We start from the raw sequence: 53,104 nt of genomic DNA on the forward strand, positions 1-53,104 counted from the left end.
GCACTGGTCACACTGGCGTCGCAGACACCAGGCCCGCGCCCGCCGCTGCCACTACGCAACCCGAGAGGCCAGGTACGTGCGGCTGTAGTACTAGGCGTGCGCGGGTTCCGGGGAGAGTTCGTCGGGGTTCACGTCGTACAACACTCCGGCACCGCCTGTGTAGTCCTCGGTGCCGCGCTCTTCGGCGAGATCCCGGGCCAGCTCCTCCTCCGCCGGGGACGGCGCGACGACCGGCGCGTCGCCGTCCGTCGCGGCCCCCGGCACCGGCCGTGCCGGGCGATGGAAGTCGCTCCATCCGCGCGCCAGGTTCGGGCCCACGGCGTTCGCCTTGATCTGCGGAGCGGAGCGCCGCCCCTGCTCCGATTCCCAGCTGCGAGTGGTCAGCGTGCCCCGGACGATGACGGGGTCGCCCTTGCTGATGCTGCGCGCCACGTTGCCGCCCAGCTCTCCCCACGCCTCGACGTCCACCCAGAGGGTGCCGGCGTCGACGAACTCCTGCTTGCCGCTGTCGAAACGCCGGGCGGTCGACGCCATCCGGAAATTGGTCACGGCGCTGTTCTCCAGCCGGACGCGGCGGGGCGAGTCGACGACGTTGCCCACCACGGTCAGTTCGGTGTCGTTCACGGTGCTCCTCGAGGGCTGCGGCGCCGGACGGCGCGGCCGGCGACGTGCCGGCGTGTGCAGAACCTTGGACGGCGGGGGCGGTCGTGGGCGGCCGGCCGAGCGATCTGTGGACGGGCCACTTCCCTGTGGAGGAAGGCGGCGTCGCCACCCCGGCGCACGACCACGCCGACGGGTGCCGACCCAGGACGCCCGGCCGATGCGATGATCGGCAGTCGAGCGCCCGTAGCTCAGCGGATAGAGCAGGTGCCTTCTAAGCACTTGGTCGCAGGTTCGATCCCTGCCGGGCGCGCGTGCAGCCCCGAGCTGGGTCAGGCTGCCGCAGGGGCCTTGACGTCAGCAGCACAGCGCTCAGACAGCAGATCATGGTGGAGTGCGCTGATCGCTCCAGTCGTTCAGTCCCTGCATCCAGACAGCACGACCGACGGATCGCCCAGCCCTGAAGGCCCTCAGGGTGACTTGGACCAGGTCGCGGAAGGCGCGTTGGCGTGCCGAGGAGGTCCCGAACGGCCATGAGTCCCGCTCTGCGGTGCAGGCCGGTGGAGCGCGACGCCGCGCTGTGACCTGCTACGCCGTCGTCCGCGGCAGCTCCAACTCGTGGACCTCGAAGACCTCCGGTTCGCCGGTCACCTGGACTCCGACCTCGTCGAGCACCGGCAGCATCTGCTGACTGAAAGCTGTGAGCTGCTCATGCGACTCCCAGATCTCGCTGACCTTCAGATTCCCTTCAGTCCCGAACAGCACGTGCAGCAGCAATCCGTCGGGGGGCCATGCCCCAGCCTCCTCCATGCGGCGGCTCACCTCGTCGTACTGCCGGCGCGTCAAGCCGACTACCTGATGACGCACGACGATGCTCATAGCGGACCTCCCCGGTGACGACTCACGCCCGGGCGAGGGTCGTCACGCTGATGCGGACGTGTGCGCGGGATACAACTCCGGTTCATCGGCAATGCCAATGTCCTGCAGGATCGGCATGAGCTTCTCGCCGAAGCGCGCCGGGCAACCAGGCGCACCCGGACCTGTCCCTCGATCGGCCGTCATGAGAGACAGGGCTGCCTCAGGGACAGCCGGCGAGCACATCCAGGCCGGGCCGCCCGGGCGCTACGCGAGGTCTGGCTGAGCGATCGGGCACTGTCGGCCGAACAGGTCACGCTCCGCCGGGCTGCCCCACGTGCTGCACGTCGGCCAGAGCCCGCTGCATGTCCTCCATGTTCATCACCGGGAGGAATTCCACGGTTGCGCCGAGCTCCTGATACAGCGGCTCCGCGATGGCGGGCATGAGCGCCGGTGACTCGAGGTCGAAGACGATGGAGGCGCCACGCATGCCGTTCTGCTCGTGGAAGTAGGCGGCTTCCGGCTGCAGGCGATCCATGAGGTCCTGCATGATCTGGCCGATCCGACCGCTACGCATGGCCTCGCTGCCGGCCTCAGGTGGCACCTGCAGTCGCAACATCATCCGCATGTCTCCGCCCTCCGGCACTCGGGGGCGTTGACGGTCGCTACTTCGACGCCGTCCGTCCAGAGTCGTTGGGCCCAGAGGCCACCGTCACGTCGGCCTGCGTCGTCGGGCACAAGCTGCTCGCCGCTCTCTCCTCCGACCGGGCCCGGGTCAGGCAGCGGCGCTTCCTGACCCGGCTCCGCTCCGCGACGAAGCACCTGTACGGCCAGGCACCGTCGGGAGGACGCTGCTGCGTCCACCGAGTCGTTCCGTGCGTCGCAGAGGAGACCACCATGGCGAAGACCGCGCTGGGCATGTCGAAGCCGGCACTGGTGCATGTGCTCACGGGAAGCGCCGCCCTGTTCGGGGTCACCGGCGTCCTGGCGCCTCGGGTGCTGGAGGTGACCTACCGGGTCCCGTCCACACCGCACACCACGCAACTGCTCCGCCTGTTCGGATCCCGGATGCTCGCCATCGCTGCGTGGTCCTTCACCGCCCGGACGAAGGAGGAGACCGATCGGGTGCTGGCCGTTGCGACGGCGGTGAACTGCTTCGACGTGCTGACCGCGCTCGCAGCGGCGCGGTCCACGGGTAGGGCCACCGCGGTGCGGGCAGCGGCCACGAGCGGGACCTTTGCCGCCCTCGGCTTCGTCGTCCGGTCGCTGGAGGACTGAGCCGGTCTGCCCGACCGGCTGACCCGGGGCGTCGGCACGGGGCCCGACTCCCCGAAGCGTGCACCCCTGGACGGTGCCGGTGTTCAGCCGGCTGGTCTCCGGTGGGCCGGCACCGCACGCTGCGAGGGCGGCCGGAACACGGCGAAGGGGTCGGTCACCTCGAGGGCCGGGGACGCGAAGCGGTAGAGCATCGCCGGTCGCCCCCCGGCACGTCCGGGCGGCGCCATCTCGCCGGTCGCCTCCAGCACTCCCCTGCGCAGCAGCACCCGCTGCAGATTCGTTGCCGTCACGTCGTAACCGAGCGCCGCGACGTAGATCTCGCGCAGCTCCGCGACCGTGAACGTCGGCGGGGCCAGGGCGAACCCGAGGTTGGTGTACGAGAGCTTGGCCCGGAGCCGCCCCAGCGCCGAGGACACGATCGAGCCGTGGTCGAACGCCGTCGGCGGCAACGCGTCGACCGGGTGCCAGGCGGTGTCGTCGGGCAGCGCCGGGTCCAGATCCGCCGGGATCAGTCCCAGGTAGGCAGTCGCCACCGTCCGGCCGCGCGGGTCGCGCGAGGGATCGCTGCGCGTCTCCAGCTGCTCGAGGTGGGCCAGGTGCGTCACCTCGACCTTGCTCGCCAGCTGACGGGCGACCGAGGCCCCGAGCGTCTCGTCGGCCAGCAGCGGCCCGCCGGGGAGCGCCCAGTCCCCCGCGAACGGCTCGTTGGCCCGGCGCCAGAGCATCACGTGCAGCCGCGCCGCCCTAATCTGCAGCACGGCGGCGAGCGCGTGGTGCGGGTAGGCGGGCCGGTCCGGCGAGGACCACACAGAAGGCACGACGGGAATGCTATGGTCCGCCGGACAGGTTTTCGACTGCAAGGGCAAAACCACTCCTCCGGAGGTCCCGGTGACCGCAACGCTGCCCGCCCCCACCGCCGCGAACTGGTCGCCGGACCAGTGGGAGTCCTGGCGGGCCGAGGTCCGCCGGCTCGCCGCCGAGCGGGACGCCGTCCTCCTCGCGCACAACTACCAGGCCCCGGAGATCCAGGACGTCGCCGACCACGTGGGCGACTCGCTCGCCCTCTCCCGGCTCGCCGCGGCCAGCGAGGCCTCGACGATCGTCTTCGCCGGTGTGCACTTCATGGCCGAGACGGCCAAGATCCTGGCGCCGGAGAAGACCGTCCTCGTCCCCGACGCCGCCGCCGGCTGCTCCCTGGCCGACACCATCACCGCCGACCAGCTGCGGGCCTGGAAGGCCGCGCACCCCGGTGCCGTCGTCGTCTCCTACGTCAACACCTCCGCCGAGGTGAAGGCCGAGACCGACATCTGCTGCACGTCGTCCAACGCCGTCGAGGTCGTCGAGTCGATCCCCGCCGACCGCGAGGTGCTGTTCCTGCCCGACCAGTTCCTCGGTGCGCACGTCCAGCGCGTCACCGGCCGCACGAACATGCGCATCTGGATGGGCGAGTGCCACGTGCACGCCGGCATCTCCCCCACCGACCTGCGGAAGAGCGTGGCGGACGCCCCCGACGCCGAGCTGCTCGTCCACCCCGAGTGCGGCTGCGCGACGAGCGCCCTCTGGATGGTCTCCGACGGCCAGCTGCCCACCGAGCGCGTCCACGTGCTCTCCACCGGCGGGATGCTCGACCAGGCCCGGCGGACGACGGCGAAGCGCGTGCTGGTGGCCACCGAGATCGGCATGCTGCACCAGCTGCGCCAGACCAACCCGGTCACGTCGTTCGAGCCGGTGAACTCCCGCGCGGCCTGCCCGTACATGAAGATGTCGACGCCCGAGAAGCTGCTCCGGGCACTGCGCGAGGGCCGCGACGAGGTCACCGTCGACCCCGCGATCGCCGCCCGGGCCCGCGCGGCGGTCGAGGCGATGGTGGCGATCGGCACGCCGTCCCCGGTCGGTGAGTGACGTGAGCGAGCTTGCGAGCTCACGCGTGGGCAGAGCAGCGACGCGAACGCGGCCGACGAGCGCCTGCGAGGAGGACTCGTGAGCGAGCTTGCGAGCTCACGCGTGGGCAGAGCAGCGACGCGAACGCGGCCGACGAGCGCCAGCGAGGAGGACTCGTGAGCGCGAGCCTGTCCCGCGTCGTCCCGGCGCTGCCGCTGCCCGCGGCCGGCTGGACCCGCACGACGGACGTCGTCGTGGTGGGCACCGGAGCCGCAGGACTGATGACGGCGGTGGCCCTGGCCGACGCCGGCCGCGCGGTCACCGTGGTCACCAAGGGGGCGCTCGGCGACGGCAGCACGGCCTGGGCGCAGGGCGGCCTGGCGGCGGTCCTCGGCCCGGACGACGACGCCGCACTGCACCTGCACGACACGCTGGTCGCCGGCGCGGGCCTCTGCGACGAGGACGCCGTCCGGACGCTGGTCGACGAGGCACCGGCCGCCGTGGCACTGCTGCAGGCGCTCGGCGCGGAGCTCGACCTCGACCCGCACGGCCGGCCCGCGCTGACCCGCGAGGGCGGGCACAGCCGCGACCGGATCGTCCACGCAGGCGGCGACGCCAGCGGCGTCGAGGTGACCCGCACCCTCGCCTCGGCCCTGCGCGCCCGGCGCATCGAGGTCCGCGAGCACACTGCCGCCCTCGACGCGCTGCGCAGCGCCGACGGCCGGGTGACCGGCCTGCGCGTGGCCCGGGTCGAGGACGGTGCCCTGGTCGACGCCGGCGACCTGCGCGCCCGGGCCGTCGTCCTGGCCACCGGCGGCTACGGGCAGGTCTACGCCGCCAGCTCCAACCCGGCCGGCGCCACCGGCGACGGGCTCGCCCTCGCGCTGCGGGCCGGCGCCGAGGTGGCCGACGTCGAGATGGTGCAGTTCCACCCCACCGTGCTGTGGACGGGACCAGGAGCGGCGGGACAGCAGACGCTGATCTCCGAGGCGGTGCGCGGCGAGGGTGCCGTGCTCGTCGACCGCACCGGCCGCAGGGTCATGACCGGCGCGCACCCGCTGGGCGACCTCGCCCCGCGCGACGTCGTCTCCGCGACCATCGCCGCCCACCTGCGGGCCACCGGCGAGGACCACGTCCTCCTCGACGCCTCCCACCTCGGCGCCGAGTTCGTGGCCCACCGGTTCCCCGGCATCACCAGCGCCTGCTCGGCGGCCGGGCTGGACCTGACCCGGGAACCCGTACCGGTCGCGCCGGCGGCCCACTACGCGTGCGGCGGTGTCGTCGCCGACCTCGACGGGCGGACCACCGTGCCCGGGCTCTACGCGGTCGGCGAGGTCGCGTGCACCGGCGTCCAGGGCGCCAACCGGCTGGCGTCCAACTCCATCACCGAGGGACTGGTCGCCGCCCGGCGCTGCGCGGCGCTGCTCGCGTCCCAGCTGCCCCCGGCCGCCGCGCCCGTCGAGCCCGCGACGGGAGCGGCGATCGACCCCGCCGGCCGGCCCGCGCTCACCGCGGCCACGACCCGGCACGCCGGCGTGGTCCGCGACGCCGAGGGGTTGGCTCGGCTGGCCGGTCTGCTCAGCACGCTCCCCCGCCTCGGATGCGGCGAGGCCCTCGACCTCGCGTCCGTGGAGACGACGGCGCTGCACACCGTGGCCACCCTGCTGGCCGGTGCCGCCCTGGCCCGCACCGAGAGTCGCGGCTGCCACCGACGGCTCGACGCACCCGGGACCCGGCCGGAGTGGCAGGTGCGCCTGGTCCACCGCCTCGACGCGGCCGGACACGTGCACACCCGCACCGAGCCGGTGCGGACCCTCGCCGCCGCGCAGGTGGTGGCATGACCGGCGAGGGTGTGCTCCGCGCCGAGCTCGCCACCGCCCTGCGGCAGGCCGGCCTCGACCCGGCCGGTGTGGTCGGCGTCGTGCGCCGGGCGCTCGAGGAGGACCTGGCGCTGGGCCCGGACGTGACCACGGAGTCGACGGTCCCGGCGGGCGCGCGCTCGACCGGCGACGTCGTCCCGCGGACCTCCGGGGTGCTCGCCGGGCTGCCGGTGGCCGCCGCGGTGTTCGACCTGGTGGGCGGCGCCGACCTCGCGGTCGTCCTACAGGCGGACGACAGCGCCGAGGCGGTGCCGGGACGACCGGCGCTGTCGGTCACCGGGCCGACCCGCACGCTGCTGACGGCCGAGCGCACCGCGCTGAACCTGGTCTGCCACCTCTCGGGCATCGCCACGCTGACCCGCCGGTGGGTCGAGGCGGTCGCCGGGACGGGTGCGGCGATCCGCGACACCCGCAAGACCAGCCCCGGGCTGCGGGCTCTGGAGAAGTACGCCGTCCGCTGCGGCGGGGGCGTCAACCATCGGATGGCCCTCGGCGACGCCGCGCTGGTGAAGGACAACCACGTCGCCGCGGCCGGTGGGATCACCGCGGCGGTGCAGGCGGTCCGCGGGCATGCGCCCGGCGTCCCGCTGGAGGTGGAGGTCGACACCCTCGCCCAGCTGCGGGAGGCGATCGAGGCGGGCGTCGAGCTCGTGCTGCTCGACAACTTCTCCCTCGACGACACCCGGACCGCGGTGTCGCTGGCGCGCGGGACCGGGGTGCGGCTCGAGGCCAGTGGCGGGCTGTCGCTGGACCGGGCGCGCGAGGTGGCGGCGACCGGCGTCGACTACCTGGCGGTGGGCGCGCTCACGCACAGCGCCCCGGTGCTCGACCTCGGCTTCGACCTCCGCTGACGATCGCATACGTCAGGCGGTGCGCTGGTCCGGGTGGCGCCAGCCGATCGCGGGCGCGACGTGCTTCGTGATGTTCTCCAGCAGCCGGGCGTTGTAGTCGACGCCGAGCATGTTCGGCACCGTGATCAGCAGGGTGTCGGCCTCACGGACGGCGGCGTCCTTGGCCAGCTCCTCGGCCACCGTGTCGGGCTCGCCCACGTAACTCTTGCCGAAGCGCGCCCGGACCCCCTCCAGGATGCCGACCTGGTCCTCGCCGGACCGCTCACCGCCGAAGTAGGCGCGGTCCTCGTCGCTGACGATGGGCAGGACGCTGCGGCTGACCGAGACGCGCGGCTCGCGCTCCCAGCCGGCCTCGGCCCAGGCCGTGCGGAAGCGCGCGATCTGTTCGGCCTGCAGCTCGTCGAAGGGCACCCCGGTGTCCTCGACCAGCAGCGTCGAGCTCATCAGGTTCATCCCCTGCTGCGCCGTCCACTCGGCCGTGGCACGGGTACCCGACCCCCACCAGATCCGCTCCCGCAGACCCGGCGCCTGCGGCTGGATCGCCAGCCGGCCGCGCGTCCCGCCGGTCATCCGCGGATCGGCGTCGACCACGGTCTGCCCCTCGACCGCGGCGAGGAAGAGCCCGGTCTTGGCGCGTGCGAGGTCGGCGTCGCTACTGCCCTCCGGCGGCAGGTAGCCGAACGCCTCGGAGCCGCGCAGCGCCGTCTCCGGTGACCCGCGGCTGATGCCGAGCTGGAGCCGGCCGTCGGCGAGCAGGTCGGTGGCGGCCGCCTCCTCCGCCATGTACAGCGGGTTCTCGTACCGCATGTCGACGACGCCGGTGCCGATCTCGATCCGGCTGGTGCGCGCCGCCATGGCCGCCAGCAACGGGAACGGCGAGGCGAGCTGCCGGGCGAAGTGGTGGACGCGCACGAAGGCTCCGTCCACGCCGAGCTCCTCCGCGGCCACCGCCAGCTCGACGCTCTGCACCAGGGCGTCACGCCCGGTCCGCACCTGCGACCCGGGGATGGGCTGCCAGTGCCCGAAGGACAGGAACCCGATCTTCTTCTCCACCGTGCTCACCTCTCTCGATACCGATCCGAGGAGCACCGGGAGGGGGCGTGGTGTTCCCGGGACGGCCGCCGCGAGAGGGCAGTTGTGGACGCCGACACGCGGGGACGCGCCGCAGCATGCGACCCCATCTGCCCACTCGACCGACCCACCGGCCGAGCGGCGTCCCGGCCCGCCCGTCGTGATGTGACTGGTCCGTCCCCGCCCGTTGGCACATGACGCCTGTCCGATGGACTGAGCTAACGCACTGTGACGGCACGATCACGACTCTCCGCGAGCAGGTTCCGTCACTTACCGCCGACCATGGGTGACGCTGTGCTGGTGAGTCTCCCCGCATCCGAGGTGCCCCGGACGCCCGCCGCCTCCCTCGGCGGAGCCGGGCAGCGCATGCGGGCCATCGACACGCTGCTCGCCGACCGCGGCCAGCTGTTCCAGGCGCTGTTCCTGTCCGCGCCGATCCCCAAGGCGCTGGTCGGCCTCGACGGACACCTCCTGGTCGCCAACCCCGTGCTGTGCGCCCTCACGGGACGGACTGCGGAGGAGCTGGCCGGCCGGCACGTCGATCTCCTCGCCCACCCCGATGACCCGCCGGTCGCCGACCTCGGTCTCGTGCCCGGCCCGCGGGAGCCCGCCGACCTGGACCCTAACCTGCTGCTGGACGGCGAGCGGCGGCTACGGCGGTCCGACGGCACCGAGCTCTGGGTCGTGCAGTCCCACGAGATCGTCCGGCACAACAACGGCGAGCCGCAGTTCGTCGTCCTCTCCCTCGTCGACGTGACCGACCGCCGTCGCGCCGAGGACGACCTGGTCCGCCGGGCGTTCACCGACCCGCTCACCGGCCTGCCCAACCGCCGCGCACTGACCGACCGCCTCCGCCACGCGGTGGCTCTGTCCCGCCGCCGCGGCCTGCAGGTGGGGCTGGTGCACCTCAACATCGACAGGTTCAGGGCGGTCAACGACTCCCTCGGCCACGAGGCCGGCGACCTGCTGCTCAGCCAGGTCGCCGATCGGCTGCGGTGGAGCACCCGGGTGGAGGACACCGCCGTCCGGCTGGGTGCCGACGAGTTCCTCGTCGTCGCCGAGGACGTCGAGGACCTCGACGGACTGCGGGCGCTCGCCGACCGCCTACTGGCCGTCCTGGACGAGCCCTTCCTCGTCCAGGACCGGGAGATCACCCTGTCGGCGAGCGTGGGCCTCACCCTCGGCTCGGACAACACGCCCGACGACCTGCTCCGCCAGGCCCAGAGTGCGCTCACCCGCGCGAAGGCCGACGGCAGTCGCGCCCGGATCGAGGTCCACGAGGGCGCGCTGACCCGGGACGACATCGACGCCCTGCAGCTGGAGACCGACCTCAAGCACGCCCTGGACAACGAGGAGCTGCGGCTCTTCTACCAGCCGATCGTGCACCTGCGGGACGAGACGCTGCTCGGCTACGAGGCGCTGGTGCGGTGGGAGCATCCGACCCGCGGCCTGCTCCCGCCCGGGGCCTTCCTCGCCGCCGCCGAGGACAACCGGCTGACCGCCAAGCTCGGCGCCTGGGTGCTGCACCGCGCCTGCACCGACGCCGCGGCGTGGCACGAGGACCTCCGAGTCCACGTGAACATCTCCGCCCGGCACCTGGCCGAAGAGGGTTTCAGCGATCTCGTCGCCGACGCACTCGCCCAGTCGGGGCTGGCTCCGCACCGGCTGGAGCTGGAGATCACCGAGTCGACGGCGCTGTTCGCTGCCGAGGCCACCCTGCACTCGGTCGCCGTCGTCACCGACCAGGGCGTCACCCTCGCGCTGGACGACTTCGGCACCGGCTACTCGGCGATCACCGCCCTGCACCGGCTGCCGATCCACACCGTGAAGATCGACCGGTCCTTCGTGGCCGACGTGGTGACCGAACCGGCCACCGCGGCCCTCGTACAGGGACTCCTGCAGCTGGGTCGCGGCATGGGGCTGCAGGTCATCGCCGAGGGCATCGAGGACCTCGACCAGGCGCACTGGCTGCTCGAGCACGGCTGCGCGATGGCCCAGGGCTATGCGTTCGGCCGCCCGGCTCCGCTCCCCAGCCCGGCCGAGGTGCTCATCGGCGAGGTGACCGATGCTCCCGCCGAGGACGTCGCCGGTGAGCTGCTGCCCGAGGCGAGGGAGCTGCCCGCGGTGCCGCTGCAGCGGAGCCAGCCGACGTTGCGGGTCACCGACCTCGACGACACCGGGGCCTTCGCCACCGGCGCTCTCTTCGAGGAGCTGGCCGACCCGGAGGACTGACCACTCGGCGAGGGAACACGGTGTCGGGCACCCGACGGGCCGCCGGGCCACGACGCCCAGGTCGGCGCGAGGGTGCTCCCGGGCGTCAGTCGGCGTCGGCCACCCGCCGACGCAGGGGCTCGGGCAGCAGCTCGGCCAGTTCCTGCGGCAACAGCGGCAGGTCGAGGAGGGAGAGCTTGACCCGGCGGCGGTCGGCGGCCGCGGAGTCGTCGATCCGGACCAGGCGGCCGGCGTCGGGCCGCCAGACGACCTCCAGCACCTCCGACGGTTCCAGGCGGCCGGTCAGCACACCGTCCAGTTCGACCGCGGGCCGGCCTGCGGTCAGCTCCAGCCGGAGCGGCTCACCGGGCCCGAGCAGGACGCTCCGGGAGATCCCGCTGAGCGGAGCCGAGGGGGTCACGAGGATGCCTTCGATGCCCGGGCTGACCACCGGCCCGCCGGCCGCGTAGCTGTAGGCGGTCGAACCCATCGGCGTGGCGAGGATGAGCGAGTCGCAGCGGTAGTGCCCGTACCGGCGATCCGCGACGGACAGGGTCGCCTCCACCATGCCCTCCCCGGGCACGCGTGCCAGGACGGCATCGTTGAACGCCAGACTCTCACCGCCCACGTGCCGCACGACCAGGCAGCCGCGTACCTCGACGGTCGACCGCCCGTCGGCCATCGCGCTGAGCGCGGCGTCGAGGTCGGCTCCCTCCACCTCCGCCAGGAACCCGAGGTTGCCGAAGTTCACCCCGAGCACCGGCACCGGGCGTGCGCTGACCAGGCGCATGGCGCCCAGCAGGGTGCCGTCGCCGCCCAGCGCGATGATGCCGTCGCAGGTCCCGGCGAGTTCCTCCACCGTCACGGGCGTCAGACCGGGCACGCCCAGGCGGGCGACGTCGTCGCTCGATGCGACCAGCTCCACGTCGTGGGCCGCCGTCCACGCCGCCACCTGCCCGACGGCCGGAGAGCAGTCGCGCCCGGGATGCAGGACCAGGCCCATCCTGGACATGCCGTTCAGCCCCGATAGCTCTCGAGCAACCGAAGCCAGATCTCGCTGATCGTGGGATATGCGGGCACCGCGTGCCACAACCTGCGGATGGGGACCTCCCCGACGACGGCGATGGTGGCCGCCTGGAGCAGCTCGGCCACGGCCGGCCCGATGAAGGTCATCCCGAGCAGCACCTCCCGCTCGGTGTCCACGACCGCGATCGCCGTTCCCGTGTAGTCGTCGGCGAAGAGCCGGGCACCGCCCACCTGGCCGATCGGGTACTCGACCACCCGGTGCGCCCGGCCGGCGTCGGCCGCCTGTGCGGCGGTCATCCCGACGGAGGCCACCTGTGGGTCGGTGAACACGACGCTGGGGGTGGCGAACCGGTCGGCCGTCGCGACGTGCGGTGACCAGTCGGTCAGGTCGACCGCCTGGCCGCGGGCCCGGGCCACGATCGCGCTGCCCGCCTGGCGGGCCTGGTACTTGCCCATGTGCGTGAGCAGGCGGCGCCCGTTGACGTCGCCGACGGCGTACAGCCAGCACCCGTCGACGCCGGTCACCCGCAGGTCCTCGTCGACGTCCAGGTATCCCGACCGCTCCATGCCGACGACGTCCAGGCCGAGATCCTCGGTCCGCGCGGCCCGGCCGGTCGCCACCAGGACCTCGTCACCACGGAGGTCGCCGTCGCTGGTACCGAGCACGACCTCCCCGTCCTCGCGCCGGGCGGAGCGCACGTCGGCGCAGAGCCGGATGTCGACCCCGGACTTGCGCAGCGAGTCGGCCACCGCCTCGCCGGCGGCGGGCTCCAGACCGGGCAGCAGCCGGTCGCTGCGGACGAGCATCGTGACCGTCGATCCGAGCGCGTGCCAGGCGGTGGCCATCTCGCAGGCCACGTAGCCCCCGCCGATGATCAGCAACCGACCCGGCGCGGCCTGGGCGCTCGTGGCCTCGCGGGAGGTCCAGGGACGGACGTCGGCCAGCCCCTCGATCGTGGGGACGGCGGCCTGCGACCCGGTGCAGATGGCGACCGCGTGCCGGGCGACCAGCGTGACCTCGGTCGTCCCGTCCGGCGGCGTGACGACGACCCGCCTGGGCGCGGACAGGCGGCCCCTGCCGCGCACCAGGTCGATCCCGGCACGCCGGAGCCAGTCGACCTGACCGTCGTCGCGCCAGCTGGACGTGAAGGAGTCGCGCCGGGCCAGCGTCGCCGCGACGTCCTGCTCCCCGGTGACGGCGGCCGCCGCACCGCTCACGGCACGGGCCTCGCTGAGCGCCTCCGTGCCGCGCAGCAGCGCTTTGCTCGGCATGCACGCCCAGTAGGAGCACTCCCCGCCCACCAGCTCCGCCTCGACCACGACCGTGCGCAGACCGCCGCGCACGGTGATGTCGGCGACGTTCTCGCCGACGGCTCCGCCACCGATGACGATGACGTCGTACGTCTTCTCCGCGGTGGTCACCCGGCCATGGTGGCGGCTGTGGTCGACTGGTTCCATGCCTGTCGACGCCGCTCTGTACTCCGCGGCGCTGGGGCAGTACGCCGCCGGGGTGTGCCTGCTGACCGTCCGGGACGGCATCGACGACGTCGGTACGACGGTCAGCTCGGTGATGAGCGTGTCGGCCGCTCCCCCGCTGGTCGCCGTCGGCCTCACCGCGGACGGCTACCCGGCGGAGGTGCTGGAGGAGGTCGGCTCCTGCGCGCTCACCGTGCTGGCCGCTGCTCACGGGATCGTCGCGTCGCGCTTCGCCTCCGCCGGGCGGCCCAGCGCGCGGCACCTGCTCGAGTCGGTGGCGTGGACCAGAGCCGCCGGTAGCGGTGGGATCGTGCTCACCGAGGGGCTCGTGGCACTGGACTGCCGGCTGGAGCGGCTGGTCCCCGCCGGCGACCACGTGCTGGCCCTGTTGGCGATCGAGGACGTGCCGGTGCTCAACGAGGCCGCCGCGCCGCTCCTCCGGCTCCGCGGCCGGTACGTGGACGAGTCGGCCCGCCCCCTCGGCCGGCCGTGACCGGCGGCGGAAGAATCGTCCCGCTGGGTGTCACATCGCGGCGCTCGGCGGTGCTTCCTGGATGTGGACCTTCTACGGCCGGCCGTGACCGCCCCGGTGTCGGTGGCCGGGCTGCGCAGCGCGGCCCGGGCCTGGCCTGAGCGGAAGCGGCGCGTGGGCACGTCCCGGGACAGGACGGACGTCCGGGCCGACCTCGAGGCCGTGTTCCGCAGCGAGTACGCGCGGGTCGTCGCGGTCGCCGCGCGCGTCCTCGGGTCCCGCGACCAGGCCGAGGACGTCGCCCAGGAGGTGTTCCTCTCCTTCGGCCGCTCCTCGGTTCCGGCCGACGAGGCCGGCGGCTGGCTGACCGTCGCAGCGGCCCACACCGCCCTCAACCTGCTCCGCTCCGGCCGCCGTCGCAGCGCCCGCGAGGAGGCGGCCGAGGACGGCCCGACCGTCGTCCCGGACGTCGCCGACCTCGTCGTCACCCGCGAGGAACGCCGTTCCGTCCGGGCCGCCCTCGCCCGGCTGCCGCACAAGCAGGCGTCCGCGCTGGTCCTCCGGCACAGCGGCCTGAGCTACGCCGAGGTCGCCGCCGCACTCGACATGTCCCCAGGAAGCGTGGGCACCACCGTGCGCCGCGCCGAGTCCGTCCTGCTCAAGGAGCTGAACCGTCATGCGTCACCCGAGTGAGGGCGTCCTTCGCCGACTGGTCGACGAGCCGGCCGGCGTGACCGACGACGACCGCGCCCACGCCGCCGGCTGCCCGACGTGCCTGCGCGCGCTGGACGGCGCCCGCGCCGACGCCCAGCTCGTCGGCGCCGCACTCGCGACGCCTACCGCGGATCTCGATGCGGATGCGGCATGGGCCCGGCTCTCGACGACGACCACGGCTCCCGTGCGGCAGGCGAGCGTCGCCCGCGGGCGGTGGCGGACGGCGGTGCGCCGGCCCGCTGTCGCGGTCCTGAGCGCGGTCGTCCTGGTGACCGGGGCCGGGGTGGCGGCGGCCAACGACTGGCTGCCGATCTTCCAGACCGAGCGGGTCGACCCGGTCGAGGTCACGTCGGCCGACCTCGTCCAGGTACCCGACCTCTCCGCCTACGGCGACCTCCAGATCACCGAGGAGGCCGATCCTCAGGAGGTGGCCGATGCCGCGACCGCGCTCGAGCGGACCGGCCTCGCCGTCCCCGAGGTGGCCGAGCTCCCCGAGGGAGTGACCGGCGATCCGGCCTACCAGGCGGCCGGTGTCGTGAGCGGCACCTTCACGTTCTCCGCCGCCAAGGCCGCGCAGGCCGCGGCCGCCGAGGGCGAGGTCCTGCCACCGCCGCCCGCCGGGGTGGACGGCAGCCGGCTCCGGATCGAGGCCGGTCCGGGCGTCGCGGCGGTCTGGTCGCAGCCCACCGGCGTGCCGACGCTCGTCGTGGCCCGCGTGGTCGCGCCCAAGGTCTACTCGTCCGGCGTGCCGTTCGAGACCGTGCGCGACTACCTGCTCTCCCTCCCGGGCCTGCCCGACGGGCTCGCCGACCAGCTGCGCGACCTCTCCGCGGACGGCGGCACCCTGCCCCTGCCCGTCCCGGCGGAGCTGGTGACCAGCTCCATCGCCGAGGTGAACGGGTCGACCGCGACGGTGCTCACGTCGCGCGACGGGCTGTTCGCCGGCGTGGTCTGGGTCGAGGACGGCGTCATGACCGGCGTGGCCGGGTCGCTGAGCGCCGACGAGCTCCTGTCGGTCGCCCGTGGCCTCCGCTGACGCCGCTACCGTCCGCGGGATGACCTCCGACACCGCCGCCGCGGGCTCCTCCGCCGACGCGCTGGCCGGTCTTCCGCCGTCCCCGGCGGTCTGGTGCTCCGGATTGCGCAAGCGGTACGGACGCCGGACCGCCGTCGACGACGTCTCGTTCTCCGTGGCCCGGGGCGAGGTGCTCGGCCTGCTCGGGCCCAACGGCGCCGGGAAGACCAGCGTCATCAAGATGCTGCTGGGCCTCGTGCGGCCCGACGCCGGTGAGGTCATGCTGCTCGGGCGGCGGTCGTCCGATCCCCGCTCCCGCAGCGCCGTCGGCTATCTGCCCGAGCTGTTCCGCTACCAGCCGTGGCTGACCGCGGCCGAGGTGCTGGACCTGCACGTCAAGCTCGCCCGCCTCGACGTCGATGCCTCCGAGCGGCGTGAGTGCCTGGCGCTCGTCGGCCTCGCCGAGCGGGCGGGCGACCGGGTCGGTGGTTTCTCGAAGGGCATGCAGCAGCGGCTGGGGCTCGCCGTCGCGCTCGTCGCCCGGCCCGAGCTCGTCGTGCTCGACGAGCCGACCAGCGCGCTGGACCCGCTCGGCCGGGTGGACGTCCGCGACCTCGTTCTCTCGCTGAAGTCACGCGGCGTCGCCGTCCTGCTCAACTCGCACCTCATCGGCGAGGTGGAGCGGGTGTGCGACCGGGTGGTGATCCTGGACAAGGGCCGGGTGGCGGCGTCGGGAACCCTGGCCGAGCTGCTCGGGCAGCGCGAGGTCCGGCTGCGGCTGGGGGGCCTCGACCGGCGGGCCGAGGACCGGCTGCGGGCGGCCGGCTCGGTGACGCGCAGCGGCGACTGGCTCACCGTCGCCCTCCCGGCGGACGACGACGGCGTCACCGTGCCCGACCTGGTGCGCGACCTGGTCGGTCTGGGCGTCCGTGTGCACGCCGTCGAGCCGATGCGGATCAGCCTCGAGGAGCGCCTGCTCGCCGTCCTGCGTCACGAGGAGCCCGGCTCGTGACCGCGCTGACCGTCGCCGGGCTCACGCTGCGGGAGGCCTCCCGACGGCGGGTGGTCTGGGCGCTCCTGGTCCTGACGGTGGCCCTGCTCGCACTCAGCGCGTGGGGCTTCTCGAAGCTGATCGGCCTGGACACCGAGCTGGGCACCATGACCAGCGGTGAGGCCCGCCTCGTGGCCTCGGTGCTGCTCAACCTGATCATGTTCGGGATGAGCCTGATCGCGGCGATCGGCACGGCCTTCCTCGCCGGCCCCACGCTCGCGGGCGAGGTGGAGTCGGGGCAGGCCCTGGCGATCCTCGCGCGCCCCGTGCGCCGCTCACAGGTTCTGCTGGGCAAGTGGCTCGGCCTCGTCACCTTCGGCTGCGGCTACGTGGTCGTGGCCGGCCTCGCCCAGATCCTCGTCGTCCGTGTGACGGTCGGGTACTGGCCTCCGTCACCCGCCGTGGGGCTCGCGCTGCTCGCGGCCGAGACGGTCGTGCTGCTGACGCTGGCTCTCCTGCTGTCCAGCGTCATCTCGCCGATGGCGTCGGGCATCGTGGCGGTCGGGCTCTTCGGGGCGACGTGGATCGCCGGGGTGGTGGGTGCGATCGGCGGGGCCCTGGGCAACGAGGGCGTCGAGCGCGTGGGCACCGTGTCCCGGATCGTGCTGCCGACCGACGGCCTGTGGCGCGGGGCCATGAACGCCTTCCAGGACCCCGGCGCGCTGCTCCAGATGGGCACCGACGAGGGCGGATTCCCCTTCCTGAGCGAGGCACCGCTGGCACCGGCCTACCTGGCGTGGGCCGCGCTGTGGATCGCCGTCATCTGGGGCCTGACCGCCCTGTCCTTCCAGCGCCGCGACATCTAGGACCCCCTCGCCCCCACCGTGGAAGGACCCGTACTCCTCGCCGCTCGCAGGCTCACGGCGAGCCTCGGGACGGGGCCACGGCGGGACCCTGCACGGGGGCGGGGGGGTAGGGAGCCCGGGCGGCACCGGGCCGGACTAGCGTCGGAGCCGCCATGAGTCCGCTTCCCGCACCGTCCGAGTCCGCACTGCGCCGTGCGATCACCCGCGCCGAGCGTGGCGTCACCCTCGACGCCGTCGAGGCCGAGACGCTGCTGCACGCCCGCGGGCTGGGCGAGGGTGAACTGTTGGACCGGCTGTTGACCGCCGCCGGGCGGGTGCGCGACGCCGGGCTCACCTCCGCCGGGCGGCCAGGGGTGGTCACCTACAGCCGCAAGGTGTTCATCCCGCTCACCCACCTGTGCCGGGACCGCTGCCACTACTGCACGTTCGTGACGACGCCGGGCCGGCTCCGGGCGCAGGGCAAGGCGCCGTTCCTGTCGCCGGACGAGGTGCTCGACGTCGCCCGCGCCGGCGCCGCGATGGGCTGCAAGGAGGCGTTGTTCACCCTCGGCGACCGGCCGGAGGACCGCTGGCCGGTCGCCGCGTCCTGGCTCGAGGCACACGGGTTCGACTCGACGCTGGGCTACCTGCGGGCCATGGCGATCCGGGTGCTGGAGGAGACCGGGCTGCTCCCCCACCTCAACCCTGGCGTCCTGTCGTGGGAGGAGATCCAGCGGCTCAAGCCGGTGTCGGCCTCCATGGGCATGATGCTGGAGACCACCGCGACCCGGCTGTGGTCCGAGCCCGGCGGGCCGCACTTCGGGTCACCCGACAAGGAGCCCGCCGTCCGGTTGCGGGTGCTGGAGGACGCCGGACGCTCCGCCGTCCCGTTCACCACCGGCGTGCTGCTGGGCATCGGGGAGGACTACGCCGAGCGCGTGGACGCCGTCGGCGCGATCCGGGCCGCCGCGCAGCGGCACGGGCACGTGCAGGAGGTCATCGTCCAGAACTTCAGGGCCAAGCCGCGGACGGCGATGCAGGCCCACGACGACCTGGAGCTGCAGGAGTACGTCGCCGCGGTGGCCGTGACCCGGCTGCTGCTGGGGCCGAAGGCGCGGGTGCAGGCGCCGCCGAACCTGTCGGACTCGACCGAGCTCGGGCTGCTGCTGCGGGCCGGCGTCGACGACTGGGGCGGGGTGTCGCCCCTGACCCCGGACCACGTCAACCCGGAGCGACCGTGGCCGAACATCGACAAGCTCGCGGTGCTGAGCGCCGAGGCCGGGTTCGAGCTGCGCGAGCGGCTGGCCGCCCAGCCCGGTTACGTGCTGCAGCCCGAGCCGTGGCTGGACCCGCGGGTGCGGCCGCATGTGTCCGCGCTGGCCGGGCCGGACGGGCTCGCCGTCGAGGGCCGCGTGCCGGTCGGGCTGCCGTGGCAGGAGCCGGACGAGTCGTGGGGCACCTCCGGAACCGGTCGGGTGGACCTGCACGTCGAGGTCGACACGGTCGGGCGGACCTCGGACCGCCGGTCGGACTTCGATGCGGTCTACGGCGACTGGTCGGTGCTGCGGGAGGCGACGACGTCCGCCCGGGACGGCCACTCGACGGCGCTGACGGCCGGTGACCCCTCGGTGCGGGCGGCGCTCCGGCGCGCGGAGGTCGACCCCGCCGGGCTGAGCGACGCCGAGTACCTCGCCCTGCTCGGCGCCGACGGCGCGGACCTCGAGGCGCTGTGCGCGCTGGCCGATTCCGTGCGCCGGGACGTCAACGGGGACGACGTCACCTACGTCGTGAACCGGAACATCAACTTCACCAACGTCTGCTACACCGGCTGCCGGTTCTGCGCGTTCGCCCAGCGGCGCACCGACGCCGACGCCTACACGCTCTCGATGGCGCAGGTCGGCGACCGCGTCGACGAGGCCTGGGCGGCCGGCGCCACCGAGATCTGCATGCAGGGCGGCATCCACCCGGACCTGCCCGGGACGGCGTACTTCGACCTGGCGCGCGAGGTGAAGAAGCGGCAGCCGGACATCCACCTGCACGCCTTCAGCCCGATGGAGATCGTCAACGGCGCGGCCCGGACGGGGCTGTCGTTCCGCGACTTCCTGACCGCGGCGAAGGACGCCGGCCTGGACTCGGTGCCGGGGACGGCGGCGGAGATCCTCGACGACGACGTCCGCTGGGTGCTGACCAAGGGCAAGCTGCCGACGGCGACGTGGCTGGAGATCGTCCGCACCGCCCACGAGGTCGGCCTGCCGACGACGTCGACGATGATGTACGGCCACGTCGACACCCCGGCCCACTGGGTCGCGCACCTGCGCACCCTGGCCACCCTGCAGGACGAGACCGGCGGCTTCACCGAGTTCGTGCTGCTGCCCTTCGTGCACCACAATTCCCCGATCTACCTGGCCGGCGTCGCGCGCCCCGGCCCGACGGTCCGGGAGAACCGCGCCATCCACGCCGTCGCCCGGCTGCTGCTGCACGGCCGCATCCCCAACATCCAGACCTCGTGGGTGAAGCTGGCCGACGCCGGGACGAAGGCGGTGCTGCGGGGCGGGGCCAACGACCTCGGCGGCACGCTGATGGAGGAGACGATCAGCCGGATGGCCGGCAGCGAGAACGGCTCGCTGAAGACCATCGCCGAGCTGGAGGCGATCGCGGCGTCCATCGGCCGGCCGGCCCGCCAGCGGACGACGGAGTACGGGACGCCGTCCGCCGAGCGGATGGCGACCGCCCGCTCCGACGAGGGCCGCCGCCGGCTCACCCTGTCGATCACGCCGTCCTGAGCCGGGTCGCACCGGCGACCGGGTGCGCTGACGCCCCTGGCGGGCCCCGGAACGGGGCGCCGGCGCACCCGCTCCACGTAACGCTTTCGCCACGTTGCCGCGTCGGGGCCTGCGGGTCCGGCACGATTCGGCCCATCCGGCGGGGACCCGCCGGTTCCGGAGAGGAGCCGTCGTGGCCGCCCAGGATCGCCTGACCCTGCGCAACGCGTACCTGTACCTGGTCTGCCTGATCACGCTGGTGGTCAGCATCTTCGCGGCCGTCCAGCTGGTCCGCAGCGCCGTCGGCCTGGCGTACCCCGACCCGGGCTACTACGGGTACTACGGCTACCCCGCGCCGGTCGATGAGTCCAGCGACGCGATCAGCGAGGAGGAGCTGCGCCGCCAGGAAGATCTCGCCCGCGACTCCCAGCGCCGGCAGGAGGTCCTCGGGCTGGTCGGCTCGGGCACCACGCTGCTCATCGCCGGCCCGCTGTACCTCTACCACTGGCGGCGCGTCCAGTCGGAGCTGCCGTTCCGCGCCCCACCCGACTCGTCCGGACCCGCCGCCGCGTGACGGTCAGGCGCGCTCGGCGGGCTCCTGCGCCGGCGTCGCGGCCTTGTCCGGCTGGTCCTTGAGGAACAGGTACCAGTAGGACGTCGCGACGAAGACGACTGCGCCGACGAGGTTGCCGGCGCCTGCGAGCATCCAATTCCACGCAGCGTCGTTCCAGCCGACCTCCGGCACCCCGGCGAAGATCGCGGCCGGGATGAAGAACATGTTCGCCACGACGTGGTCGAAGCCCATCGCCACGAACGCCATGATCGGGAAGAAGATGGCGAGGATCTTCCCGGACACCGTCGTGGCGGCCAGCGACATCCAGACGGCCAGGCAGACCAGCCAGTTGCAACCGACCGCGCGCAGGAACGTCTCCCACGCCGTGTGCCCGACGGCCTTGCCCTCGGCGATCTCGGCCAGCCGCGCGTGGGTGAGCCCGCTGCTGCCGGTCGCGTCGGCGTCGCCGATGACGCCGGTCTGCACGGCCAGGAAGAAGGCGACCACCAGCGCACCGACGAGGTTCCCGAGCAGGACGAGCGTGAGGTTCTTGGCGACGTCGCCGAGCCCGATCTTGCCGCGCATGGCGCCGAGCGGGACCAGCATCATGTTGCCCGTCGCCAGGTCCGAGCCGGCGACCACGACGAGGACCAGCCCCAGCGTGAACGCCGCGCCGGTGAACAGGGTGGGCAGCGTGCCCCAGGTGTCCGGGTCCAGGCCCGACGAGACGGTGATCGCGACCAGTCCGCCGAACGAGATGTAGGCACCGGCCAGGAAGGCGCTGACCAGGACCCGGTCCCAGGTCCGATGGGTCTTCTTCGCCCCGGTCTGGGCTGCGACGTGGGCCATCTCCTGCGGTTCCCGAGCGGTCACGAGCGCCTCCTCCGGCTTGACCCGACAGTCGACGGCGGTAGTGCCCGCTTCGGCGCCGCTCCACGCGCTCGGACGGCCACGCATCAATCGGCGTCGTCGCCGGTAAGTACTCGGACGTGATGCCGACCGTCGTGTTCGACCTCGACAAGGTGCTGCTCGGCGGGGACGCGTCGACGCTCTTCCTGCGTGGCCGGCTCCGGCAGGACCCCCGGCGCGCGCTTCCCCTCCTGCTCGCCGCCCCGCTGCTGCTGGTCCTCGCCGCACTGCCCTGGACACGACCGCTCGGCGCGCGGCTCATGACCCGGCTCGCGGTCGGGGGTTCCGCAGACTCCGACGTCGACGCCATCGCCGCGGCCTACCGGTCCGCCCTCACGACCAGACCCGAGGCCGCGGTGGCCGATGCCATCGCCTGCGTCCGCGCCCACCAGCGGGCCGGGGACACCGTCGTCGTGGCCACCGGCTGCGAGGAGACCCTGGCCCGCGGCTTCCTGGCCGCGATCGGGCTCGGCGACCTCGACGTCGTCGGGTCCCGGGCCGGCTTCCCGGTCCGGCGAGCCATGGGTGAGTGGAAGGTGGCGATGCTGACCGACCAGGGACATCCCCCGCCGTGGGCGGCGGTCTACAGCGACAGCCCCTCGGACCTGCCGCTGTTCGCCGGCACCCCCCGGCCGGTCCTGGTCAACGCAGAGGAGAAGGCCGTCCGGCAGGTGGAACGCACCCTGGGCCGCCGCCCGGAGATCCGCACCTGGCGCTGAGCGGACGCCCGCTAGCCTCCGACGGTGGGGTACTTCGGGAAGCTCTCGTACAGCGCCGGCCGGTGGAGCAGCGGGCGGCCGACCGCGGTGCCCTTCCTCCTGATCGACGTCCACGACAGCGACATCGCGACGGTGGACTACCGCGCAGCCGATGCCACCGGCGGACGCTTCTTCCTCGGCTACGAGCCCCGGATCTACTTCGAGGAGCCCGATGCCGGCGCCCCGGTGGACACCCGCGCCGAGGCCGAGGGCTTCGCCCGGTGGCTCCGGGAGGCAGAAGGCAGGGACGTCGACCCCGACGACGTGCAGCGGCTGATGGCCTCGCCGTCCGGCGCTCCACCGCAGGACGAGGTCGTCGAGCAGACCGTGGAGCAGCTGCTCGCGCTGGCCGGCCTGCCCCTGCCGGCGTGGCCGACCGATGAGGACGCACCCGCCGGCTGACCAGTGGCGCGTCACTCGGCCCGACGCGGGTAGGGGGCGACGGTGCGAGCCATCTCCTACCGCCGGACGGGCGGTCCCGACGTCCTCGAACTGACCGATCGCCCCGTCCCGGAACCTGGTCCCGGCGAGGTGCGGGTCCGGGTTGCCTTCTCCGGGGTCAACCCGACCGACTGGAAATCACGCACCAACAACGAGCCCGGCCCCGACGGGCAGATCCCGAACCAGGACGGCTCGGGCACCGTCGACGCCGTCGGTCAGGGTGTCGACCCGGTTCTGATCGGTGAGCGGGTGTGGATCTGGGAGGCGGCCTGGCAGCGGGCCTGGGGAACCGCCGCCGAGTACACCGTCGTCCCGGCGCGGCAGACCGTGCTGCTCGGCGCGGAACCGTCCTTCCAGCTGGGTGCGGCGCTGGGCATCCCGTTCCTCACCGCGCACCGCTGCCTGACCGTCGCCGAGTCGCTGCCCGACCGCATCGGGCCCGGCACGCTGAACGGGCGCACCGTGCTCGTGCAAGGCGGGGCGGGCGCCGTCGGCAACGCCGCCATCCAACTCGCGCGCTGGGCCGACGCCACGGTGATCACCACGGTCAGCAGCCCGGAGAAGGCACAGCTCGCCGCCGCGGCCGGCGCGGACCACGTCGTGGACTACCGGCAGCAGGACGTCGTCACCGAGGTGCGCAAGGTGGCACCCCAGGGGGTCGACGCGATCGTCGAGGTGTCGGCCGCGGTGAACGCCGGGACCGACGCCCAGGTGATCGGGATGCACGGCGCGGTCGCCATGTACGCCGACGACGGCGGCGCGGAGGTGACGATCCCGGTGCGGATGCAGATGGGACCGAACGCCCGCTGGCAGTTCGTGCTGGTCTACACCGAGCCGGCATGGGCCAAGGAGATCGGCGTGGAGGACGTCAACGCCGCGGTCCTCGACGGCGCTATCCGCGTGGGCCGGGAGGCCGGACTACCGCTGCACGTCTTCCCGCTGGAGCAGACCGCGCAGGCCCATCAGGCGGTGCAGGACGGCGCCGTCGGCAAGGTGCTCGTCGACGTCACAGCCTGACCCGAAGGGATCCGCGCGGACGTGCGTCGACATCACGCGGCAGCAGTATCCCGCGCAGGAGCGGCAGCCAGACGAGGGTGAACACGACGCTGGCGACGACGTCGGAAGGCCAGTGCATCCCCCGGTAGAGCCTGCTGAGCTGTCCCTCGTCGCTGACCTGCCGGTCTACTTCTGCGATCCGCACTCCCCCTGGCATCGCGGTAGCCACGAGAACACGAACGGCCTGCTGCGCCAGTACCTGCCCACGAGCACTGAGCTGTTCCGGCACGGCGCCGCCGATCTGGATGCCATCGCCGACAAGCCCAACGGCCGCCCTCGCAAGACCCTCGACTTCCGCACTCCGACCGAGCGCCTCACAGAGCTGTTCTCCGACGGACAACGAGCAGGTGTCGCGACTACCACCTGAGTCCGCCGGTCGCATCACCCCGATCAGCGCACACCGGCACCACGGCGTGGGGCCGGCCCCCGCCCGAGCCCGCGAGGGGTGGGAGGAGGGGGGTCCCTGCTCAGCCGACGCTGCGTTCGGCAGCAAGGGGTGATCCGGGTGGGGAAGCCCTGAGGACGGCGGAACTGATAGATCAACGGCCAGCCGCCAGGCTGCTCGCCCCAATGACCGCTATGCGGAGCGGCGCGCCGCTGTCCCGCTTGCGGTGCCGAGCTGGCCGTAGGTCCTCCCCGAGTGCGCCGCAGCTCGTCGGGACCTGACCCGTCTCAGACCTGGGCAGAGGTCTGGTCGGCAGCGAAGCGCGGGCCCCGCCGTCGTCCTGCGACTGTGCTGAGCAGCTCTCCCGGCAGGGTCACAAAGCGCGTCGGGTCACGTCTACCGAGCGAAGTGTCACCATCCTGGCGTCCGGCGGCGCCGGGTTGCCCGGCTGAAGGGAGGAGTCAGTGGACGTCCTGCGACGTGCGGCCGGCACGCGGCGGCCGGGGCGTTGGTGGGACCGCGGCATGTGGTTCTGCGCCCTCGCCGTCGCAGCGTTCGGTGTCAGCATCGGCGGTTCGTCGCTGGCTGATCAGCTGCGGAGTCAGCCGGAAAGCGCCAGGGTGCTGTTCTGCCAGACCGAACCGCATCTGTACGGCCGTTGGCTGGGAAGTCGCACGACCTGTGCGGTGATGACCGGCCGGCGGACGGTGGAGATGGAGACCGAGCGCTGGCACCCACCCGGTAGGGAGTTGTCCCTGCGGAGCAGCGGTGACACGGTTCTCGACCCGGCACTCAATCGCGATCAGGTGTGGTGGCTGCCCGTCGGCGTGCTCGTCGGCGCGGTCACCTGGTGGATCGGTCTACCTCCGCGGACCGACTTGGCCTACGGCCGGCACGCCGCTTCACGAGAGCGTCGGTGCCGGGCCACGCGACGGTGAGCCGGGGTACGACCGGCGGACCGACTCGGGGCTTCTCCGAAGCGCTCAACCGAGTCGCTTCAAGAACCGCCCGGGGGCGCAAGTCACCCGTGACCGGCGCGCCTCTCACCACGAACCAACTGGGGAGTGCAGCGTCGCCCTGACTGGGTGCGGGCTTCCACCCGGGCCCGAGCGGCTACTTTCCCACCCTTTTCACCCCTGCTGCCGAACTCAGCCGACGCCGAGGTCACGGGCGATGAGCATCCGCTGCACCTCGCTGGTGCCCTCGCCGATCTCGAGGATCTTGGCGTCGCGGTAGAAACGGCCGACCGGGAACTCGTTCATGAAGCCGTACCCGCCGTGCACCTGCGTGGCGTAGCGGGCGTTGTCCATGGCGACCTCGGAGCTGTACAGCTTGGCGATCGAGGCCTCGCGCTTGAACGGCTCGCCGCGCAGCATCTTCTCCGCCGCCCGGTAGTAGGCCAGCCGGGCGGTCGACGCCCGCACCTCCATGTCGGCGATCATGAACTGGATGGCCTGGTTGCGGCCGATCGGCTGCCCGAACGCCTCCCGCTGCGCGGCGTACTTCACCGACTCGTCCACGCAGCCCTGTGCCAGCCCGACCGACAGCGCCGAGATCGCGATCCGGCCCTCGTCGAGGATCGAGAGGAACTGGGCGTAGCCGCGGCCCCGTACCCCCACCAGGTTCTCCTCCGGCACGCGGACGTCGGTGAAGGACAGCTCGCGGGTGTCCGAGGCGTTCCAGCCGACCTTCGAGTACCGCTGCCCCACCACGAAGCCCGGGGTGCCCGACGGCACGATGATCGCCGAGATCTCCTTGCCGCCGTCCGGCCGCGTACCGGTGACGGCGGTGACGGTGACCAGCTGCGTCAGGTCGGTGCCGGCGTTCGTGATGAATGCCTTGGAACCGTTGATCACCCAGTAACCGTCCTCCAGGCGCGCGGTCGTGCGAGTCGCGCCGGCGTCCGAGCCACCACCCGGCTCGGTCAGCCCGAACGCGCCCAACGCCTCCCCCGAGCACAGCCGGGGCAGCCACTCCCGCTTCTGCTCCTCGGTGCCGAACCGGAAGATCGGCATGGCGCCCAGAGAGACACCGGCCTCCACGGTGATCGCCATGGAGCTGTCCACACGGGCCAGCTCCTCGAGCGCCACGCAGAGGTCGAAGTACGTGCCGCCGGAGCCGCCGTACTCCTCAGGGAACGGCAGCCCGAACAGCCCGAGCTGCCCCATCTGCCGCACGATCGCCGTCGGGAACTCGTCGCGCTCGTAGAACTCCCCGATCTGCGGGGCGATGACCTCCTGGGCGAACTCCCGGACGGTCTTGCGCAGGGCCTCGGTCTCGGCGTCGAGCCGGTAGTCCAACATCAGTTCTCCTGCTGCTCAGGTGCGGCCGCCGGGGTCACCAGGGCCACCCGCTCGTCCAGCGCGACCGTCTGGCCGGCTGCCACCCCCAGCTCGGCGACCGTCCCCGCGACGGGTGCGGTCAGCACGTGTTCCATCTTCATCGCCTCGACGACCAGCAGCGGGGTCCCCGCCGCCACCTCGTCACCGACCGCGGCCCGCACCACGGTCACGGTCCCCGGCATCGGTGAGGTGACCACGCCGTCGGCGCCGGCCCCCTCGGCATGGGCGGCGAGCCGCTCGTGCTCCCGCAGCGCCGCCACCCGGCCGTCCGCGGCCAGCCAGACGGTGCCCCCCTCGTGCACGACGGTGTAGGACGCGGTCAGCCCGTCGAGGGTCACCGTCAGCCGACCGCCGTCGCGGAACGCCCGGGCCGCCACCGGCTCGCCGTCCCCGACGCGCACCTCCGCGGCCGACGACCGGCCGCGCAGCCGCACCTCCACCGGGTCGCCGCCCGCGGTCTGCAACCGCCGCACCGTCCACGCCGGCTCCCCGAGCCGCCAGCCGTCGGGGAGGTCCCAGCGGTCGACGACGGGACCGACCGGCTCGCTCTCGATCAGCAGCGCGAGGGCCGCGGCCGCGTACACGTGCGGCGGCGGGGGCTCCGGCAGGGTGAGGTCGTCGCCGCGCCGCTCGATCAGCCCGGTGTCGAGCTTCCCGGCGACGACGTCGGGGTCGCTGAGCAGCGACCGCAGGAACGCGGCGTTCGTCGTCACCCCGAGGACGGCGGTGTGCCCCAGCGCGCCGACCAGCCGCGCGCGGGCGGTCTCCCGGGTCGGCGCCCAGGCGATGACCTTGGCCAGCATCGGGTCGTAGTCGGTGCCGACGACCCCACCCACCGCCAGCGAGCTGTCGAAGCGGATGCCCGGTCCCGACGGCTCGACCAGCCCCAGCACGGTGCCGGTCTGCGGGAGGAAGCCGCGGGACGGGTCCTCGGCGTACAGCCGGGCCTCGATCGCGTGCCCGTCGAGAGTGACGTCGCTCTGGTCGACGGGCAGCCGCTCCCCCGCCGCGACACGGATCTGCTGCTCCACCAGATCCAGGCCGGTGACGCACTCGGTGACCGGGTGCTCGACCTGCAGCCGGGTGTTCATCTCCAGGAAGAAGAAGTCACGCGGCCGGTCGGCGTCGACGATGAACTCGACGGTGCCCGCGCCGGTGTAGCCGACCGCCTTGGCCGCGTCGACCGCCGCCCGCCCCATGGAGGCGCGCATCGATGTGTCCAGCAGTGGCGACGGCGCCTCCTCGATCACCTTCTGGTGGCGGCGCTGCAGGCTGCACTCGCGCTCGCCGAGGTGGATGACGTTGCCGTGCGCGTCGCCGAGGACCTGGACCTCGATGTGCCGGGAGTTACCGACGTACCGCTCGACGAGCAACGTGTCGTCGCCGAAGGAGTTGGTCGCCTCCCGGCGGGCACCGGCGATGGCGTCGGGCAGCTCCTCCTTCGAGCGCACCACCCGCATGCCCTTGCCACCGCCGCCCGCGCTGGGCTTGAGCAGCACGGGGAAGCCGACGGCGACGGCGGCATCGGCGACCTGCGCGTCGGTCATGCCCGGCTCGGTCCGCCCCGGGACGACGGGAACGCCCGCGGCCATCACCGTCTGCTTGGCACGGATCTTGTCGCCCATCGCCTCGATCGCGGCGATCGGCGGACCGATGAAGACGATCCCGGCCTTCTCGCAGGCGCGCGCGAACTCGACGTTCTCGGACAGGAAGCCGTATCCGGGGTGGATCGCCTGCGCACCGGTGCGGTGGGCCGCCTCCAGCACCCGCTCGATCGACAGGTAGCTCTGGGCGGCGGGCGCCGGACCGATGGGGACCGCGACGTCGGCGAGCTGGGTGTGCAGCGCACCTGCGTCGGCGTCGCTGTGCACCGCGACCGAGCGGATGCCCATCTCGCGCAGCGTCCGGATCACCCGGACGGCGATCTCGCCCCGGTTGGCGACGAGGACGGTCTCGAACACCTATGCCACCGCCCCTGCGGGACTTTCGATACAGAAAGTCCCACCGACCCGGGGGACTTCCTGTACCGAACGTCCCTGTTCACATGCGGAAGACGCCATAGCCAACTTCCTCCAAGGGGGCGTTCGCGCAGGCGGACAGGGCCAGGCCGAGCACGGTGCGGGTCTGGGCGGGGTCGATGACGCCGTCGTCCCAGAGCCGGGCGGTGGCGTAGTAGGGGTGGCCCTGTGTCTCGTACTGGTCGCGGATCGGCTTCTTGAACGCCTCCTCGTCCTCGGCGGGCCACTCCTCGCCGCGGGCCTCGAGCCCGTCGCGGCGGACCTGCGCGAGCACGCTGGCCGCCTGCTCGCCGCCCATCACCGAGATGCGGGCGTTGGGCCAGGTGAACAGGAAGCGGGGCGAGTAGGCCCGGCCGCACATCGAGTAGTTGCCGGCCCCGAACGAGCCGCCGATGACCACGGTCAGCTTCGGTACCCGGGCGCAGGCCACCGCGGTGACCATCTTCGCGCCGTGCTTGGCGATGCCGCCGGCCTCGTAGTCGCGGCCGACCATGAACCCGGAGATGTTCTGCAGGAACAGCAGCGGGATCTTCCGGCGGTCGCACAGCTCGATGAAGTGCGCGCCCTTGAGCGCGGACTCGGCGAACAGCACGCCGTTGTTGGCGATGATCCCGACCGGGTGGCCGTGCAGCCGGGCGAAGCCGGTCACCAGCGTCGGCCCGTAGAGCGGCTTGAACTCGGCGAACCGGCTGCCGTCGACCAGGCGGGCGATGACCTCGCGGACGTCGTAGGGGGTGCGCGGATCCGGCGGCACGACCTCGTAGACCGACGCCGGGTCGGCCAGCGGCTCCTCGACCGGCGTCACGTCCCAGGGGCGGGGCTCCCGCGGGCCCAGGGTGCCCACGATCTGCCGGACCAGCTGCAGGGCGTGCGTGTCGTCGTCAGCCAGGTGGTCGGTGACCCCGCTGACCCGGCTGTGCAGGTCCCCGCCGCCGAGCTCCTCGGCAGTCACCACCTCACCGGTCGCGGCCTTCACCAGCGGCGGGCCGCCGAGGAAGATCGTGCCCTGCTCCCGGACGATCACCGCCTCGTCGCTCATCGCCGGCACGTACGCGCCACCGGCCGTGCACGACCCGAGGACGGCGGCGATCTGGGGAATGCCCGCCTTCGACATGGTCGCCTGGTTGAAGAAGATCCGGCCGAAGTGCTCGCGGTCGGGGAAGACCTCGTCCTGCATCGGCAGGAACGCGCCCCCGGAGTCGACCAGGTAGATGCAGGGCAGCCGGTTGTGCAGCGCCACCTCCTGCGCCCGCAGGTGCTTCTTCACCGTCATGGGGTAGTAGGTGCCGCCCTTGACCGTGGCGTCGTTGGCCACCACGACGCACTCCCGGCCGGCGACGCGGCCGATCCCGGTGATGATCCCCGCCGCCGGCGCCTCGCCGTCGTAGAGACCGTGCGCCGCCAGCGGGGACAGCTCGAGGAACGGGCTGCCCGGGTCGAGCAGGGTGTCCACCCGCTCCCGGGGCAGGAGCTTGCCGCGGTCGACGTGCCGCTGCCGGGCACGCTCGCCCCCACCGAGCGCCACCCGGCCCAGCTGGGCGGCGAGGTCGGCGGCCAGCTCGGCGTGCGCGGCGGCATTGCGGGCGGCGCCGTCGGCGTCGGCCGGAACGGCAGGGTGAAGCACGGGTGCGTCCACGCGCAGAGGTTAACCGGCGTTCACTCCCGAGGTCCACCTCCCACTCCGGAGGATTAACCGCGGTTCACTTCGCCGCTAGCATCGCGGACGTGACCTCGATGCGGGCGGCTCGGGACGCAGCGCTGCACGCCGACGCCGAGCGGCCCTCGCGCCGCGAGCAGATCCTGCAGGCGGCCGCGCAGCTGTTCGCCGAGCGCGGCTCGCGGGCGGTCGGAGTGGACGACGTGGGCGCCGCCGTGGGCGTCACCGGGCCGGCCATCTACCGGCACTTCGCCAGCAAGGACGCGATGCTCGCCGAGATGCTCCTGCGCATCAGCGAGCGGCTGCTGGCCGGGGGCAGCGAACGGGTGGCCGAGGCCGGCGACGACGCCGACGGGCAGCTCCGGGCGCTGATCGCCTTCCAGGTGGACTTCGCCCTCGACAACCCGGCGCTGATCACGGTCCAGGATCGCGACCTCGGCAACGTGGCCGACGCCGACGCCGCGCAGGTCCGCCGGCTGCAGCGCCGCTACGTCGAGGTGTGGGTCGCCGTGCTGGCCCGGCTGCACCCGGGCGCCGACGCAGCGGCCTGTCGCGCCCGTGCGCACGCGGTCTTCGGACTCATCAACTCCACGCCGCACAGCGCCGGCCGGCTGAGCCGTCCGGCGATGGCGGCCCTGCTCAGCGACATGGCCTGGGCGGCGGCCACCACCTGAGGCTCCGGAAAGGACCCCGTCCTCCCCACCGCTCGCACGCTCGCGGCGGTGCCCTGGACGGGGCCGGCGACGCGGTTCCCTTTCAGCCGGCGGGGAACGGCGGGACCGGGAGCGCCAGCCCGGCGTCGGCGACCCGGTCGACCTCCGCGGAGCCGCCGTCGGCCTCCTCGTCGACCCAGGCGCTCTCCACGATCGTCACCGTCGAGCCGGAGACCGCGCTGGCGTACTCCGCCCCGGACAGCTCCGCGGGACTGCCGGTGTAGCGGACGCCCTCGCGCAGCAGGTCGTTGACGTTGCCGGTGCCGTTGCGGTCGGTCAGCGCCTGCAGCTCGCGTGCCGCCGCGGTGTCGGGCATCCGGACACGGGCGACGGAGACGACGACGGGCTCGCCGTCGATGCGGGCGGAGTAGAGGGCCCGGGACAGCCCCGTGCAGTCGACCCCGGCGAAGAAGCCCGCGGTCTCGCCGTAGGCGTGCCCGGCACACGTGTCGTCGACCTGGATCGCCTCGACCGTGTAGTCGGTGCCGCCGACCTGCTGGACGTCACCGACCACCGGGCCCACGGCTGTCGGCTCCGGGGGCGGGGGGTCGGCTGCGGCACGGCCACCGTCGTCCTCCCCGCCCAGGAGCAGCCACGCACCGACACCGAGGACGGCGACGGCCAGCACGGCCACCAGCGCCATGAGCGCCGCGCGGCCGCCGCGGGAGCGGTCCGAGGATTCCTCGGCACCGCCCTGCCCGTCCGGGTTCCACCGGACCGGGGGCATGGCGGGGACCGCAGGCTGCGACAGCGGCTGGGGCTGCGACAACGGTGGGGGCTGGGACAACGGTGGGCGCTGGGGGAACACCTTGGTGCGCGGCGGGACCACGGTGCCGGCCGGCGGGGTCGGCTCCGCATCGGGCTCGGCACCGGTGAAGAGCCCCCCGAGACCGCCGTCCTCAGGGGGCGCCGACGGCCCGTCGATGGCCACTGTGTCCCGCGGCGGCCGGGCCGGTGCCGCGCCCGGTGCGGGCGCCTCCGCGGCAGCGGCGTGCCCGGCGGCGGCCGAGGCGGCGACTGCCTGCGCGATGGCAGCCGGGCTCGGCTGGTCCCGCACCGGCGGAGCGCCCGAGGCCTGGGCCTCGGGACCGCCCGGAGCCTGGACCTCAGGACCGGCCGGGCCCTGGACCTCGGGAGACGGCGCGGCGAAGGAACCACCGGAGGCCGGGGACGCCGCCATCGCCGCGGGGGCGAGCAGTTCCGGACGGCGCAGCACATACGGCGAGTACGGGAAGCCCTCGCCGTTCAGCTCCTCCACCGTGGGGCCGCGCCCGCCGAGCTCGAGCGCCTCCAGCGCGGCCCGGACGTCGGCCGTCGTCCACAGCCGGGGGTTGTCCACGCCGGCGTAACGGCTGGAGCGGGCGATCCCGAGCAGCAGCGACCGGGGCTCCAGCAGGGCCACCAGGTCCCCCTCGCCGAGGTCACCGTCGGCCGGCACCAGGCCGGTGACGTCGCCCACCAGCACCGTGAGCCGGGCGATCCGGCCGGGCTCCAGGCCCGCCCGGCGAAGCTTCATGGCCACGTCCATGCCGGCCTTCATCAGCCCGTCCAGCGGCGTGGACCCGCCACCGGAGAGCTGCAGCGCCTGCCCCGGGCCGGACTCGGGCGCGATCGTCCACGCCCCCTCCGGAACGGCCTTCACCACGCCGGACTGCCGCAGGACCTCGGCGATCCGGATGACGGCGATGCCCTCGGGCACGAAGAGGACGGCGTCGGAGACCCGCCGTCCCAGCGGCCCGTCGATCAGCGGGATGGAGGCGACGACGGCGGCGCGGACGGAGGCGCCGGTGTCCCAGCGGGTCAGCTCGCCGAACAGAGCTTGCTCCCCCGCGGTCTGCAGCGGCGCCGGGGTCAGGGCCAGCACGTCGGATGTCCTCCGGGCGGTCGGGTTCTCGGGTCGTTCCGGGCACGCAGACGCCTGGCGCCCCCCGACGCGCACTGCCCAGGGGCGGATGGGCCCGGCGCCGGCAGCTCCCCCGACGCTACGTCATCGACCGGGCGCGGCCCGGCCTCCGCGCCGGAGCGCCGATCAGTCGCGGACGGCCACGACGTCGGCCGACGGCTCGTCAGCGGTCTGCGAGCGCGCCAGCCAGCGGCTCCGGGCCAGCGTGTCGACGACCGCCCAGAGCAGTGCGAGACCGACGGCGACCGGGAGTGCCGACCACCAGTTCCACGGCGGGAGCACACCCAGCGCCTGCTGCGCGACGGCGGCCGCGTAGACCGCTGCGGTGATGACCATCCCGGCCGCCCAGCCGGGCACACGCCGGGTGACGGCGACATCGATGAGAACCGCCCCGACGATCAGCACCACCGGGAGGACCGAGGGCGGGAAGCCGATCGCGACCAGGCCGAGCCACATGACGGCCCGGTAGGCGAGGTAGGTGGCGGCGAGGATCGTCGCGGTCCAGCGCAGGCCCACGACCTTGCGGGCGATCACGAGGGACAGCAGGCCGGCGCAGACCAGCCAGGCGGGGTGCACCCACGACGGCACGGGGAGCATGAACATCGCCGGCGACTGGCCCTGCGAGGCGGCGAAGTCCAGCAGCTGGGGCTCGGCCGTCGTCCGACCGGCCTCGTAGGCCGACAGCGACAGGACGCCGTACTCCTGGTGCTGGTTGGGGAAGAGCACGTTCTCCAGGAAGAACAGCCAGAGGCCCAGCGAGACGAGATCCCGGACGCGGCCGGGCGCGGCGTAGAGCCACCAACCCCGGATCGCACCGGCCAGCATGATCGCCGTCCCCAGGTAGAGCAGCGCGTGGCTGGGGCTCCAGCTGGTGATGTCCAGGCCGTTGATCCGGTGGTTGATGATGTCGAGCGGGACGGCCACCAGGAACGCGCCGATGCCCCACTGCATGAGCCTCAGGGCGCGGCGGTCGACACCGTAGCCGCTGTAGCTGTGGAAGACCACCAGGGCGACGACCAGGACGGTGCCCGCGGAGTTCAGCAGGTGCGGGGGCGCCAGGTCGTCCCGGAGCCACATGAAGTGCCAGGACACGTCCCAGCTCGAGCCGAGCATCTTCAGCAGGAACGCACCCAGCCACGCGGTGTAGATCCACCGCAGCTCGGTCGCGGTCGTGACCCGGCCCGGGCGTCCCGGGGTCATGTAGGCCAGCCAGAGCCACCGCACCAGGGCGACCGGACGGGCACCCCCGTCGCGCAGCGATCCCGGCGCCGCCGGAGACGCCGGAGACGCCGGAGACGCCGGACGGGCGTGGGCTGGTACAGCAGGAGACGGCACAGAGACTTCCTCGGCTCGTTGGGAGTTGCCCGACCCTAGCGGCGCGGATCACCGGCCCAGATCCTTCGAAGGGCACGGTCGCGACGCGTCCGCTACTGCCCGGACAGGCGGGGCGGGCGGTGCGCACGGTGCGTACTGTCGGGCGACGTGGCAGAGAGCGCAGGGCACCTGGTCTGGATCGACTGCGAGATGACCGGTCTCGACATCGTCAAGGACAAGCTGATCGAGGTCGCAGTCGTCGTGACCGACTCCGAGCTGAACGTGCTCGACTCCGGCCTGGACCTGATCATCTCGGCGGACGACGCCGCACTGGACGGGATGGAGGACGTCGTCGTCGAGATGCACCGGAAGTCGGGGCTCACCGACGCAGTCCGCGCCTCGACCCTCACCGTCGCGGAGGCCGAGCAGCAGCTGCTGACCTACATCAAGCGCTGGGTGCCCGAGCGCCGGACCGCGCCCCTGTGCGGGAACTCGATCGGCACCGACCGCGGCTTCCTGGCCCGCGACATGCCCGAGCTCGACGACCACCTGCACTACCGGATGGTCGACGTCTCCTCGATCAAGGAGCTGGCGCGCCGCTGGTTCCCCCGGGTGTACTTCGCCCAGCCGTCGAAGGGCCTGGCCCACCGCGCGCTGGCCGACATCATCGAGTCGGTGCGGGAGCTGGCGTACTACCGCCGCACCCTCTTCGTGCCGGCGCCGGGACCCAGCAGCGACCAGGCGAAGGGCGCGGCCGAGGAGGTCGTCGACTCGTTCGCGACCCTGCTCGCCGCCGGTGACGCCACAGCCCCGGAAGGCGCCGCCGGGACGGCGTGAGCGAGAACGCTCCCCCGGCCGTGCGGAACGGCTGACCGACTCCGGTATCGTTGCGCCGGTTCCTCTTCGGGCGCGTGCGCCCGCGGGGAGCGATGGTGGGTGTAGCTCAGCTGGTAGAGCACCAGGTTGTGATCCTGGGTGTCGCGGGTTCGAGCCCCGTCACTCACCCCACGCAGGGAGGCCCTGGTCAGGCGACTGACCAGGGCCTTCCCCGTTCCCCGGCCCGTGCTGGGGGGCAAGATCACGCTCGGTGCACCTCTCGCTGGGGGGCACTTTGGGGGGCAGTGGCGGGGCGACTGCGCTGGGCCGCACCGCGGGCCTGGCCGACCCGACGGTGACGATCGTCGACCCCGCGATGGGCACCGGCGCATACGTCCTCGACGTCCTGGAGACCGTCGCCGACACCGCCCGCAGCCAGCAGGGCCCGGGCGCGGTGCCCGCCCAGCTCAAGGACGCCGCCGCGCGCATCGTCGGGGTGGAGAAGCAGACCGGGCCGTTCACCGTCGCCGAACTCCGGGTCGCGGAGACCCTGCGCCGCCACGGCGCCACGCCACCGCCCGGCGGCGTGCGGCTCTACGTCGCCGACACCCTCGACAACCCGTTCGCCGAGCAGGCCCGCCTGGCCGCCACCCTCGACCCCATCGCGGTCTCCCGCCGCCACGCCAACAGGATGAAGGCCGAGGAGCCCGGGGTCGTGGTCCTCGGCAACCCCCCGTACCGGGAGCGCGCGAAGGGCTCCGGCGGATTCATCGAGGAGGGCGCCCCGAACACCGCCCAGTGGGCGACGCCGCCCTTGACGGCCTTCCGGGAGCCGGGCAACGGCCTGGCCGAGTACGTGCTCAGCAACCTGTACGTGTACTTCTGGCGGTGGGCCACGTGGAAGGTCTTCGACGCCCACCCCGACAGCGGCGACGGCGTCATCTGCTTCATCACCACCTCCGGCTACCTCAAGGGCCCCGGGTTCGCCGGCATGCGCCGCTACCTGTGCGCGAACGCCTCCGAGGGCTGGATCATCGACTGCACCCCGGAGGGCCACCAGCCGGAGGTGAACACCCGCATCTTCGGCGGCGTGCAGCAGCCGGTGGCGATCGGCCTGTTCGTCCGGCGCGGCGACAACGACCCCGACAGCCCGGCGGCGGTGCATTACCGGGCGCTGCACGGACGTCAGTCGGACAAGTTCGACGACCTGAAGGCGCTCAGCGTCGACGACTCGGACGACTGGGCGGCTTGCCCCACCGAGTGGACCGCGCCGTTCCTGCCGGCCGGCGGTGACGACTGGGCGGCCAGCCCACTGCTCGGCGATCTTCTGCCGTGGTTCAACCAGGGGGTCGTCGCGGGACGCACATGGGTGACCGGGCCTCTGGCCTCAACCCTGACCGACCGCTGGCGGCATCTGGTGAGCGCACCGGTGGGTGAGCAGTCCGCACTCTTCCGGGAGTCGCGGGACGCCACGCTCAGCAAGCGGAAGCAGGGCCTGCCCGGCTTTCCGCACGCCGATCGGCCGATCGCGGATGAGCGCGGAGAGGCCTCGCTCCGGTACCGGTCGCCTACCGGACATTCGATGTCCAGTACATGTTCCCGGACGACCGTCTCCTGTCGACACCGCGGACCGACCTGTGGCGGGTTCGTGGCAGTCACCAGCTGTACATCACCGAGCAGCACGCACATCCGATCAAGCCCGGCGGCCCAGCGCTCTCGTTCACCGCGCACACCCCGGACATCGACCACTACAACGGCCGCGGCGGACGGGTGCTGCCGCTGTACGCCTCGTCTGGCAGGGAGCGGCCGAACCTGGCGCCGGGCCTGCTCGACCTGCTCGGCGAGTGCTTCGGCGCGCCGGTGGAGCCGGAGGACCTCATGGCCTACGTCGCCGCGACTACCGCACATCGGGCGTTCACCGCCCGCTTCGCCGAGGACCTTCGCACCCCGGGCATCCGGGTGCCGCTCACTGCCGACCCGGAGGTGTGGTCGACGGCCGTCAGCGTGGGTCGTCGGGTGCTGTGGCTGCACACCCGCGGCGAGCACATGGTCGACTCATCAGCAGGCCGACCGGCCAGTCCGCCGCGGATCGCCCACGAGGCCGCGCGGCCGAAGGTGCTCGTCGCCATCCCGGACAGCCCGGAGGGGATGCCTGACGAGCTGAGCTACGACCCCGTCACGCAGGTGCTGTCCGTCGGCACCGGCCGGATCGGCCCGGTCTCGCCCGCGGTGTGGGACTACCAGGTCTCCGGGATGCACGTGCTTCGGAAGTGGTTCGGCTACCGGCGGGCAACCCGGCCCAAGACCCGCGGGGAGCAGTCCGCGCTCGACGACCTCCGCCCGATCTCATGGCCGGCGGCGTACACCACCGACCTGCTGGAGCTGCTCGAGGCGCTGACGCTCGTCACCGAGATGGAGCCCGAGCAGGCGCAGGTGCTGGACCGCGTCATGGCGGGCCCGCGCATCAGCGTGGCCACGCTGACCGCGGCGGGCGTCCTGCCGGTGCCGCCGGAGCGGCGCACCCTGCCGAAGACGCCCCGTACGTCGGCGTCGCCGGCTGAGGATCTCCTGCCCGGGATCTGACTTCGGGCGCCGCCCCTCCGGCTACGCCCTCAACCGCTTGGTCGCGCTGGAAGGCCGTCGCACGCGCTGGCTCCGTCTGTTCTGCGGGTTGTGCGGGTTCCGCGAGGCCCGCAGCAGCCCCAGGGATCCTCGTGCGGCTGCAGGCGTCCGTGGACAAGCCGCCGCAGAACCCGCACAACCCGCACAACCACGGACGGGGTGACGCGGACAGTAGGGGCTACCGCGAGGCCGGGCCGGTGACCACGGACGGATGCACCGCGTACTGGCGCGGCGGCCGGCGGCCGCCCTGCGGGCCGGGAGGCGGCGGGGGGAGCGGGCTCAGCCATCCGAAGTTGACGAGCAGCGCGAGCGGAGCGTCCAGGTCGGTGGTCTTGCGGAGGTCGCTGTTCCGCAGGGCGTCGAACGCGTCGCGATGGCTGAACTGGGGGCGCCCCTTCCGCTCGGCCCAGGCGAGGACGCGCTGCGCGGTGCGCAGCGTGTCGTCCGCTTCCATCACATCGAAGGCGGCGAGCGCGTGGTGGATGAAGTACCACGCCAGCTGCAGCGCGCAGCGCATCGGCGCGCCGCTGATGGCGACCGTGGACCACTGCTCCGGCGGCAGGTGCACCAGGTGCAGCAGGGCAGCGATGCGGGCCGTGTGCCCGGCGAGCTTGGCGATCCAGCCGCCGAGGTTCGCCAGATCCTCATCGGGGCGCAGCCGGGGCTCGATCTGCTTGCGGAAGTCGTTGAGCACCGCGAGGGCTTCGGCGTCCACCAGCAGCGGCATCGGCTGCTCGCCGATATTGGGCAGCAGGGCCCCGGCGATCGCCGCGACCTGCTCGTCCTAGCTACTTCGACCTGAAGAACCCGGGCCTCGGCCGGTCGTAACGAGGGACGGTGACGCTCGGCGTGGTGCCGTCTGTTGCGGGGTGCTCGGCGAGACCGTGACGCATCCCAAGCGATGCGAGCGCGCCGGAGTGGGCCGATGTTCCGGACGAAGGCCGAGCAGGTGAGCGCGTGGGAGGCGGCGCTGCCGGCGGAGGTGGTGCGACTTCCCGAGGAGTTGGCCCGGGTGGATGCGCTGCTGGATGACCCGGTGTTCTTCGCGCCGTTCGCGCCGTTCTTCGATCCGCGGCTGGGCCGGCCGTCGACGCCGATGGAGACCTACCTGCGGCTGATGTTTCTGAAGTTCCGGTACCGGCTGGGCTACGAGACTCTGTGCCGGGAGGTCGCGGATTCGATCAGCTGGCGCCGGTTCTGCCGGATCCCGCTGGACGGGCAAGTGCCGCATCCGACGACGCTGATGAAGCTGACCACCCGCTGCGGGACGGCTGCGGTCGACGGATGCAACGAGGCGCTGCTGGCCAAGGCCGCTGAGGCCAAACTCCTTCGCACGGCGCGGCTGCGCGCCGACACCACCGTCGTGCCGGCCGACGTGGCCTATCCGACCGACTCCGGTTTGCTGGCCCGCGCGGTGCGCCGGATCGCGGCGACCGGTCGACGGATCCAGGCCGCCGGCGGAGCAACCCGCACCCGGCTCCGTGATCGCAGCCGGGCAGCCGGTCGCCGCGCGCACGGCATCGCCGCGAAGCTGCGGCTGCGCGGCGCTCAGCATCGTGACGAGGCGCAGGCGACCGTGCGGCGGATCACCGGGGAGCTGGCCGAGTTGGCCGAGCGGGCCGCCGCCGACGCCGAGCGGCTGCTGGCCAACGCCCGCCGCGCGCTGCGCCGGGCTCGGGCGAAGGCCGCCGATCGGGTGGCCGCCGGTCGACGGAACGCGGCCGCGGGCCGGCGGCGGGGCCGGCTGCGGCGTGCGGTCGATGACCTCGCCGAACTGCTGACGGCCACCCGCAAGATCGCCGCGCAGACCCGGCAACGCCTCGCCGGAACCACGCCCGACGGCGCTACTCGTCGGGTCAGCCTGCACGACCCCGACGCCCGTCCGATCGCCAAGGGACGGCTGGGTCGCCCGGTCGAGTTTGGCTACAAGGCCCAGGTCCTCGACAACGTCGACGGCGTGGTCCTCGACCACACCGTCGACCGGGGCAATCCGCCCGACGCGCCGCAGCTGGCGCCCGCGGTGGCACGGGTGATCGCCCGTACGCGGCGGCGGCCGCGCACGGTCACCGCCGACCGTGGCTACGGCGAGGCCCGTGTCGAGAACGAGCTGCACGAGCTCGGCATCCGCACGGTCGTCATCCCACGCAAGAGCAACCCCGGCAAGGCCCGGCAATCCGTCGAACATCGCCCTGCCTTCCGCAAGACCATCAAGTGGCGCACCGGATGCGAGGGTCGGATCAGCAGCCTCAAACGCGGATACGGCTGGAACCGCACCCGACTCGACGGCCTGGAAGGAGCCCGGATCTGGACCGGCCAGGCCGTCCTCGCCCACAACCTCGTCAAGATCGGCGCCCTCGCCCGTTGACCGGCCCAGGGTCGACACCCATCAGAGCCACTCGAGACGACAAGATCACTGACCTCATCGACCCGAGGAGTTCTTCAGGTCGAAGTAGCTAGGCCGGTGACAGCACCGACCGGACGCGCCTTATCCGCCGATCGCGGCTTGGGAGCTGGCGATGAAGCTGTCGACGAAGGGGCTGCTCTCCGGCGCCAGACCGCGGCAAGGTCGATGGCGGCGGAGCGCTGGAGATGGAGGAACCGGACGCCGGTCGCGCCGGTGTCGGTCGAACCGGAGGTTGCGCTCTCGGGGACGAGGGCGACGCGGAGGTCGTGGGCGACCATCGCCAGCTGACTGGTGATGCATCGGGCGGCGCGGCGGGCGTCGGGGGCGAAGCCGGCGGCGCGGCAGCACATGCAGGTTCGCTGGCGACGGCGGCTGTCCGCCCAGGGCGCCGCTGACCCGCCGAGGGCCCCACCCCGATCGACTCCCCGGTCCGGTGACGAGGACGGCTCCCGTACGGCATCGTTGACAGCAGATGGCACTAAGCTCATTGGCCTACTCCGCCTGCCTCCGGCCGCGACCGCCGGGATACGGGAGGCGCGTTATGACACTGGTTATCGTCACCGTCGGGAAGCAGAACCCGCGCCCGAGGCGTCGCGCCACCACGACCTCCCGCTGAGTGAGGAGCCTCATGTCCGAGTCGAACGACAAGCGCCGTGGTCGCGGGGCCCGCCGGGTGCTGCGCAAGGCCGCCGGCACGGTGGGCACGGGGGTCGTCGGGGTCCTCGTCGTCCGCGCCGCCGAGGGCAGCGAGCCGGGCAGCCTGCCGCGGAAGGTCGCCGTCCGGGTGACCCGCTGGGGCATTCTGGGCTCCCGGCGCGCCGAGGCTGCCGTGGAGAAGGCCCGCCTGGCGGCGGGGGACATCCGCGCCCAGGCCTACGCCGACCTCGGCGAGCCCGCTCCGCCCCCGGCGGCGCGGACCGCCGACCGGCACGACCACAGCCACTGATGGGCGCGGTGGTCGTCGTCGCCGACGCCGGTGGCCGGGTGCGGCTGTCCGCGCCGTGGCTGATCGGCTCCCCCTCCCTGGCGGTCCTCGTCGAGGACGCGGTCGAGGAGGTCCCCGGGGTGCTGGCGGTCCAGGGCTTTCCGGTGACCGGGCACGTCGTGGTCTGGCTGGAGCCCGACGCCGACCGGGACAAGATGCTCGAGGTCGTCACCGGAGTGGCCGAGCGCCCGGCCGACGCACCGGTCGCGCGGCGGCCCCGCTCGGCCGACGTGGCCAACGGCGACCTCGTCCGCATCGCGGTGGGCGGCGCGGCGCTGGCCCTGCTCGGCGTCCGCCGGTACGGGCTGGGCCGTCCGCCGGTGCTGTCCGGGCGCAGCCGGTTCGCCGTCTCGGTGGTCACCCTGCTCACCGGCTATCCCTTCGCGAAGGGCGCCGTGGGCACGCTCGCCGGCCGGCGCAGCGCGGGCACCGACGCACTGGTCACCGCCGCCACCGTCGCCAGCCTGCTGCTGCGGGAGAACGTGGTCGCCCTCACCGTGCTCTGGCTGCTCAACATCGGCGAGTGGCTGCAGACCCTGACCCTGCGGCGCACCCGGCGGGCGATCTCCGCGCTGCTCACCGGCACCGACACCACTGCCTGGGTACGGCTGGCCGACGGCACGGAGCTGCAGGTGGACCTCGGCCGGTTGCAGGTCGGCGACCTGGTGGTGGTGCACGAGCAGGTCGCCATCCCCGTGGACGGCGAGGTGGTCGAGGGCACCGGCGTGGTCGACCAGGCCGCGATCACCGGCGAACCGCTCCCGGTGGCCCTCGCCCCGGGCGACCGGGTGCACGCCGGGTCGGTGAACCTGCGCGGCCGGCTCGTCGTGCGCGCCTCGGCCACCGGCGAGGACACCGCCATCGGCCGGATCATCGCCCGGGTCGAGCGGGCCCAGGACGACCGGGCGCCCATCCAGACCGTGGGCGACGCCTTCTCCGGTCGCTTCGTGCCCGCGTCCTTCGCGCTGGCCGGGCTCACCTGGCTGGCGACCGGCGACGTCCGCCGGGCGATGACGATGCTGCTCATCGCCTGCCCGTGCGCCGTGGGGCTGTCGACCCCGACCGCGGTCAGCGCCGCCATCGGCAACGGCGCCTCCCGCGGGGTGCTGATCAAGGGTGGGGCGCACCTGGAGGCGGCCGGACGGGTGGACGCCGTCGTCTTCGACAAGACCGGCACGCTCACCGTGGGCCGCCCGGTGGTCACCAACATCGTGTCCTTCTCCGAGGCGTGGACGCCTGAACGGGTGCTCGGCTACGCCGCGAGCTCCGAGATCCACTCGCGGCATCCGCTGGCTCAGGCGGTGATCCGCTCCACCGAGGAGCGGCACGTATTCATCCCGCCGCACGAGGAGTGCGAGGTGCTACTGGGCCTGGGCATGCGCACCCAGGCCGACGGGCGGGTCCTGTTGCTGGGCAGCGAGGCGCTGATGGCCGCCGAGGGCGTGCCGGTGGGCGAGGAGGCGCAGGGCTGGCTGACCACGCTGCGCGGGGTCGCCGAGACCCCGCTGCTGCTCGCGGTGGACGGCGAGCTGGTGGGGCTGGTCAGCCTCCGCGACGAGATCCGTCCCGAGGCCCGCGAGGTCCTCGACACCCTCCGTGCGACCGGGGTCCGCCGGGTGGTCATGCTCACCGGCGACCACGTCGACACCGCCTCCGCCGTCGCCGCCGAACTCGGGATCGATGACTGGCGCGCCGAGGTGCTTCCCGAGGTCAAGCAGGACGTCGTCACGGCCCTGCAGCAGGCCGGGCACACCGTCGCGGTGATCGGGGACGGCACCAACGACGCCCCCGCACTGGCAGCGGCCGACATCGGGATCGCGATGGGCGTGTCGGGCACCGACGTGGCCGTGGAGACCGCCGACGTCGCCCTCGTCGGCGACAACCTGCGCCACCTGCTGGACCTCCGCGACCTCGGCGGCCGGACGCTGGACGTCGTCCGGCAGAACTACGCCCTCTCCATCGCGGTCAACGGGATCGGTCTGCTGGTCGGCGCCGGCGGAGCACTGTCCCCCGTGATGGCGGCGGTCCTGCACAACGCGTCCTCGCTCGCGGTCGCCGCCAACTCCGCGCGGCTGGTCCGCTACCACGGTCGGACGGGAGGACCCGGGACGGCGGCACCTGCCGGATAGCCGCTCACCCTGGACGGGACACGCGTGCGAGAATGGTTCTCATGGCCATCTCGACGATCCGTACCCGCAGCACGATTGCAGCCGCCGCAGCGACCGCAGGCACCCTCCTCCTCGCCGGATGCGGCGGTAGCGCAGGGAGCAGCGGGTCCACGGAGGAGGCGGCGGAGGGGCCGGGCGGCCTGACCGTGGTCGCCGGCTTCTACCCGCTGGAGTGGGCCGCGGCCCGCGTGGGTGGCGACCGCGTCGAGGTCTCCTCGCTCACCCCGCCCGGAGCCGAGGCCCACGACCTGGAACTGACGCCGCAGGACGTCGCGGCCATGTCCGAGGCCGACCTGCTCGTCTACCTGGAGGGCTTTCAGCCCGCGCTGGACGAGGCCGCGGAGAACGAGGCCGCCGACACCGCGTGGAACGCCGGGCAGGCGGCCGACCTCTCCCTGACCGCGGAGCCCGGCCACGAGGGCGAGACCGCGGAGGAGCACGCCGAGCACGCCGGCGAGGGCGAAGAGGGCGAGGAGCCCGTCGACCCGCACTTCTGGCTCGATCCCACCCGCTTGGCCGCGGTCGGTGACGCGCTGGCCGCTGAGCTGAGCGAGGCCGACCCCGACGGCGCGGCCGCCTACGAGGAGAACGCCGCCGCGCTGCGCGCGGACCTCGAGTCACTGGACGCCGAGATGCAGGCCGGCCTGGCCAACTGCGCGGTCCACACCCTGGTCACCAGCCACGACGCGTTCGGCTACCTGGCGAACCGCTACGGTTTCGAGGTGGTCGGCATCAGCGGGCTGAGCCCGTCGCAGGAGCCGGAGCCGGCCCAGCTGGCCGAGATCGCGACGCTCGTGCGTGAGCGCGGGGTGACCACCGTCTACACGGAGACCCTCGTCGACCCCGCGGTCGCCGAGACGGTCGCCGCCGAAGCCGGGGTGCGCACCGCCGTCCTCGACCCGCTCGAGGGACTGACCGACGAGTCGGCCGGGGAGGACTACCTCGAGGTGATGCGGGCCAACCTCGCCACGCTGCAGGAGGGCCAGTCCTGCTCATGAGCGGCACGCCCGCCGGGGACGCGCTCCGGCTCCGCGACGCCAGCATTGGCTACGGCGACGTGGCCATCGTGCAGGGCGTGGACCTGACCGTGGCGCACGGCGAAGCGGTCGCCGTCCTGGGGTCCAACGGGTCGGGCAAGACCACGCTCGCCCGGGGCCTGCTCGGACTCGCAGCCGTGCTCGGCGGCGAGGTCCAGGTGCTCGGCGCCCCCGTCGGGCGGCTGCGCGAGCGGGGACGGATCGGCTACGTGCCGCAGCGGCACACGGTCAGCGGGGCCGTTCCGGCCACGGTGCGCGAGGTGGTCGGCGTCGGCCGGCTCGCGCGGCACGGGCTGCTCGGCCGGCTGCGCCCGGCCGACCGGGCCGCGGTCGCCGACGCCGTGACCGCGGTCGGGCTGGCCGACCGGATCGGCGACCCGGTCGCCTCGCTCTCCGGCGGCCAGCAGCGCCGCGTGCTGGTCGCCCGCGCGTTGGCGGCCGAGCCGGAGCTGCTGGTCATGGACGAGCCCACCGCCGGGGTGGACGCCGCCAGCCAGGAGGCGCTGGCCGCGGTCCTGGCCGACGTGTCCACCGCAGGCACGACACTGGTGGTCGTGACCCACGAGATCGGACCGCTGAGCGGAGTGCTGTCCCGGGCGGTCGTGGTGGACCACGGCCGCATCCGGTACGACGGCCCACTGGCCGGCGCCCAGCCCACGGCAGGGGGGCACTGCCACCCCGATCAGCCGGCAGGGCCGGCAGCCGGGTACCGGTTCGACCAGCCCCGCGTGACGATCGACGTGGCGGCGGCCCGCAACGGAGGCCACTGACGTGGAAATCCTCGACTACGGGTTCATGCAGCGGGCACTGCTGGCCTCGCTCATGGTGGGCCTGGTGGCCCCGGCGGTCGGCGTCTTCCTCGTGCAGCGGCGGCTCTCGCTGCTCGGGGACGGCCTCGGCCATGTCGCCCTCACCGGCGTGGCGATCGGCGTCCTCACCTCCACCGCCCCGGTCGGCACCGCGCTGGTCGCCGCGGTGCTCGGCGCGGTCCTCATCGAACTCGTCCGGGCACGCGGACGGACCAGCGGGGACGTCGCGCTCGCCGTCCTCTTCTACGGCGGCATCGCCGGCGGCGTGGTCCTGCTGTCGCTGGCCCCGCGCGGGCAGGCCACCAACCTCGATGCCTACCTGTTCGGCGCCATCACCACGACCAGCGCCGCCGACGTCGCGGTGTTCGCCGCCATCACCGTCGTGGTGCTCGGCGTCGTGTGGCTGCTCGGCCAACGGCTCTACGCGGTCAGCGACGACGAGGAGTACGCCCGTGCCGTGGGGCTGCCGGTGCTGGCGCTCAACGTCGTCCTGGCCGTACTGGTCGCCTCCACCGTCGTGCTCTCGATGCGGGTGGTCGGCCTGCTGCTGATCAGCGCGCTGATGATCGTGCCCAGCGCGATCGCCCAGCTGCTGGCCCGCAGCTTCCGCCAGACGGTGTACCTGGCCTGCGGGATCGGCCTGGTCACCAGCGTCGCCGGCACGAGCGCCTCGTACTACGCGGGCACCCCGTCGGGCGGCACGATCGTGCTGCTGGCCATCGCGCTGTTCCTGGTGGTGACCGCGGCCGTCGCCGTCCGCGAGGCCACGGCGCGGCGCCGCCACCAGTGGCAGGCCGAGGTGCACGCCGCCCACCCGCACGAGCACGGCGAGGGCTGCGGCCACCCGGCGGTGGCGCACGGGGACCATGTCGACTACCACCACGACGGGCACCTGCACGCGCCGCACCGGACCGGCGCCGGCGTGCACTACGACGAGCACGGCGAGCATCTGGCCTCCGCCCCGGTCGCCGGGAAGGCGGGGCGACCGTGACCCATCCCGAACCGGCGGGGGTGCCGGGCCGCCGGAACACCCGGCAGCGCAGCGCCGTGCTGACCCTGCTCGAGGAGCTCGACGACTTCCGCAGCGCTCAGGACCTGCACGCGATGCTTCGCGCCCGCGGCGACGCCGTGGGGCTGGCGACGGTCTACCGGACGCTGCAGGCGCTGGTCGACGACGGGCAGGTCGACCTCCTGCGCAGCGGCGACGGGGAGGCCGTCTACCGGCGCTGCTCGCCGGTGCACCACCACCACCTGGTCTGCCGCTCCTGCGGCCGCACCGTCGAGGTCGCCGACCCGCCGGTCGAGCGCTGGGCGGCCAAGATCGCCGCCGAGCACGGCTTCGCCGACGTCCAGCACCAGCTGGAGGTCTTCGGCACCTGCGGCGCCTGCAGCACCGACCGCTGAGGACACCCGCACACGAGCACGGACGGCCGGGGCTCTCCTCGCCCCAGTCAGCCCTGGTAGGTGTTGGCCGGCGCCTCGATCGGGATCACCGAGCGCGGGGTGATGACGGCCTCGGGGTAGCCGCTCCTGGGGTGCGGTCGAGGTGGCGCCCAGGAGCCGATGACCTCGACCCACTGGTCGGCGACGAGGTCACCCTGCTCGCCGTCGACGGCGACGGTGAACGCCACGGCGTCGGCCGCGCAGCAGTTGATCCCGATGCGGGAGACGTACCAGCCGCCACCTTCCCGCGGGGTCACGAAGCCGGTCAGCCGGACGAGTCGACCGTGGAGCGCACGGGTGTCCGCGGCCAGCGCGTGCAGCGAGTAGTTGAGCAGGGTCATGGTGCGGTGGTCCTCGCCGGGGTCGTTCGCGCCGATGCCGAGGGCCTGGTGGTCCTCGGGGACGACGACCTGCTGGGCCTGGCGGTCGGCGGTGAACGGACCGAGCGCGGGCGGGGCGACGAGCAGCACCACCGCCACGGGCAGGAGCAGCAGCCAGGCCACCCGCGGGGCGGCATGGCCGTGGTCGTGCCCTCCGGCCGCGGCTGCCTCCGAATGGGGGCGGGACCGCTCGCGGACCACGCCGATGAGTCCCAGCGCCAGGAGGACGACAGAGGCCAGCAGCAGCAACGGCCGGAAGCCGGGCTGGACGTAGGCGAGGTGGGCGTCGCCGAGCGCGACGCTCAGGGTGACGCCGCCGAGGAGAAGGAGCACCAAGTACTGGGTCAGTCGGTCCACGGCCGGCTCCTCACCACACGACCCACGCGACGGCGAGCGCCGAAAGGCCCGCGACGACGAGGGTCACCGGCGCGAACCGCAGCGCGAACCGGCGTCCGAAGGTCCCCGACTGCAGCGCGATCAGCTTGACGTCGACGACCGGCCCCACCACCAGGAAGACCAGCCGCGAGGTGAGGCTGAAGGACGTCAGGCTGGCGGCCACGAAGGCGTCGGCCTCCGAGCAGATGGCCAGGACGACCGCAAGGAACGCAGCACCACGACGGACAGGACAGGAGAGTCCGCGACCGAGTCCAACCACGCCCGGGGGACGGCGACGTTCAACGTCGCGGCGGTGAGCCCGCCGACCACCAGGAAGCCACCGGCGTGCAGCAGGTCGTGCCCTGCGGCGTCCCGAAAGACCTCGAGGCGGCTTGCCCCCGGCCGGCCACCGGACCGACGGGGCAGCCGCAACCACTCCCCCCGCCCGTAGCCGGTCCACAGCCACCCCATGACGACGGCCACGAGCAGGGAGGCGGCGAAGCGGGCGGCCACCATGAACGGCTCGTCAGAGAAGGCGACGGCGGTGGCGACGAGCACCACCGGGTTGATCGCCGGCGCTGAGAGCAGGAACGCCAGCGCGGCCGCCGGCGCGACCCCGCGACGCACCAGGCTCCCAGCGACCGGCACGGAAGCGCACTCACAGCCGGGCAGCACCGCACCGCTCAGCCCCGCCACAGGAACAGCGAGCGCCGGCCGCCGTGGCAGGGCCCGCTGGAAGAACGACGGCGGGACGAAGGCACTGATGGCCGCGGACAGCAGCACCCCGATCCCCAGGAACGGCAGCGCCTGCAGGCAGACCCGCGACGAAGATCGTCGACCAGGCCTGCACGGCGGGATCGTCGAAGAAGCCGGGTCGCAGCCAGCGGAGCACCAAGATGAGGACCAGGAGGCCCACGAACACGTCGGTCGCCGCCCGGGATCGACGACGGCCAGAAGCCGGTGGCACCAGCTCGGCGGGCGGAACGGCCGGCGGACCAGTCGAGGAACCGGACACGCGCACTCCCCCACTGCGACATGGCTGCCACCGACCGACCGACACCGTCTCATGCCGGTCATCTCCCCAGGAGGCAGGCCGAGGCCGGCGGCGTGGCACACCGCCACCCCCGACCGGGTCGCCGAGGCGCGGCGGGCACCTCGGCGACCGGCCCGCTCAGCGCCGCGTCGTCGGGTACGGCAGGAGCGCCATCTCCCGTGCGTTCTTGATCGCGCGGGCGACTCGGCGGTGCTCGTCGGCGTCGAGGCCGGTGACCCGGCGTGCGCGGATCTTGCCGCGGTCGGAGATGAACGTGCGCAGCAGCGCGACGTCGTGGTAGCTGACCGGCCCGTCTAGCCGAGGCCTGCGCCGCGGGCGACCGGGGCGCGGGCTCACCAGCTGGCCTTGCGGATGCCGGGCAGCTGGCCGTCGTGGGCCATCTGCCGGAAGCGGACGCGGGAGAGCCCGAACTTCCGCAGGTGGCCGCGGGGGCGGCCATCGGCCGCGTCGCGGTTGCGCAGCCGGGTGGGGCTGGCGTCGCGGGGCAGCCGCTGCAGCGCGTGCTGCGCGTCGGCGCGCTCCTCGGGGGTGGCAGCAGCGCGGACGGCGGCCTTCAGCGCCGTCCGTCGTTCGGCGTACCGGGCGACCACCTCCCTGCGCTGCTGGTCCCGGGCGATCTTCGAGGTCTTGGCCATGTCAGCGTTCCTCCCGGAAGTCGACGTGCCGCCGGACGATCGGGTCGTACTTGCGCAGCACGAGGCGGTCGGGGTCGTTGCGCCGGTTCTTGCGGGTCACGTACGTGTAGCCGGTGCCGGCCGTGGACTTGAGCCGGACGATCGGCCGGATGTCGGTGGCGCGCGCCATCAGCTGCTCCGGCCCGGGCCGAGCCGGCGGCGCACGTCGGGGTCGGTGGCGCGCAGCCGGGCCACCACCGCCTCGATGCCCTGGGCGTCGATGGTCTTGATGCCCTTCACCGACACGGTGAGCCGGATCCACCGGTTCTCGGCGGGCAGGAAGAAGCGCTTGCGCTGCAGGTTGGGGTCGAAGCGGCGGGACGTGCGCCGGTGGGAGTGGCTGACGGCCTTGCCGAAGCCGGGCCGGCGGCCGGTCACCTCGCAGTAGGTGGCCACGGTCGAACACCTCCAGGGTGGGGTCTGCGGACGTTCACAGCCTAGATGAAAACGGTTGTCGTTTTTGTTTAGGGTGGGGGCATGACGGATTCCCGCACGCCCCTCGTGCTTCTCAGCGGCCTGCACCGGCGGCTCGCCGCCCAGGTCGGCACAGCACTGCTGGACCGGCCGGGCACCGTGGTCGTCCACCACGACGTCAGCCAGCTCGGGCAGGGCGCCGTTCTCCGGACCCAGCGGCACCGCACCGGGAACGCCGTCGCCGAGCAGGCCACCGCCGTCGAGCTGGCTCACGGCTGCCTGTCCTGCACCCTGCGGCTGGACCTGCTGCCGCTGCTGCGCGCCCTGGCCCGGCGGAACGACGTGACCCGGGTCGTCCTCCACCTGGATCCGGCGCTCGAGCCCGAGCACCTGTGCTGGTCGGTCGCCAACGTGCTGCTGGACGACGAGACCGGCGGCACGCCGGAGACCGCCGGCGACTGGGTGCGGGTGGAGGGCGTCCTGGCGGTGGTCGAGGCAGCGAGCTGGCTGGACGACGTCACCGGCGGCGACGACCTCGCCGACCGGGGACTGGCCGCCACGCTCGATGACGACCGCACCCTGGCCCAGGTCGCGCTAAGCCAGGTGGCCTTCGCCGACGCCGTGGTGCTGGCCGGCCCGCCGGCCGACGCCTGGGCCGGCGCCCGGCTCGACGCCGTCCTCGACCGGCTGGTCCCCGGGGTCCCGCGCGCCGACGTCCGCGTGCACCCGGACCGCCTGCTGACGGCCGTTCCCGCCGGCGCCCGCCGCGGGCGGATCTCCACCGCGCACGACCCCCTGCTGGCGGGCCAGCCCCCGCTGGGCGAGGACTGCGGCGTGCAGCTGGTCCGGTTCAGCCCGGACCGGCCGCTGCACCCCGGCCGGCTGCATGAGGCCCTCGACCTCCTCCTCGACGGGGTCGTCTGCAGCCGCGGCCGGCTGTGGCTGGCCAGCCAGCACGACCGGGCCGTCTGGCTGGAGTCCGCCGGTCAGGGACTGCGGGTCGGGGACGCCGGCCCGTGGCTGGCGACGCTGGACGACGCCGCCTGGGCCGACGTCGACCCGCAGCGACGGGTGGCCGCCGCCCTGCGCTGGGACCCGGTCCACGGCGACCGGCACACCGAACTGGTCGTCCTCACCCACCGGCAGCCCGCCCTGGCGATCACCGCCGCCCTGCACGCGGCCGCCCTCACCGACGAGGAGTGGACCGCCGGCCCGGACGCGTGGCGCCGCTACCCGGACCCCTTCGGCACCTGGCACGAGGACCCGTGCGAGGCATCCAGCCCCACCGACGACAGCAGCACCCACGTGACCAACCGAGAGGAGCGCTCCTGATGCGCCGAGGAATCCACCCCGAGTACCGCACTGTCGTCTTCCGCGACGCCGCCAGCGGGGCCACCTACCGCACCCGGTCCACGGTGGCCACAGACCAGACCATCGAGCTGGACGGCGAGACCTACCCGTTGGTGATCGTGGACATCAGCGCGGCCTCGCACCCCTTCTGGACCGGCAACCAGCGGGTGCTGGACACCGCCGGCCGGGTCGAGCGCTTCCTCCAGCGCTACGGCACCCGCGGCCGGGGCTGACCGATGGCGGTCCCCAAGCGGCGCACGTCCCGGTCCCGGACCCGGTCCCGCCGCGCTCGGTGGAAGGCCAGCCCGGTCCCGCTCGTGCGGGTGCGGATCGACGGCGTCGAGCAGCTCGTGCCGGCCCGCCTGCGGAAGGCCGCCGAGCGGGGGTTCCTGCGGTGACCCGCCGCGCCCCCCGTACCGCAGACCCTCTCGACAGCGCCCTGCGACCCCGGCAGTCCGCTCCTCGCGCTGTGCGTGGGGCACCGGTGCTCAGCGCTGCGGGGCCTCGCCGGCACGCAGGACAGCGTCGCCGAGCTGCAGGAGACCGTGCGGTGCACCCGGGGAGCCGTCCTGGTCACCGCCGGCTGCCTCGGCGCCTGCGCTCTCGCCGCCGTCGCCGCGGTCGCCCACCGCGACGCTCCCACCGGGCGGTCGAGCCGCACGGTGTGGCTGGCCGGCGTCCACGAGGCGCCCCGGGCCGAAGCCCTGGCCGGCTGGATCACCGCGGGCGGCCCGGCGCCGGACGGCACCCCGGACGCCGACCTGCCCGTCGTGGCCTGCTTCTACTTCTACCTCTGGGACGTCGACTTCGGGCCGGCGTTCATCAAGATCTGCGCCTACTTCCCGTATCCGGCCAAGATCTGGCTCAACGGGCACGAGTGGGCCAAACGGCAGGCCACCCGGGCGGGCATCGGGTTCACCGAACTGTCCAACGGGTTCGCCGCCGCCGAGGACCCGGACCGGCTGCAGGCCCTCTGCGACCGGCTCGGGCCCGGCACGATCGGGGTGTTCGCCGAACGCTGGTTGTCGGTTCTGCCGACGCCGCTGACCGACGCCGACCGGGAAGCCGGCTACTGGTGGGAGCTCTCGATGCGCCAGGTCGAGGTCTCCCGCACCATCGTGTTCACCCAGCCCCGGCACGCCCGCGGGTTCTTCGAGGCGCTCGGCGCCGACGACCTCGACATCGGCCGACCCGACCAGGTCGAGTTGATCTTCTCCGGGCGCCGGTACGGCGAGGCCGCAGACCGGCCGTTCCGGAGACCTTCACGACCAAGGTCGTCACCCGCGGCGTCGACGTCACCGTCAACGCCTTCTACAAGCACTCCCGGATCAAGCAATACCTCAAAGACGGCCGCGCGCTACGCATCGAAACCGTCGTCACCGACCCCTACGACCTGGGCTGCCAGCGCCGCCTGCCCAACCTCGAGGCGCTGCAGACCAAGGCCCGTGACGCCAACCGCCGACTGCTCGATACTGAACGGGTCGGCCAGGGCTGCGTCCTCGCGAGTCCAGCCTTTGAGCGGATCGCGCACCCCACCGTCACCATGGAGGGGCGGAGGGCCCCGGCCCTGCGGTTCGGCGACCCTCGGGTCCAAGCCCTGGCCGGCGCCCTCTGCTCCAGCCTGCTCGCCGTCACCGGCCTCACCAACAAGAGCCTGCGCGCCTTGATGACCGGACTTATCGGCGGCGACTACAGCATGAACCGCGCCAGCTACGACCTCACCCGGCTGCGCCGCAACGGACTGATCACCCGCGTTCCCGGCCGCAACCTCTACCAGCTCACTCCCGACGGCCAAGCCTTCGCGATCTTCTACACCAAGGTGCACAACCGCGTCCTGCGGCCGCTGCTCGCGACCTCCGCACCGCAGGCGCCGCCACCGCTCCGCGCCGCGCTGCGGACCATCGATCAGCAGGTCAACGCCCGCTTCGATCAGGCCCGACTACCGATGGCGGCGGCCTGAAACTCTGGCCAAGTGCCAAAGTGCCAGCGACCAAGGGTCGCCAGCGGCCCTCCTCGGCCACCCACGCATCGCCTGACGGCGGGCGCACGCCTGCGGCCAATTACTCGCCGGCGCGCGCCCGCCGTGATGGTCTACAGCACCTTCCGGCCGACCGTCACGACGTACGCCCCGCCGCGGCTGCCAGCGCCCGCTGGAAGACCTCGACGGGCTGGGCGCCGGAGACGGCGTACTTCCCGTTGAAGAGGCCAACGGATCCCTGACCCGACTGTCGCGCACCGTCGACCGACTGGACAAGCGCGGCTGGGGTCACCCGCCGGCCCGATCCGGAGAACGGCCGGGTCACCCTCGCCGTCCTCACCGACGCCGGCTGGGACAAGATCGTCGCCACCGCGCCCGGGCACGTCGCCGAGGTACGCCGACTGGTCTTCGACCCGCTGACGAAGGCCCAGGTGCGCCAGCTGCGCGAGATCGCCACCCGGATCGGGCAGGTCGTCCACCCCGACGGCTGTCCGCCGGAGTTCCCGGCACCGAACACCGACTAGGGCGTGTCTGGCGGATCTTGGCTGGCAGGGGTCCGCAGCCAGATCTTGATCGAGGCGACGTCGATGGTGCCTCGGAAGACGAACTCGCGTTTGT

General features: G+C 73.4%; 52 protein-coding genes, 2 tRNA genes and 1 pseudogene. 33 read left to right on the plus strand and 22 right to left on the minus strand.

Features of this window, described 5'->3' with window-relative positions; genetic code table 11:
• Nucleotides 1-90 precede the first annotated feature (90 nt).
• Nucleotides 91-624: a single-stranded DNA-binding protein gene (locus tag CHB94_RS20395; RefSeq protein WP_089338396.1), complete on the minus strand. Its 534-nt coding sequence runs from the start codon at nucleotides 622-624 to the stop codon at nucleotides 91-93.
• A gap of 216 nt (nucleotides 625-840) precedes the next feature.
• Between CHB94_RS20395 and CHB94_RS20400 the strand changes: the two genes are divergently transcribed.
• Nucleotides 841-913, plus strand: a tRNA-Arg gene (locus CHB94_RS20400).
• Between the two features lie 275 nt (nucleotides 914-1,188).
• Here the strand turns inward: CHB94_RS20400 and CHB94_RS20405 are convergent.
• Nucleotides 1,189-1,479: a hypothetical protein gene (locus CHB94_RS20405; protein WP_089338397.1), complete on the minus strand. Its 291-nt coding sequence runs from the start codon at nucleotides 1,477-1,479 to the stop codon at nucleotides 1,189-1,191.
• 289 nt (nucleotides 1,480-1,768) lie between these two features.
• Nucleotides 1,769-2,077, minus strand: a complete 309-nt coding sequence (locus tag CHB94_RS20410; RefSeq protein ID WP_254920804.1) for a hypothetical protein — start codon at nucleotides 2,075-2,077, stop codon at nucleotides 1,769-1,771.
• 275 nt (nucleotides 2,078-2,352) lie between these two features.
• On the opposite strand from CHB94_RS20410, the gene CHB94_RS20415 reads away from it, so the two are divergent.
• Complete coding sequence (locus CHB94_RS20415; protein ID WP_141137583.1) at nucleotides 2,353-2,733, plus strand: hypothetical protein; 381 nt, start codon at nucleotides 2,353-2,355, stop codon at nucleotides 2,731-2,733.
• Nucleotides 2,734-2,816: 83 nt separating this feature from the next.
• Here the strand turns inward: CHB94_RS20415 and CHB94_RS20420 are convergent, their stop codons facing one another.
• Complete coding sequence (locus CHB94_RS20420; protein WP_089338400.1) at nucleotides 2,817-3,551, minus strand: NUDIX hydrolase; 735 nt, start codon at nucleotides 3,549-3,551, stop codon at nucleotides 2,817-2,819.
• A 70-nt stretch (nucleotides 3,552-3,621) separates the two neighbouring features.
• Here CHB94_RS20420 and nadA point away from each other — a divergent pair, with 70 nt between their 5' ends.
• The 3 genes from nadA (at nucleotide 3,622) to nadC (ending at nucleotide 7,345) form a co-directional block, all read left to right on the plus strand.
• Nucleotides 3,622-4,635: a quinolinate synthase NadA gene (gene nadA, locus CHB94_RS20425; RefSeq protein WP_217899409.1), complete on the plus strand. Its 1,014-nt coding sequence runs from the start codon at nucleotides 3,622-3,624 to the stop codon at nucleotides 4,633-4,635.
• Nucleotides 4,636-4,790: 155 nt separating this feature from the next.
• On the plus strand, nucleotides 4,791-6,455 hold the full coding sequence (locus tag CHB94_RS20430) for an L-aspartate oxidase (protein WP_089338402.1): 1,665 nt from the start codon (nucleotides 4,791-4,793) through the stop codon (nucleotides 6,453-6,455).
• The gene (gene nadC / locus CHB94_RS20435) at nucleotides 6,452-7,345 is read left to right on the plus strand and encodes a carboxylating nicotinate-nucleotide diphosphorylase (protein WP_089338403.1); all 894 of its coding nucleotides are present in this window, start codon (nucleotides 6,452-6,454) and stop codon (nucleotides 7,343-7,345) included. Before CHB94_RS20430 ends, nadC begins: the two co-directional genes overlap by 4 nt.
• A gap of 12 nt (nucleotides 7,346-7,357) precedes the next feature.
• Here the strand turns inward: nadC and CHB94_RS20440 are convergent, their stop codons facing one another.
• On the minus strand, nucleotides 7,358-8,398 hold the full coding sequence (locus CHB94_RS20440) for an LLM class flavin-dependent oxidoreductase (RefSeq protein WP_089338404.1): 1,041 nt from the start codon (nucleotides 8,396-8,398) through the stop codon (nucleotides 7,358-7,360).
• 318 nt (nucleotides 8,399-8,716) lie between these two features.
• Between CHB94_RS20440 and CHB94_RS20445 the strand changes: the two genes are divergently transcribed.
• Nucleotides 8,717-10,648, plus strand: a complete 1,932-nt coding sequence (locus CHB94_RS20445) for a putative bifunctional diguanylate cyclase/phosphodiesterase (protein ID WP_254920805.1) — start codon at nucleotides 8,717-8,719, stop codon at nucleotides 10,646-10,648.
• A gap of 85 nt (nucleotides 10,649-10,733) precedes the next feature.
• Here the strand turns inward: CHB94_RS20445 and CHB94_RS20450 are convergent, their stop codons facing one another.
• Nucleotides 10,734-11,639, minus strand: coding sequence for an NAD(+)/NADH kinase (locus CHB94_RS20450; protein WP_089338406.1), 906 nt, complete (start codon nucleotides 11,637-11,639; stop codon nucleotides 10,734-10,736).
• Nucleotides 11,640-11,644: 5 nt separating this feature from the next.
• The gene (locus CHB94_RS20455) at nucleotides 11,645-13,075 is read right to left on the minus strand and encodes a dihydrolipoyl dehydrogenase family protein (protein WP_217899410.1); all 1,431 of its coding nucleotides are present in this window, start codon (nucleotides 13,073-13,075) and stop codon (nucleotides 11,645-11,647) included.
• A 34-nt stretch (nucleotides 13,076-13,109) separates the two neighbouring features.
• Here CHB94_RS20455 and CHB94_RS20460 point away from each other — a divergent pair, with 34 nt between their 5' ends.
• The 7 genes from CHB94_RS20460 (at nucleotide 13,110) to CHB94_RS20490 (ending at nucleotide 20,502) form a co-directional block, all read left to right on the plus strand.
• Nucleotides 13,110-13,622: a flavin reductase family protein gene (locus tag CHB94_RS20460; RefSeq protein ID WP_089338408.1), complete on the plus strand. Its 513-nt coding sequence runs from the start codon at nucleotides 13,110-13,112 to the stop codon at nucleotides 13,620-13,622.
• Nucleotides 13,623-13,706: 84 nt separating this feature from the next.
• On the plus strand, nucleotides 13,707-14,294 hold the full coding sequence (locus CHB94_RS20465) for a sigma-70 family RNA polymerase sigma factor (protein ID WP_254920806.1): 588 nt from the start codon (nucleotides 13,707-13,709) through the stop codon (nucleotides 14,292-14,294).
• Nucleotides 14,278-15,351 carry a hypothetical protein gene (locus CHB94_RS20470; RefSeq protein ID WP_089338409.1) on the plus strand — a complete coding sequence of 358 codons (1,074 nt, stop codon included), beginning with the start codon at nucleotides 14,278-14,280 and terminating at the stop codon, nucleotides 15,349-15,351. The genes CHB94_RS20465 and CHB94_RS20470 overlap by 17 nt, the downstream gene beginning before the upstream one ends.
• 19 nt (nucleotides 15,352-15,370) lie before the next feature.
• Complete coding sequence (locus tag CHB94_RS20475; protein WP_089338443.1) at nucleotides 15,371-16,342, plus strand: ABC transporter ATP-binding protein; 972 nt, start codon at nucleotides 15,371-15,373, stop codon at nucleotides 16,340-16,342.
• Nucleotides 16,339-17,187 carry an ABC transporter permease subunit gene (locus CHB94_RS20480; protein ID WP_089338410.1) on the plus strand — a complete coding sequence of 283 codons (849 nt, stop codon included), beginning with the start codon at nucleotides 16,339-16,341 and terminating at the stop codon, nucleotides 17,185-17,187. Before CHB94_RS20475 ends, CHB94_RS20480 begins: the two co-directional genes overlap by 4 nt.
• A gap of 152 nt (nucleotides 17,188-17,339) precedes the next feature.
• Nucleotides 17,340-19,949: a bifunctional FO biosynthesis protein CofGH gene (locus CHB94_RS20485; protein WP_089338411.1), complete on the plus strand. Its 2,610-nt coding sequence runs from the start codon at nucleotides 17,340-17,342 to the stop codon at nucleotides 19,947-19,949.
• A 172-nt stretch (nucleotides 19,950-20,121) separates the two neighbouring features.
• Nucleotides 20,122-20,502 carry a hypothetical protein gene (locus CHB94_RS20490; protein ID WP_089338412.1) on the plus strand — a complete coding sequence of 127 codons (381 nt, stop codon included), beginning with the start codon at nucleotides 20,122-20,124 and terminating at the stop codon, nucleotides 20,500-20,502.
• Nucleotides 20,503-20,505: 3 nt separating this feature from the next.
• Here CHB94_RS20490 and CHB94_RS20495 read toward each other — a convergent pair whose 3' ends face one another.
• Nucleotides 20,506-21,354 carry a formate/nitrite transporter family protein gene (locus CHB94_RS20495; RefSeq protein ID WP_176445673.1) on the minus strand — a complete coding sequence of 283 codons (849 nt, stop codon included), beginning with the start codon at nucleotides 21,352-21,354 and terminating at the stop codon, nucleotides 20,506-20,508.
• Between the two features lie 119 nt (nucleotides 21,355-21,473).
• Between CHB94_RS20495 and CHB94_RS20500 the strand changes: the two genes are divergently transcribed.
• From CHB94_RS20500 to CHB94_RS20515, 4 genes and pseudogenes are all read left to right on the plus strand, one after another.
• Complete coding sequence (locus CHB94_RS20500; protein ID WP_089338413.1) at nucleotides 21,474-22,109, plus strand: HAD family hydrolase; 636 nt, start codon at nucleotides 21,474-21,476, stop codon at nucleotides 22,107-22,109.
• Between the two features lie 24 nt (nucleotides 22,110-22,133).
• A complete protein-coding gene (locus CHB94_RS20505; RefSeq protein ID WP_089338414.1) occupies nucleotides 22,134-22,550 on the plus strand; it encodes a hypothetical protein in 417 nt (138 codons plus the stop codon).
• Nucleotides 22,551-22,592: 42 nt separating this feature from the next.
• Nucleotides 22,593-23,606: an NADPH:quinone reductase gene (locus CHB94_RS20510; protein WP_089338415.1), complete on the plus strand. Its 1,014-nt coding sequence runs from the start codon at nucleotides 22,593-22,595 to the stop codon at nucleotides 23,604-23,606.
• Nucleotides 23,607-23,742: 136 nt separating this feature from the next.
• Nucleotides 23,743-24,012 (plus strand): annotated as a pseudogene (locus CHB94_RS20515) (transposase); the annotation flags it as partial.
• Nucleotides 24,013-25,178: 1,166 nt separating this feature from the next.
• Here the strand turns inward: CHB94_RS20515 and CHB94_RS20525 are convergent.
• The 3 genes from CHB94_RS20525 to CHB94_RS20535 all read right to left on the minus strand — a co-directional run bounded on the left by CHB94_RS20525 (nucleotide 25,179) and on the right by CHB94_RS20535 (nucleotide 30,026).
• Nucleotides 25,179-26,333 (minus strand): acyl-CoA dehydrogenase family protein, encoded by a 1,155-nt coding sequence (locus CHB94_RS20525; RefSeq protein ID WP_089338417.1) that lies wholly within the window; start codon nucleotides 26,331-26,333, stop codon nucleotides 25,179-25,181.
• Nucleotides 26,333-28,333 (minus strand): acetyl-CoA carboxylase biotin carboxylase subunit, encoded by a 2,001-nt coding sequence (locus tag CHB94_RS20530; protein ID WP_089338418.1) that lies wholly within the window; start codon nucleotides 28,331-28,333, stop codon nucleotides 26,333-26,335. The genes CHB94_RS20525 and CHB94_RS20530 overlap by 1 nt, the downstream gene beginning before the upstream one ends.
• Before the next feature lie 79 nt (nucleotides 28,334-28,412).
• Nucleotides 28,413-30,026, minus strand: coding sequence for a carboxyl transferase domain-containing protein (locus CHB94_RS20535; protein ID WP_089338419.1), 1,614 nt, complete (start codon nucleotides 30,024-30,026; stop codon nucleotides 28,413-28,415).
• Nucleotides 30,027-30,124: 98 nt separating this feature from the next.
• Here CHB94_RS20535 and CHB94_RS20540 point away from each other — a divergent pair, with 98 nt between their 5' ends.
• Nucleotides 30,125-30,721 (plus strand): SACE_7040 family transcriptional regulator, encoded by a 597-nt coding sequence (locus CHB94_RS20540; RefSeq protein ID WP_089338420.1) that lies wholly within the window; start codon nucleotides 30,125-30,127, stop codon nucleotides 30,719-30,721.
• Nucleotides 30,722-30,803: 82 nt separating this feature from the next.
• On the opposite strand, the gene CHB94_RS20545 is transcribed toward CHB94_RS20540, so the two are convergent.
• Both CHB94_RS20545 and CHB94_RS20550 read right to left on the minus strand, forming a co-directional pair.
• Nucleotides 30,804-32,624, minus strand: coding sequence for a hypothetical protein (locus CHB94_RS20545; RefSeq protein WP_089338421.1), 1,821 nt, complete (start codon nucleotides 32,622-32,624; stop codon nucleotides 30,804-30,806).
• 165 nt (nucleotides 32,625-32,789) lie between these two features.
• Nucleotides 32,790-33,887 carry a hypothetical protein gene (locus CHB94_RS20550; protein ID WP_254920807.1) on the minus strand — a complete coding sequence of 366 codons (1,098 nt, stop codon included), beginning with the start codon at nucleotides 33,885-33,887 and terminating at the stop codon, nucleotides 32,790-32,792.
• Between the two features lie 258 nt (nucleotides 33,888-34,145).
• Between CHB94_RS20550 and orn the strand changes: the two genes are divergently transcribed.
• Together orn and CHB94_RS20560 are read left to right on the plus strand one after the other, a co-directional pair.
• Nucleotides 34,146-34,814 (plus strand): oligoribonuclease, encoded by a 669-nt coding sequence (gene orn, locus CHB94_RS20555; RefSeq protein WP_089338423.1) that lies wholly within the window; start codon nucleotides 34,146-34,148, stop codon nucleotides 34,812-34,814.
• Between the two features lie 95 nt (nucleotides 34,815-34,909).
• A tRNA-His gene (locus CHB94_RS20560) sits at nucleotides 34,910-34,985 on the plus strand.
• A 402-nt stretch (nucleotides 34,986-35,387) separates the two neighbouring features.
• Here the strand turns inward: CHB94_RS20560 and CHB94_RS25415 are convergent.
• On the minus strand, nucleotides 35,388-35,744 hold the full coding sequence (locus CHB94_RS25415; protein WP_089338425.1) for a hypothetical protein: 357 nt from the start codon (nucleotides 35,742-35,744) through the stop codon (nucleotides 35,388-35,390).
• Nucleotides 35,745-36,386: 642 nt separating this feature from the next.
• On the opposite strand from CHB94_RS25415, the gene CHB94_RS25420 reads away from it, so the two are divergent.
• Nucleotides 36,387-37,376 carry a type ISP restriction/modification enzyme gene (locus CHB94_RS25420; protein WP_089338426.1) on the plus strand — a complete coding sequence of 330 codons (990 nt, stop codon included), beginning with the start codon at nucleotides 36,387-36,389 and terminating at the stop codon, nucleotides 37,374-37,376.
• A gap of 217 nt (nucleotides 37,377-37,593) precedes the next feature.
• Here the strand turns inward: CHB94_RS25420 and CHB94_RS20580 are convergent, their stop codons facing one another.
• Nucleotides 37,594-38,142, minus strand: coding sequence for a DUF3987 domain-containing protein (locus CHB94_RS20580; RefSeq protein WP_089338427.1), 549 nt, complete (start codon nucleotides 38,140-38,142; stop codon nucleotides 37,594-37,596).
• A 198-nt stretch (nucleotides 38,143-38,340) separates the two neighbouring features.
• Between CHB94_RS20580 and CHB94_RS20585 the strand changes: the two genes are divergently transcribed.
• The 7 genes from CHB94_RS20585 (at nucleotide 38,341) to CHB94_RS20615 (ending at nucleotide 46,222) form a co-directional block, all read left to right on the plus strand.
• Complete coding sequence (locus CHB94_RS20585; protein ID WP_089338428.1) at nucleotides 38,341-39,780, plus strand: ISNCY family transposase; 1,440 nt, start codon at nucleotides 38,341-38,343, stop codon at nucleotides 39,778-39,780.
• Nucleotides 39,781-40,447: 667 nt separating this feature from the next.
• On the plus strand, nucleotides 40,448-40,765 hold the full coding sequence (locus tag CHB94_RS20590; protein ID WP_089338429.1) for a DUF1490 family protein: 318 nt from the start codon (nucleotides 40,448-40,450) through the stop codon (nucleotides 40,763-40,765).
• Nucleotides 40,765-42,933 (plus strand): heavy metal translocating P-type ATPase, encoded by a 2,169-nt coding sequence (locus tag CHB94_RS20595; RefSeq protein ID WP_089338430.1) that lies wholly within the window; start codon nucleotides 40,765-40,767, stop codon nucleotides 42,931-42,933. Before CHB94_RS20590 ends, CHB94_RS20595 begins: the two co-directional genes overlap by 1 nt.
• Nucleotides 42,934-42,974: 41 nt before the next feature.
• Nucleotides 42,975-43,970 carry a metal ABC transporter substrate-binding protein gene (locus CHB94_RS20600; RefSeq protein WP_254920808.1) on the plus strand — a complete coding sequence of 332 codons (996 nt, stop codon included), beginning with the start codon at nucleotides 42,975-42,977 and terminating at the stop codon, nucleotides 43,968-43,970.
• Complete coding sequence (locus tag CHB94_RS20605; RefSeq protein WP_089338431.1) at nucleotides 43,967-44,779, plus strand: metal ABC transporter ATP-binding protein; 813 nt, start codon at nucleotides 43,967-43,969, stop codon at nucleotides 44,777-44,779. Before CHB94_RS20600 ends, CHB94_RS20605 begins: the two co-directional genes overlap by 4 nt.
• Nucleotide 44,780: 1 nt before the next feature.
• The gene (locus CHB94_RS20610; RefSeq protein WP_089338432.1) at nucleotides 44,781-45,809 is read left to right on the plus strand and encodes a metal ABC transporter permease; all 1,029 of its coding nucleotides are present in this window, start codon (nucleotides 44,781-44,783) and stop codon (nucleotides 45,807-45,809) included.
• The gene (locus CHB94_RS20615; protein ID WP_089338433.1) at nucleotides 45,806-46,222 is read left to right on the plus strand and encodes a Fur family transcriptional regulator; all 417 of its coding nucleotides are present in this window, start codon (nucleotides 45,806-45,808) and stop codon (nucleotides 46,220-46,222) included. The genes CHB94_RS20610 and CHB94_RS20615 overlap by 4 nt, the downstream gene beginning before the upstream one ends.
• A 47-nt stretch (nucleotides 46,223-46,269) precedes the next feature.
• Here the strand turns inward: CHB94_RS20615 and CHB94_RS20620 are convergent, their stop codons facing one another.
• The 7 genes from CHB94_RS20620 to rpmB all read right to left on the minus strand — a co-directional run bounded on the left by CHB94_RS20620 (nucleotide 46,270) and on the right by rpmB (nucleotide 49,140).
• Nucleotides 46,270-46,998 (minus strand): TIGR03943 family putative permease subunit, encoded by a 729-nt coding sequence (locus CHB94_RS20620; protein ID WP_089338434.1) that lies wholly within the window; start codon nucleotides 46,996-46,998, stop codon nucleotides 46,270-46,272.
• 10 nt (nucleotides 46,999-47,008) lie between these two features.
• Nucleotides 47,009-47,200 (minus strand): hypothetical protein, encoded by a 192-nt coding sequence (locus tag CHB94_RS25815; protein WP_217899412.1) that lies wholly within the window; start codon nucleotides 47,198-47,200, stop codon nucleotides 47,009-47,011.
• On the minus strand, nucleotides 47,185-48,093 hold the full coding sequence (locus tag CHB94_RS25820) for a permease (protein WP_368073873.1): 909 nt from the start codon (nucleotides 48,091-48,093) through the stop codon (nucleotides 47,185-47,187). Before CHB94_RS25820 ends, CHB94_RS25815 begins: the two co-directional genes overlap by 16 nt.
• Nucleotides 48,094-48,187: 94 nt before the next feature.
• Nucleotides 48,188-48,406 carry a 30S ribosomal protein S18 gene (gene rpsR, locus CHB94_RS20630; protein ID WP_254920810.1) on the minus strand — a complete coding sequence of 73 codons (219 nt, stop codon included), beginning with the start codon at nucleotides 48,404-48,406 and terminating at the stop codon, nucleotides 48,188-48,190.
• Entirely contained in the window at nucleotides 48,403-48,705 is a 303-nt protein-coding gene (gene rpsN / locus CHB94_RS20635; RefSeq protein WP_089338436.1) for a 30S ribosomal protein S14, read from the minus strand. Before rpsN ends, rpsR begins: the two co-directional genes overlap by 4 nt.
• A 1-nt stretch (nucleotide 48,706) precedes the next feature.
• Nucleotides 48,707-48,874, minus strand: coding sequence for a 50S ribosomal protein L33 (gene rpmG, locus CHB94_RS20640; protein ID WP_089338437.1), 168 nt, complete (start codon nucleotides 48,872-48,874; stop codon nucleotides 48,707-48,709).
• Nucleotides 48,874-49,140, minus strand: a complete 267-nt coding sequence (gene rpmB / locus CHB94_RS20645; protein ID WP_089338438.1) for a 50S ribosomal protein L28 — start codon at nucleotides 49,138-49,140, stop codon at nucleotides 48,874-48,876. Before rpmB ends, rpmG begins: the two co-directional genes overlap by 1 nt.
• Before the next feature lie 81 nt (nucleotides 49,141-49,221).
• Between rpmB and mrf the strand changes: the two genes are divergently transcribed.
• From mrf to CHB94_RS25430, 5 genes are all read left to right on the plus strand, one after another.
• Nucleotides 49,222-50,490, plus strand: coding sequence for a ribosome hibernation factor-recruiting GTPase MRF (gene mrf / locus CHB94_RS26610; protein ID WP_089338439.1), 1,269 nt, complete (start codon nucleotides 49,222-49,224; stop codon nucleotides 50,488-50,490).
• Nucleotides 50,490-50,741: a type B 50S ribosomal protein L31 gene (locus tag CHB94_RS20655; protein ID WP_089338440.1), complete on the plus strand. Its 252-nt coding sequence runs from the start codon at nucleotides 50,490-50,492 to the stop codon at nucleotides 50,739-50,741. The genes mrf and CHB94_RS20655 overlap by 1 nt, the downstream gene beginning before the upstream one ends.
• 3 nt (nucleotides 50,742-50,744) lie before the next feature.
• Nucleotides 50,745-50,906, plus strand: coding sequence for a 50S ribosomal protein L32 (gene rpmF / locus CHB94_RS20660; RefSeq protein ID WP_089338441.1), 162 nt, complete (start codon nucleotides 50,745-50,747; stop codon nucleotides 50,904-50,906).
• Between the two features lie 75 nt (nucleotides 50,907-50,981).
• Nucleotides 50,982-52,175, plus strand: a complete 1,194-nt coding sequence (locus CHB94_RS25425; RefSeq protein ID WP_176445674.1) for a hypothetical protein — start codon at nucleotides 50,982-50,984, stop codon at nucleotides 52,173-52,175.
• Complete coding sequence (locus CHB94_RS25430; RefSeq protein ID WP_176445675.1) at nucleotides 52,175-52,468, plus strand: helix-turn-helix domain-containing protein; 294 nt, start codon at nucleotides 52,175-52,177, stop codon at nucleotides 52,466-52,468. The genes CHB94_RS25425 and CHB94_RS25430 overlap by 1 nt, the downstream gene beginning before the upstream one ends.
• Nucleotides 52,469-53,104 lie beyond the last annotated feature (636 nt).

Origin of the sequence: Blastococcus mobilis (genome assembly GCF_900188025.1) — a bacterium.
Taxonomy (GTDB): Bacteria; Actinomycetota; Actinomycetes; order Mycobacteriales; family Geodermatophilaceae; genus Blastococcus_B; species Blastococcus_B mobilis.

What these genes read in the sequence shown, in the direction of transcription:
- CHB94_RS20405 (WP_089338397.1), bottom strand. Translation starts at nt 1,479, where the DNA reads ATGAGCATCGTCGTGCGTCATCAGGTAGTCGGCTTGACGCGCCGGCAG.
- CHB94_RS20410 (WP_254920804.1), bottom strand. Translation starts at nt 2,077, where the DNA reads ATGATGTTGCGACTGCAGGTGCCACCTGAGGCCGGCAGCGAGGCCATG.
- CHB94_RS20415 (WP_141137583.1), top strand. Translation starts at nt 2,353, where the DNA reads ATGGCGAAGACCGCGCTGGGCATGTCGAAGCCGGCACTGGTGCATGTG.
- nadC (WP_089338403.1), top strand. Translation starts at nt 6,452, where the DNA reads ATGACCGGCGAGGGTGTGCTCCGCGCCGAGCTCGCCACCGCCCTGCGG.
- CHB94_RS20450 (WP_089338406.1), bottom strand. Translation starts at nt 11,639, where the DNA reads ATGTCCAGGATGGGCCTGGTCCTGCATCCCGGGCGCGACTGCTCTCCG.
- CHB94_RS20460 (WP_089338408.1), top strand. Translation starts at nt 13,110, where the DNA reads ATGCCTGTCGACGCCGCTCTGTACTCCGCGGCGCTGGGGCAGTACGCC.
- CHB94_RS20470 (WP_089338409.1), top strand. Translation starts at nt 14,278, where the DNA reads ATGCGTCACCCGAGTGAGGGCGTCCTTCGCCGACTGGTCGACGAGCCG.
- CHB94_RS20475 (WP_089338443.1), top strand. Translation starts at nt 15,371, where the DNA reads ATGACCTCCGACACCGCCGCCGCGGGCTCCTCCGCCGACGCGCTGGCC.
- CHB94_RS20485 (WP_089338411.1), top strand. Translation starts at nt 17,340, where the DNA reads ATGAGTCCGCTTCCCGCACCGTCCGAGTCCGCACTGCGCCGTGCGATC.
- CHB94_RS20500 (WP_089338413.1), top strand. Translation starts at nt 21,474, where the DNA reads ATGCCGACCGTCGTGTTCGACCTCGACAAGGTGCTGCTCGGCGGGGAC.
- CHB94_RS20525 (WP_089338417.1), bottom strand. Translation starts at nt 26,333, where the DNA reads ATGTTGGACTACCGGCTCGACGCCGAGACCGAGGCCCTGCGCAAGACC.
- CHB94_RS20540 (WP_089338420.1), top strand. Translation starts at nt 30,125, where the DNA reads ATGCGGGCGGCTCGGGACGCAGCGCTGCACGCCGACGCCGAGCGGCCC.
- CHB94_RS25415 (WP_089338425.1), bottom strand. Translation starts at nt 35,744, where the DNA reads ATGAAGCAGATGACGCCGTCGCCGCTGTCGGGGTGGGCGTCGAAGACC.
- CHB94_RS25420 (WP_089338426.1), top strand. Translation starts at nt 36,387, where the DNA reads ATGTTCCCGGACGACCGTCTCCTGTCGACACCGCGGACCGACCTGTGG.
- CHB94_RS20580 (WP_089338427.1), bottom strand. Translation starts at nt 38,142, where the DNA reads ATGCCGCTGCTGGTGGACGCCGAAGCCCTCGCGGTGCTCAACGACTTC.
- CHB94_RS20585 (WP_089338428.1), top strand. Translation starts at nt 38,341, where the DNA reads ATGTTCCGGACGAAGGCCGAGCAGGTGAGCGCGTGGGAGGCGGCGCTG.
- CHB94_RS20590 (WP_089338429.1), top strand. Translation starts at nt 40,448, where the DNA reads ATGTCCGAGTCGAACGACAAGCGCCGTGGTCGCGGGGCCCGCCGGGTG.
- CHB94_RS20595 (WP_089338430.1), top strand. Translation starts at nt 40,765, where the DNA reads ATGGGCGCGGTGGTCGTCGTCGCCGACGCCGGTGGCCGGGTGCGGCTG.
- CHB94_RS20600 (WP_254920808.1), top strand. Translation starts at nt 42,975, where the DNA reads ATGGCCATCTCGACGATCCGTACCCGCAGCACGATTGCAGCCGCCGCA.
- CHB94_RS20605 (WP_089338431.1), top strand. Translation starts at nt 43,967, where the DNA reads ATGAGCGGCACGCCCGCCGGGGACGCGCTCCGGCTCCGCGACGCCAGC.
- CHB94_RS25820 (WP_368073873.1), bottom strand. Translation starts at nt 48,093, where the DNA reads ATGACCGGCATGAGACGGTGTCGGTCGGTCGGTGGCAGCCATGTCGCA.
- rpsN (WP_089338436.1), bottom strand. Translation starts at nt 48,705, where the DNA reads ATGGCCAAGACCTCGAAGATCGCCCGGGACCAGCAGCGCAGGGAGGTG.
- rpmG (WP_089338437.1), bottom strand. Translation starts at nt 48,874, where the DNA reads ATGGCGCGCGCCACCGACATCCGGCCGATCGTCCGGCTCAAGTCCACG.
- mrf (WP_089338439.1), top strand. Translation starts at nt 49,222, where the DNA reads ATGACGGATTCCCGCACGCCCCTCGTGCTTCTCAGCGGCCTGCACCGG.
- CHB94_RS20655 (WP_089338440.1), top strand. Translation starts at nt 50,490, where the DNA reads ATGCGCCGAGGAATCCACCCCGAGTACCGCACTGTCGTCTTCCGCGAC.
- rpmF (WP_089338441.1), top strand. Translation starts at nt 50,745, where the DNA reads ATGGCGGTCCCCAAGCGGCGCACGTCCCGGTCCCGGACCCGGTCCCGC.
- CHB94_RS25430 (WP_176445675.1), top strand. Translation starts at nt 52,175, where the DNA reads ATGACCGGACTTATCGGCGGCGACTACAGCATGAACCGCGCCAGCTAC.